The sequence below is a fragment of the Olsenella porci genome (genome assembly GCF_009695875.1).
GTDB lineage: Bacteria > Actinomycetota > Coriobacteriia > Coriobacteriales > Atopobiaceae > Olsenella_H > Olsenella_H porci.
In genome coordinates this window covers 171,091-225,474 of record NZ_VUNC01000005.1, presented here as the reverse complement: position 1 = coordinate 225,474, position 54,384 = coordinate 171,091, and the positions used below count along the sequence as shown (strand labels likewise).

Annotated in this window: 44 protein-coding genes and 1 other RNA gene (1 of these 45 only partly in view); 40 read left to right on the top strand and 5 right to left on the bottom strand. The window is 64.2% G+C overall.

The genetic code is table 11. The features are described 5' to 3' along the window. Positions 1 to 1,063 precede the first annotated feature (1,063 nt). From FYJ68_RS07660 to ychF, 34 genes are all read left to right on the top strand, one after another. Positions 1,064 to 3,883: a hypothetical protein gene (locus FYJ68_RS07660; protein ID WP_154435613.1), complete on the top strand. Its 2,820-nt coding sequence runs from the start codon at positions 1,064 to 1,066 to the stop codon at positions 3,881 to 3,883. Positions 3,884 to 4,005: 122 nt separating this feature from the next. Beyond that, the gene (gene secA / locus FYJ68_RS07655; RefSeq protein WP_154435612.1) at positions 4,006 to 6,741 is read left to right on the top strand and encodes a preprotein translocase subunit SecA; all 2,736 of its coding nucleotides are present in this window, start codon (positions 4,006 to 4,008) and stop codon (positions 6,739 to 6,741) included. A 9-nt stretch (positions 6,742 to 6,750) separates the two neighbouring features. After that, positions 6,751 to 7,857: a peptide chain release factor 2 gene (prfB, locus tag FYJ68_RS07650; RefSeq protein ID WP_326832273.1), complete on the top strand. Its 1,107-nt coding sequence runs from the start codon at positions 6,751 to 6,753 to the stop codon at positions 7,855 to 7,857. Continuing rightward, positions 7,857 to 8,738 (top strand): YitT family protein, encoded by an 882-nt coding sequence (locus FYJ68_RS07645; protein ID WP_154435611.1) that lies wholly within the window; start codon positions 7,857 to 7,859, stop codon positions 8,736 to 8,738. The genes prfB and FYJ68_RS07645 overlap by 1 nt, the downstream gene beginning before the upstream one ends. A gap of 214 nt (positions 8,739 to 8,952) precedes the next feature. Then, a complete protein-coding gene (locus FYJ68_RS07640) occupies positions 8,953 to 9,636 on the top strand; it encodes a transaldolase family protein (RefSeq protein WP_154435450.1) in 684 nt (227 codons plus the stop codon). A gap of 182 nt (positions 9,637 to 9,818) precedes the next feature. Further along, positions 9,819 to 10,841, top strand: coding sequence for a cell division ATP-binding protein FtsE (gene ftsE, locus FYJ68_RS07635; RefSeq protein WP_326832272.1), 1,023 nt, complete (start codon positions 9,819 to 9,821; stop codon positions 10,839 to 10,841). Next, positions 10,828 to 11,751 (top strand): permease-like cell division protein FtsX, encoded by a 924-nt coding sequence (ftsX, locus tag FYJ68_RS07630; protein ID WP_154435609.1) that lies wholly within the window; start codon positions 10,828 to 10,830, stop codon positions 11,749 to 11,751. Before ftsE ends, ftsX begins: the two co-directional genes overlap by 14 nt. A 154-nt stretch (positions 11,752 to 11,905) precedes the next feature. Further along, entirely contained in the window at positions 11,906 to 13,891 is a 1,986-nt protein-coding gene (locus tag FYJ68_RS07625; protein WP_229772120.1) for a ribonuclease R family protein, read from the top strand. A gap of 34 nt (positions 13,892 to 13,925) precedes the next feature. Then, complete coding sequence (locus FYJ68_RS07620) at positions 13,926 to 14,783, top strand: tetratricopeptide repeat protein (protein WP_154435607.1); 858 nt, start codon at positions 13,926 to 13,928, stop codon at positions 14,781 to 14,783. Beyond that, entirely contained in the window at positions 14,773 to 15,255 is a 483-nt protein-coding gene (gene smpB / locus FYJ68_RS07615) for an SsrA-binding protein SmpB (protein ID WP_154435606.1), read from the top strand. Before FYJ68_RS07620 ends, smpB begins: the two co-directional genes overlap by 11 nt. 25 nt (positions 15,256 to 15,280) lie before the next feature. Next, a complete protein-coding gene (locus FYJ68_RS07610) occupies positions 15,281 to 15,790 on the top strand; it encodes a flavin reductase family protein (RefSeq protein WP_154435605.1) in 510 nt (169 codons plus the stop codon). A gap of 94 nt (positions 15,791 to 15,884) precedes the next feature. Then, positions 15,885 to 16,031, top strand: coding sequence for a rubredoxin-like domain-containing protein (locus FYJ68_RS07605; RefSeq protein ID WP_154435604.1), 147 nt, complete (start codon positions 15,885 to 15,887; stop codon positions 16,029 to 16,031). A gap of 140 nt (positions 16,032 to 16,171) precedes the next feature. Then, positions 16,172 to 16,930, top strand: coding sequence for a YoaK family protein (locus FYJ68_RS07600; protein WP_229772119.1), 759 nt, complete (start codon positions 16,172 to 16,174; stop codon positions 16,928 to 16,930). Between the two features lie 93 nt (positions 16,931 to 17,023). Further along, positions 17,024 to 17,390, top strand: a transfer-messenger RNA (tmRNA) gene (gene ssrA, locus FYJ68_RS07595). A gap of 181 nt (positions 17,391 to 17,571) precedes the next feature. Continuing rightward, positions 17,572 to 18,486, top strand: a complete 915-nt coding sequence (locus tag FYJ68_RS07590; RefSeq protein WP_154435603.1) for a patatin-like phospholipase family protein — start codon at positions 17,572 to 17,574, stop codon at positions 18,484 to 18,486. A gap of 170 nt (positions 18,487 to 18,656) precedes the next feature. Next, positions 18,657 to 19,097, top strand: coding sequence for a 50S ribosomal protein L13 (gene rplM, locus FYJ68_RS07585; RefSeq protein ID WP_326832271.1), 441 nt, complete (start codon positions 18,657 to 18,659; stop codon positions 19,095 to 19,097). Between the two features lie 3 nt (positions 19,098 to 19,100). Next, a complete protein-coding gene (gene rpsI, locus FYJ68_RS07580; protein WP_154435602.1) occupies positions 19,101 to 19,496 on the top strand; it encodes a 30S ribosomal protein S9 in 396 nt (131 codons plus the stop codon). Between the two features lie 121 nt (positions 19,497 to 19,617). Then, positions 19,618 to 20,955: a phosphoglucosamine mutase gene (gene glmM, locus FYJ68_RS07575; protein WP_154435601.1), complete on the top strand. Its 1,338-nt coding sequence runs from the start codon at positions 19,618 to 19,620 to the stop codon at positions 20,953 to 20,955. 60 nt (positions 20,956 to 21,015) lie between these two features. Further along, positions 21,016 to 22,863 carry a glutamine--fructose-6-phosphate transaminase (isomerizing) gene (glmS, locus tag FYJ68_RS07570; protein WP_154435600.1) on the top strand — a complete coding sequence of 616 codons (1,848 nt, stop codon included), beginning with the start codon at positions 21,016 to 21,018 and terminating at the stop codon, positions 22,861 to 22,863. Between the two features lie 5 nt (positions 22,864 to 22,868). After that, positions 22,869 to 23,426 (top strand): holo-ACP synthase, encoded by a 558-nt coding sequence (acpS, locus tag FYJ68_RS07565; RefSeq protein WP_326832270.1) that lies wholly within the window; start codon positions 22,869 to 22,871, stop codon positions 23,424 to 23,426. Between the two features lie 9 nt (positions 23,427 to 23,435). Next, positions 23,436 to 25,094: an NAD(P)H-hydrate dehydratase gene (locus FYJ68_RS07560; RefSeq protein ID WP_154435599.1), complete on the top strand. Its 1,659-nt coding sequence runs from the start codon at positions 23,436 to 23,438 to the stop codon at positions 25,092 to 25,094. 16 nt (positions 25,095 to 25,110) lie between these two features. Continuing rightward, positions 25,111 to 26,271: an alanine racemase gene (alr, locus tag FYJ68_RS07555; protein WP_154435598.1), complete on the top strand. Its 1,161-nt coding sequence runs from the start codon at positions 25,111 to 25,113 to the stop codon at positions 26,269 to 26,271. Positions 26,272 to 26,281: 10 nt separating this feature from the next. Next, entirely contained in the window at positions 26,282 to 26,890 is a 609-nt protein-coding gene (locus FYJ68_RS07550) for a uracil-DNA glycosylase (protein ID WP_154435597.1), read from the top strand. 3 nt (positions 26,891 to 26,893) lie between these two features. Continuing rightward, the gene (gene tsaE, locus FYJ68_RS07545; RefSeq protein WP_154435596.1) at positions 26,894 to 27,418 is read left to right on the top strand and encodes a tRNA (adenosine(37)-N6)-threonylcarbamoyltransferase complex ATPase subunit type 1 TsaE; all 525 of its coding nucleotides are present in this window, start codon (positions 26,894 to 26,896) and stop codon (positions 27,416 to 27,418) included. A 42-nt stretch (positions 27,419 to 27,460) separates the two neighbouring features. Next, positions 27,461 to 29,929: a tRNA (adenosine(37)-N6)-threonylcarbamoyltransferase complex transferase subunit TsaD gene (gene tsaD, locus FYJ68_RS07540; RefSeq protein ID WP_154435595.1), complete on the top strand. Its 2,469-nt coding sequence runs from the start codon at positions 27,461 to 27,463 to the stop codon at positions 29,927 to 29,929. A gap of 329 nt (positions 29,930 to 30,258) precedes the next feature. After that, positions 30,259 to 31,221, top strand: a complete 963-nt coding sequence (locus tag FYJ68_RS07530) for a transporter substrate-binding domain-containing protein (protein ID WP_154435593.1) — start codon at positions 30,259 to 30,261, stop codon at positions 31,219 to 31,221. Between the two features lie 102 nt (positions 31,222 to 31,323). Then, positions 31,324 to 32,538 (top strand): amino acid ABC transporter permease, encoded by a 1,215-nt coding sequence (locus tag FYJ68_RS07525; RefSeq protein WP_154435592.1) that lies wholly within the window; start codon positions 31,324 to 31,326, stop codon positions 32,536 to 32,538. 12 nt (positions 32,539 to 32,550) lie between these two features. Further along, positions 32,551 to 33,333, top strand: coding sequence for an amino acid ABC transporter ATP-binding protein (locus FYJ68_RS07520; protein ID WP_154435591.1), 783 nt, complete (start codon positions 32,551 to 32,553; stop codon positions 33,331 to 33,333). 99 nt (positions 33,334 to 33,432) lie between these two features. Next, positions 33,433 to 35,049, top strand: a complete 1,617-nt coding sequence (locus FYJ68_RS07515) for an amidohydrolase (RefSeq protein ID WP_154435590.1) — start codon at positions 33,433 to 33,435, stop codon at positions 35,047 to 35,049. Between the two features lie 69 nt (positions 35,050 to 35,118). Further along, positions 35,119 to 37,047 carry an NAD(+) synthase gene (locus FYJ68_RS07510; RefSeq protein ID WP_154435589.1) on the top strand — a complete coding sequence of 643 codons (1,929 nt, stop codon included), beginning with the start codon at positions 35,119 to 35,121 and terminating at the stop codon, positions 37,045 to 37,047. 214 nt (positions 37,048 to 37,261) lie between these two features. Beyond that, positions 37,262 to 37,552: a co-chaperone GroES gene (locus FYJ68_RS07505; RefSeq protein ID WP_154435588.1), complete on the top strand. Its 291-nt coding sequence runs from the start codon at positions 37,262 to 37,264 to the stop codon at positions 37,550 to 37,552. A 52-nt stretch (positions 37,553 to 37,604) separates the two neighbouring features. Next, the gene (groL, locus tag FYJ68_RS07500) at positions 37,605 to 39,245 is read left to right on the top strand and encodes a chaperonin GroEL (RefSeq protein WP_154435587.1); all 1,641 of its coding nucleotides are present in this window, start codon (positions 37,605 to 37,607) and stop codon (positions 39,243 to 39,245) included. Between the two features lie 174 nt (positions 39,246 to 39,419). Beyond that, a complete protein-coding gene (locus FYJ68_RS07495; protein WP_154435586.1) occupies positions 39,420 to 40,691 on the top strand; it encodes a 4Fe-4S binding protein in 1,272 nt (423 codons plus the stop codon). Positions 40,692 to 40,732: 41 nt separating this feature from the next. Continuing rightward, positions 40,733 to 41,797 (top strand): redox-regulated ATPase YchF, encoded by a 1,065-nt coding sequence (gene ychF / locus FYJ68_RS07490; RefSeq protein WP_326832269.1) that lies wholly within the window; start codon positions 40,733 to 40,735, stop codon positions 41,795 to 41,797. A 101-nt stretch (positions 41,798 to 41,898) separates the two neighbouring features. On the opposite strand, the gene FYJ68_RS07485 is transcribed toward ychF, so the two are convergent. Then, a complete protein-coding gene (locus tag FYJ68_RS07485) occupies positions 41,899 to 43,425 on the bottom strand; it encodes an LCP family protein (RefSeq protein WP_154435584.1) in 1,527 nt (508 codons plus the stop codon). A gap of 32 nt (positions 43,426 to 43,457) precedes the next feature. Further along, the gene (locus tag FYJ68_RS07480) at positions 43,458 to 44,891 is read right to left on the bottom strand and encodes an LCP family protein (protein ID WP_154435582.1); all 1,434 of its coding nucleotides are present in this window, start codon (positions 44,889 to 44,891) and stop codon (positions 43,458 to 43,460) included. Between the two features lie 218 nt (positions 44,892 to 45,109). On the opposite strand from FYJ68_RS07480, the gene guaA reads away from it, so the two are divergent. Next, entirely contained in the window at positions 45,110 to 46,699 is a 1,590-nt protein-coding gene (gene guaA / locus FYJ68_RS07475; protein WP_154435580.1) for a glutamine-hydrolyzing GMP synthase, read from the top strand. A 199-nt stretch (positions 46,700 to 46,898) separates the two neighbouring features. Then, complete coding sequence (locus FYJ68_RS07470) at positions 46,899 to 47,105, top strand: type II toxin-antitoxin system RelB/DinJ family antitoxin (RefSeq protein ID WP_154435578.1); 207 nt, start codon at positions 46,899 to 46,901, stop codon at positions 47,103 to 47,105. Positions 47,106 to 47,481: 376 nt separating this feature from the next. Here FYJ68_RS07470 and FYJ68_RS07465 read toward each other — a convergent pair whose 3' ends face one another. Continuing rightward, positions 47,482 to 47,985, bottom strand: coding sequence for a TetR/AcrR family transcriptional regulator (locus FYJ68_RS07465; RefSeq protein ID WP_154435576.1), 504 nt, complete (start codon positions 47,983 to 47,985; stop codon positions 47,482 to 47,484). A gap of 128 nt (positions 47,986 to 48,113) precedes the next feature. Between FYJ68_RS07465 and FYJ68_RS07460 the strand changes: the two genes are divergently transcribed. Next, positions 48,114 to 49,145, top strand: coding sequence for an alpha/beta hydrolase (locus FYJ68_RS07460; protein WP_154435574.1), 1,032 nt, complete (start codon positions 48,114 to 48,116; stop codon positions 49,143 to 49,145). 234 nt (positions 49,146 to 49,379) lie between these two features. Here FYJ68_RS07460 and FYJ68_RS07455 read toward each other — a convergent pair whose 3' ends face one another. Beyond that, positions 49,380 to 49,886 (bottom strand): YaiI/YqxD family protein, encoded by a 507-nt coding sequence (locus tag FYJ68_RS07455; RefSeq protein WP_326832268.1) that lies wholly within the window; start codon positions 49,884 to 49,886, stop codon positions 49,380 to 49,382. A 233-nt stretch (positions 49,887 to 50,119) separates the two neighbouring features. Between FYJ68_RS07455 and FYJ68_RS07450 the strand changes: the two genes are divergently transcribed. Further along, a complete protein-coding gene (locus FYJ68_RS07450; protein ID WP_154435572.1) occupies positions 50,120 to 51,088 on the top strand; it encodes a tRNA dihydrouridine synthase in 969 nt (322 codons plus the stop codon). A gap of 157 nt (positions 51,089 to 51,245) precedes the next feature. Here FYJ68_RS07450 and FYJ68_RS07445 read toward each other — a convergent pair whose 3' ends face one another. Next, positions 51,246 to 52,229 (bottom strand): alpha/beta hydrolase, encoded by a 984-nt coding sequence (locus tag FYJ68_RS07445; protein ID WP_229772118.1) that lies wholly within the window; start codon positions 52,227 to 52,229, stop codon positions 51,246 to 51,248. Between the two features lie 393 nt (positions 52,230 to 52,622). Here FYJ68_RS07445 and FYJ68_RS07440 point away from each other — a divergent pair, with 393 nt between their 5' ends. Further along, positions 52,623 to 53,090, top strand: coding sequence for an ROK family protein (locus FYJ68_RS07440; RefSeq protein ID WP_154435570.1), 468 nt, complete (start codon positions 52,623 to 52,625; stop codon positions 53,088 to 53,090). A 198-nt stretch (positions 53,091 to 53,288) separates the two neighbouring features. Further along, on the top strand, positions 53,289 to 54,384 hold the 5' portion of the coding sequence (locus FYJ68_RS07435; RefSeq protein WP_154435568.1) for an Ldh family oxidoreductase. The gene runs 17 nt beyond the window's last position; only the first 1,096 of its 1,113 coding nucleotides appear in the window; it begins with the start codon at positions 53,289 to 53,291; the stop codon falls past the right edge of the window.

Genomic DNA, 54,384 nt, shown 5'->3' with positions numbered 1-54,384 from the left:
AACCCGGAAGCTAAGCCCCCGAGCGCCCATGGTACTGCGGAGTAGTCCGTGGGAGAGCGGGTCGCCGCCGTCCCGCGAGAGGCATTCGGAGGGGGTCCGTCCCTTTGGGGGCGGGCCCCCTCCTTTTGTTATCGCGCCCGGACGCACGGGCCGTGCGCCCCCCCCGCGACGGCAAGGCAGGCCGCGCGTCCCAGGCCGGGGCGCGCGGCCTGTCCGCGTTTCGGGGCCCTAGGGCGGTTGTGTCGTCGTGTGCTCCTTGTGTGGGCGAAGGTGTGGGGTCTACGACACTTGCGAGCGCTTTAGGCGTCATTTCGTCCTTTGGCAGCCCCAGACCATCGCCCCATTGGCTGTGCCCATGTCGGACTGCTCCAACGTAGGCGTGTGCATGCCGTGGGAGGCGCCTCGACTCGCCTCGACTCTTATCTCATCCCTCCATTAATAACATGTGCTGGGTTAGGACCTGTCGGTCATGATTGCGTCCAGATTGTCTAAGGGACCGCGGATGTCTGACGACGCCGTGTGGAGGATGCTGCGGCGCGTTGTTCCCGAGACCGGGAAGGCGTGCTAATCGGGCATCGGCAGGGTCGGCATCGACGAAGCCTACCTACAGAATGTGTCAGAGAGACATTCTCACTACGGTGGATCTCGACGACCGGAGGGGCCGCGCCTTCAACGAGGACAGGGACAATGGCTTTGGTTGCTCAATATTGCGTTTTGTCGTCATGTAACTTGCGGGTGACTATCCGATAATCCCCATCTAAATTGTTTGTGAACACTTCTGCAGAACAAGGGTTGCCGCTGGCAGAAAACAGGCTGAAGACACTTTTAACATTTCAAAAAACATCCGAGAATTGATGTGGCTCATTTCATGTTTGAAGCCAAACAACTATCTTTTCAGAGAAGGGGGACTTACGAAATGCTTTATGAGCCTGTTGAATGTTCTGCCATTCATGACTGCAGGGGACCTTTTGTACGTGTCGAACGTACAAAAGTGCCTTCAGCGGAAGTCGTCCTTCCCCTGTCTGGAACAAGTCGGATTACCTTCCTGTGCGGGGAAGCTGGCATGGGGAAGACCAATCTCATTTGCCACATTCTTGATAACGAGGAATCCCGTGGTGCGGTCGTGAGAATTTTCGATCTCTCGCGCTCTTGCTGTCTTGATGTCCCTGAGAAGGTATATCGGATTTCTCGGGAAGTTGTCTCGCTTGCAAATATAAATTCCCGTGTCGTCGTGGGAATCGATGGACTTCCCCCCGACGGCGAGCAAGCGACTCATCGCGAGGCACGAGCGATTCGAAAGATGGCGGCTGCTGGCGCATACATTCTCATTGCCATTCGTCCAGAGTCACGGGCGGTCGCCGAGCTTCTCCCCGAGGCAAAGGTCGTTGGCGCCAAAGACCTCCTCTGCGGGGAGGGGATGTCGGACGAACCGGTTCGCTGGGGCTTCACTCACGGGATCCCTTCTCTTGAGTATTCGTTAATGGGACCTGCGTCTTCACGCGTTATTAATTGCCAGGATGCCGTTACCGCGAAATACGTTGATGCACTCGCTCGCCTTTCGTCAGAGTATCTTCGGGATAGCCTAGACGAAGAGGAGCGGGCACTTCGGGCAACGTTGATGCTCTTGGGTAGCGGGGAGCTGGCGAGCGTTCGAGAGATTCTTCCAAGGACGGATGACGAGGCGCTTCTCTGGCTAAAGGTGAGCGCCCCTCTGTTTGACATCAATCTGGTCAATTCCAAATTTTCCGTTGCAGGTCTCTGCGAGAATGCCCTGCTCGAAAAGTGCCTCCCTATGCTACGGGGAACCTGCAGCAAGTGGGGGGACCTGGTGCTTGGAGTGGTATGGGCGCTTTCGAGGCGCGGCGACTTCGCTCGTGCCTCGCTTGTCGGCTCAATGGTCGATGACCCGGAGGAACTGAGCGCCATCGGCTGCCATTGGGGCGAGGGGCTGTTGTTCTCTGGGCAAAGGGAGTTTTTGAACCGCTGCCTAGCTGCGGCAGACGATTCGGGCGTCCGCGCTACCCCCGGGTACCTGAAGTCGAGGCAGCTCATTCTGGAAGTGGATGGGCGCCTTTCCGAGGCGAAAAGCGGTCGCCTTGAATGCGCTGGCTTTCTCCCAAAATCAGGACGGAGTTCTTTTGACTGGGGCGTTTGCCGATTGGTGGCGGACTGTAGGGACAGGGCAGTATCTGCCTGCGGCAACATGGGTCAACCGGGTGGGCAGCTGCGTGCCACAGATGCCGCGCTTGTCCTCCACGGCAAAGTCATGGGCCTCTTGGCGGCGGGGGAACTGAAGGGCGCCTTTACAGCTATGCTCGACTCGCCGTTCCGCAGGGAACCCAGAACGCTTCCTGCGGCACTGCTATGCGATGACTTTGCGTTTGTGAGCGCACTCCTGGGCGAGAGGTTGACGCCGGAGGAAAAGAGGGACGTCGCTGCCGCAGAAAGGATTATCGGAGGCGCCTCTCCCCGGAGGCTTGGAGTTTATCGTGTGACCGTCAACCGGGCCCTAAGAGTCGTGATGGGGCATGCCACATCGATCAAGGGCGTCGAGCGTGCAATCAACCGCGCGGGAGAGAATGGCGACACGCTGATCGAGGCATCATTCCTGTTGGCGGCAGCTGTCGCGGACCTACGGTCAGGCGGGTGCACCCGCGCGCACGTGAGGGCTTCGAGGGCAGTTTTGCTGGCAGAGAGCGGGGGATCCTCCTACCTCGCGGACGTGGCCAAGCTGTTGGACGCCGCAATTCTCCTCTCCCTTGGGGAGGGTGCGACTGTCGCGGCAAAGAACTCCGACCTCAGCGAACCGGCTCTTAGGGACCTTATGCGGTTGCTTCTTCATGCCAATGGAGGTGGTCTCTCGTCCCACAAGTCGTTCGAGCGTCTCTCCAAGGCACGATGCGACAGAGAGGTCCTCTGGATTGTGTCCCTACTTTCGAAAGACTGCGGCGAGGTTTCGCGTGCCTTCAGGTCGGCTGCCCCACATGCCTGGACGGATCTGATCGACGAGGAACCGTCAGACAGCGAGAGTGTGCCCGAGACCCCTGAGGGTAATCACCTCGTGGGCGAGGAGGGGCTCCTCGTTCTTGAGGAGCCGGAGGACAAGACCTATAGGATTAACGTTCTTGGTGGATTCTCCGTGTACTGCGAGGGCAAATTGGTCGACCCGCTCAAGTTTGGGGCGAGGAGGGCTCGCGACCTGCTTATTGCCCTGGCGGTTACGCCCGGGCACGAGCTCAGACGGCACGAGGCGTTGCGCGCGATTTGGGGGGAGACGGACTACACCGACGGGATGCAGAAGCTCTACGAGGCGGTTGCTGCCGCGAGGAAGGTGCTCCGCGCCCAGGAGCTGGGGGTCGATCCCTTTAGGAACGTTCGTGGCAGCGGTCTCATCGCCCTAAACCCGGAGAGCGTGGGCACGGATGTCGACGTGTTCCTCTCCGAGGTCGAGAGCGTCCTTGCGGATGGCGCTGGGGATAGGGCCGCGATGGACCATGCACGACTGGTGAGACGGGCCTTCTCGACTGGTCCCTGTGGGCTGGGAGGCGACCCGGTCGGAGCGTGCGAGGATGCGGGCAGGGCATTGGATGCCTCGTTTGCCGATAGCATGGCTGTGGGAATCTCGGCTGCGCTTCGCTTGGGGAGGCCCCTACTCGCCTGCCAGTTTGCGGAGTCTGCCCTGGAAGTGGCCCCGGGGAGGGAGGACTTGCTCATAGGGTTGGTGAGGTCCCTTACAGAGCTTGGGAGAATGGTGGAGGTCGAGCAGCTTAGGAAGGACTATCGCGCAAAGGTTAAGAAGGGCGAGATGGTCCCCTGCCCAGAGCTGGAGGAGGCATTTAGGGAGGCGATGCGGAGAAGGGACGACGAAAGCCTGGAACAGTAACACAACGTCAATGCCATTTTAATGACAGAGATTCTCAGCTGACGGTCAGCGTGGCCCAACGGGTACATTGGTACGCGTTGAGAACTATGGATAAGAACCCTCTGTCATGACAAAGGATGCATATGCCTAACCTATTTTCTCGCCTCATGTCGAAGGGCGCAGACAAGCAGCTCAAGGAGTTTCGGAAGATTGCCGACCAGGTGAACGATCAAGAGCAGACCTTCCACGCCATGGACGACGAGGAGCTGAGGTCGCAGACCGCACGCTTTAGGGAGCGCTACGACAACGGAGAGCCCCTCGATGACATACTGCCCGAGGCGTTTGCTGCTATGAGGGAGGCCTCGAGCAGGACCCTTGGCATGCGTCACTTCGACGTGCAGGTGATAGGTGGCATCGCGCTCCATCGCGGCATGATTGCGGAGATGAAGACCGGCGAGGGCAAGACGCTCGTCTCGACCCTCGCCGGCTACCTCAACGCAATCTCCGGCAAGGGCGTCCACATCGTCACGGTAAACGACTACCTCGCGAAACGCGACAGCCAGTGGATGGGGCAGGTCTATCGCTTCATGGGCATGGACGTGGGCCTGCTGCAGAACGGGATGCGGCTCCCCGACAAGAAGCCGGCCTACTCGGCGGACGTGACCTATGGCACCAACTCCGAGTTTGGCTTTGACTACCTTCGCGACAACATGGTCACGAGGGCGGATATGCGCGTGCAGCGTGGGCACAACTTCGCCATCGTCGACGAGGTGGACTCAATCCTCATCGACGAGGCACGAACCCCGCTCATCATCTCTGGTGCCGGCACAAAGTCGGCGAGTACGTACAAGGACTTCGCCCGCGCCGTCCGCGGCCTCAAGCCCGACGTCGACTTTGAGATGGACGAGGCTAAGCACACCATCGCCGCGACAGATACCGGCCTCAAGAAGATTGAGCGGGCCCTGGGCATCGATGACATTTACGCCGATATGAGCGGGCAGCTGGTCAACCACCTGCAGCAGGCGCTCAAGGCCCAGTACATGTTCCACCGCGACCAGCAGTACGTCGTTGCGGATGGCGAGGTTAAGATCGTCGACGAGTTCACGGGTCGAATCATGGAGGGCAGGCGCTACTCCGAGGGCCTGCACCAGGCAATCGAGGCGAAGGAGGGCGTGCTCATTCGCGAGGAGAACCAGACCCTTGCGACCATCACGCTTCAGAACTACTTCCGCCTCTACGACAAGCTCAGCGGCATGACGGGCACCGCCATGACCGAGGACGCGGAGTTCAGAGAGATTTACAACCTGCCTGTCCAGGCAATTCCGCCCAACAAGCCGGTCATTCGCGTCGACCACGACGACCTCGTGTACAAGACCGTGGACGCAAAGTTCAACGCCGTTGCGGATGACGTCGTGGCGCGCCATGAGAAGGGGCAGCCGGTGCTGGTGGGTACCGTCTCCATCGAGAATTCCGAGAAGCTCTCTCGCATCCTCGACAAGAGGGGCATCAAGCACCAGGTCCTCAACGCCAAGTTCCACGAGCGTGAGGCACAGATTGTTGCGCAGGCGGGTCGCGAGGGGGCCGTCACGATCGCGACCAACATGGCCGGTCGTGGTACGGACATCCTGCTGGGTGGCAACCCACAGTTCCTGGCGTCCGACCTTCTCGCCCGCGATGGGGTCGACCCAGAGGAGGCAACCCCCGAGCAGAGGGAGGCGGCGCTGGACGAGGCAAAGGAGACCTGCGAGCGCGAGAAGGAGCACGTGCTTGCCGCGGGTGGTCTCTGCGTCATCGGCACCGAGCGCCACGAGAGCCGTCGAATCGACAATCAGCTGAGGGGCCGTTCCGGCCGTCAGGGGGATCCGGGCGAGACGCAGTTCTACCTCTCGCTGGAGGACAACCTGATGCGCCTCTTTGGCGGCGAGCGCATGGACCGCATCGCGAGCATGATGGACAAGTACGACATGCCCGACGACATGCCCATCCAAGCCAAGATCGTCACCAAGGCGGTGGAGAGCGCGCAGCGCAAGGTCGAGCAGATCAACTTCTCGATGCGCAAAAACGTCCTCGACTACGATGACGTCATGAACAAGCAGCGCCAGGTCATCTACGAGGAGCGCAACAAGATTCTGGATGGCAAGGACCTCGTCGCGCACGTCGAGGAGGTCACGCTCGATACCGTGCAACGCAGGGTTGCGGAGTTCTGTCCCGAGGACGGCGACCCAGAGACGTGGGACTTCAAGGGTCTCTCGAAGTGGCTGCAGGAGCTCACTGGGCGCACCGATGGGCCAGCGGCCAACGAAGACATGGAGCAGGGCGACATCGTCGATGCGATCGACGAGTACGTCGTTTCCTGCTACCACGAGAAGTCCGAGAGGCTCTCGGACGAGATTATGCAGCAGCTCTCGGCACAGGTAATGCTGCGCGTCATTGATACCCGCTGGATGTCTTACCTTCAGGAGATGGACTACCTCAAGACTGGCATTGGACTGCGTGGCTTCGGTCAGCGCGACCCGCTCGTGGAGTACAAGACGGAGGCATTTGCTGCATTCACCGAGCTCGTCAACACGATGTACGAGGACTTCCTACGTACGATTCTACGCATCGAGCTCGCCGTTGCTCCCCAGCAGCCCGAGGATGACGGGTTGAGGGGCGCTCACTACTCCGGTCCCGAAGAGGTTGACGGCGACCATGGAAACAGGCGCGCCCCCTCTCACCTGAAGGCGGCGGGACAGGGGGGTGGCACCCCCGCGCCGTCCAAGCCAATGACGTATCGCAAGTCCGAGGACCCGGATCCGTATGTTGGGGTTGGCCGCAACGACCCCTGCCCCTGTGGTAGCGGAAAGAAGTTCAAGAACTGCCACGGCAGGAATCGCTAGGCGGCGCCCGTGGAGAAGACTGACATTGAAGCGTTGGGCGAACGCCTCGACCAGGTCGAGGGCTACCTGCACGTAGGTGAGAAGCGCGGCCTGGTCTCGGAGCTCGAGGCACAGAGTGCGAGTGCGGGGTTCTGGGACGACACCGCGGCGGCAACTGCCGTTATGGCGAGGCTTAACGCCGCGAAGGACGATGTTCGTGCGGTGGATGAGGCACGCTCAAAGCTCGAGGACCTCGAGACGGCGTTCGAGCTGGGGGAGGAGACGCAGGACCAGGACATGCTCTCCGAGGCGGAGGGCATGCGCTCCGAGCTCGAGGGGTATCTTGGAGAGCTGGAGCTCTCGAGCTGGTTCGTGGACGACCTTGATCACGGCGATGCAATCGTGACCATTACCCCCGGTCAGGGCGGGCTAGAGGCCCAGGACTGGACGGACATGCTCTTCCACATGTACCTCGCCTACTGCGTGAGAAGGGACTGGAAGGTCGTTGTGAACGACGCCCCCGCTGCGGAGGGCATTGGCATCGACAGAGCCACCTTCACGGTCTCGGGCAAGAACGCATACGGGATGCTCAGGGCGGAGCAGGGGGTTCACCGGCTCGTGAGGATTTCTCCCACCGATGCGAAGAAGCGTCGCCAGACGACCTTCGCCGGCGTCGAGGTCCTCCCGGTGCTTCCTGATGACATCGAGGTGAAGATAGACCCGGGTGACCTCAGGATTGACGTGTACCACGCGTCTGGCCCCGGTGGCCAGGGTGTCAACACAACCGACTCGGCGGTGCGCATCACGCACATCCCTACCGGAATCGTGGTCACCTGCCAGAACGAGCGCAGCCAGCTGCAGAACAAAGCGGCAGCGATGCAGATCCTGAAGAGCCGTCTGTACGAGCTTGAGAAGGCGCGTCGCGACGCGGAGATCGACGAGTTGAGGGGTCCCAAGCACGAGATTTCGTTTGGCAACCAGATCAGGAGCTACGTGCTGTACCCGTACCAGCTCGTGAAGGACCTCAGGACGGGTGTCGAGACGAGCAATGTCGACTCGGTGCTTTCGGACGGGAATCTTGACAAGTTCATCATCGCCTACCATCGCTGGGCGGTCGGGGGCGGTGAGGGCAAGTGATGCCGCGAGGCGGAATCCGGACGGCGGTCCGCGACGCCGCCCTGATCGTCTTTGGCTCCTTTGTCTACGCCGTCGGCATTGACTGCTTCGAGATTCCAAACGGCCTTGCGGCTGGTGGGCTCACGGGCGTGGCAACGATCACGTCTGCACTCGCTGCCAATGCAGGGATAACCCTGCCCGTTGGCATCCAGACCATCGCAATGAACGCGGTTCTCCTGGGGTACGTCTATGCGACGACTCATGATGGTGGCTACGTCACGCAGAGCATATTCGGAATGATTGTTTCGGGCCTCTTCACCGACCTCCTTGCGCCGGTGCTGCCCGTTCCCGTCCACAATGACCTGCTGCTCTCAGCAATCTGGGGCGGCGTGATTGCTGGCGCGGGCATCGGCATAGTCTTCCTGTCGGGCGGGAACACGGGTGGGACCGACATCGTCTGCCAGCTCATCGCCAGGCGGACGGGGATGCCGCTCGGGACCCTCGCCATCATCGTCGACGGTGCGATTGTCGCGGCGTCGATTCCGGTGTTCTCCCTGACCAATGCCCTCTACGCTGGCGTCGCGATGTACATCAGCGGCAGGGTGATAGACGCCATCGTCGATGGTCCCCTGACCGCTCGCGTGGCGTTCGTGATCTCGTCGGAACATGACAGGATAGGCAACCAGATCCTGTACACCCTTGGCAGGGGCTGCACCGAGCTGCAGGCGCGCGGCCTCTGGAGCGGTAGCAGCAGGCCCGTCCTGATGTGCGTGCTAGGCAGGACGGAGACCCATCGCCTCAAGGAGATCGTCGCCGGGATCGACCCGGATGCCGTCGTCATCGTCACCGAGGTTCACGAGGCATTTGGAGAGGGCTTTACGCAGATAGGCTCGGGATCCTAGGGGAGAGGCACGAGCGACGATCCCGCACGCGGTTTCCCCTGGGATGTGGAGCCGTTGTGGGGGTGCCCCATCTGGCGAACGCATGGAGTCACGCGCGGAAAACCGGCCGCGGTTAACGCGCTCCTGCGTTAGCATCTGCAGCCACGGGGCACGTTAGGCAGTCTGCCCCTGCCGCCACCGGCGGCGAAACGCGCAACAAGGAAGAGGGGGACACATGAAGTTCTTCATCGACACCGCCGACCTCGACGAGATCAGGGAGGCCATGAGCTGGGGCGTGCTCTCGGGCGTGACCACCAACCCGTCGCTGTACGCCAGGACGGGCGGCAAGCTCGCCGACTTCGAGGCCCACATGGCCGAGATCTGCCGCGTCTGCGAGGGCCTGCCCGTCTCCGCCGAGTCGCAGGCCAAGACCACCGAGGGCATGGTGGAGGACGCCAGGAGGCTCGCGGCGCTGGCCCCCAACGTCGTCGTGAAGCTGCCCATCTGCGAGGAGAGCCTGCCGGCGACCCACCAGCTCGCCTCCGAGGGCATCCGCGTCAACATGACGCTGGTGTTCTCCGCCCCGCAGGCGCTGCTGGCCGCCCGCGCCGGCGCGCGCTACGTGAGCCCCTTCGTCGGCCGCTTCGACGACATCGGCGACGACGGCCTCGCCCAGCTCGAGACCGTGGTCCGCGCGGTCAAGAACTACTCCTACGGCTACTGGGACGGGGAGGGCGGCCCCGAGATCATCACCGCCTCCGTGCGCACCCCCAACCACGTGACCCAGGCCGCCCTCATGGGCGCCGACATCGCCACCGTGCCCTTCGCGGCGCTCAGGAAGTGCGTGAGGCACCCGCTCACCGCCGAGGGCAGGGCGAAGTTCGACGCCGACTGGGAGAAGGTCTCCGCCGGGGCGTAGACGTTGCAGCGGATTCGCTCCGCGATTCAGGCATCTTGCAGGCAGGCTCCCTACGGATAGAGGGTCCGTGGGGAGCCTCTGGTTTATCTGTGCCCAGATGGGGGCCTAGGGGCGCTATCCTCGGTCTTTGCTAGAATGCCAACGAATCTGTCATGTATCGCTATGTAGAAAAAGGAGCTCTAGTGGCCAACCACTTTCGCAGCAGCGAGCGACAGGGGGACGAGGGCGCGCAGCAGCCCCTCGACAGCCAGGAGGCGCAGGGCAGCGAGGTGACGGACCAGGAGCAGGCCAACTTCGTGCCGCGCCACTCGGCCCAGCACGTCGCAGCCTCACCCGCCCCCAATGCGCAAGCAGAGCCGGAGGCCCCCCAGCAGGAGCAGCCGGCAGGCTCGATGACGGTCGCGAACCGGGCGGAGGACGAGATAACGTCCCAGCCTGGGTACACGAGCGTCTTCGCACCCCTGAACGATGCGGGCGCACCTGCGGTCTCTCGTACGGGCACCCCCACCATCACGCTCAAAAACGCAACACTCATCTACCCGGCCCAGCCCAACAAGCCAGCGCTGGAAGACGTGAGCCTGGACATCTACCCTGGCGAGTTCGTGTTTGTCGTCGGACACTCCGGCTCGGGTAAGTCGACGTTCCTCAAGCTCCTCACGCGCGAGCTTCGCGCCACCAAGGGGCAGGTCATCGTGGCGGGGAGGGACCTCACCAAGCTCCGCAACAGCAGGGTTCCGTACCTCCGTCGCCAGATCGGCACTGTGTACCAGGACTTCAAGCTCCTTCCCGACAAGACGGTCTACGAGAACGTCTCGTTTGCTCTCGAGTGCATCGGCAAGTCTCGCGCGGTCATCAAGGCGCAGGTTCCCGAGGTGCTCAGGCTCGTCGGCCTTGCCGAGAAGATGGACAACTACCCCGATCAGCTTTCTGGTGGAGAGCAGCAGCGCGTCTCGGTCGCGAGGGCCATGGTCAACCGTCCGCCCCTTCTGGTGTGCGACGAGCCGACCGGAAACCTCGACCCCGCAATCTCGCTGGGCATCATGAAGCTTCTGGACCGGATCAACCGCACCGGAACCACCGTGGTCATGGCGACCCACGACCGCGAGATGGTCGACTCTATGCGCAAGCGCGTCATCGCGCTCGAAGCGGGTCACGTGGTCCGCGACCAAGAGAGGGGAGGTTACGGCTACTATGGTGCCCTCTAACCTAGGCTATTCGCTCCGCGAGGCCGGACGCCACTTCCGAAGGAACTGGTCCACCGTCCTGGGGGCCATCGTTACCATCTTCCTCTCGCTCTTTGTGATTGGCCTCTTCGTGATGGGGTCGGTCATGATTGGCAACCTCGTCGGCAACGTCGAGAACTCCGTCACCATCCAGGCGTTCCTCTCCGACGACGCCGACAGCAACGCCGTCCAGGCCCTCCAGACCAAGATAGAGGGGTGGGACGACGTCGAGTCTGTCAAGTACAAGAGCAAGGACGAGGCGCTCGAGGAGTACAAGCAGTCCATGAGCAACCGCAATGCCTCCGACGTCGTTGCCGCGCTTGATGGCGAGAATCCCGTCCCCGCCTCCTACGTGATCACCCTCAAGGACCCGCAGAAGGTCGAAGAGGTTGCCAACAAGCTTATCCAGGACTCTGACTTCCAGTCGGTCGCCGATGGGTCGGACGCATCCTCTGCGGTCTCGTATGGGCGCGAGACGGTCGAGCGTCTCTTCAGCGTGACGTACTACCTGCGCATGGGCGCAATCGTCCTCGTCGTGCTCCTCTCGTTCATCGCGTTCGTCTTCATCAACAACACCATTCGTCTCTCCATCGCCGCCCGTCGTCGCGAGATTGCGATCATGAGGCTCGTGGGCGCCTCGAACGGCTTCATTCGTGGGCCGTTCCTCACCGAGGGCGTGCTCGAGGCCCTCATTGGCTCGCTCCTCGCCATCGGCGTGCTGCAGGCGGGCTCCCAGGTCGTGCTTCCCAAGCTCCAGCAGAGCCTCTCGTTCCTCTCGTTTAACCTCCCCACGCAGGTGGTGGCGGCAACGTATGGAGCGCTCGTGGTCATAGGCATCCTGCTCGGCCTGTTTGGCTCCGCCATCGCGATGAGGCGGTATCTCAGGGTATAAGAGTTGCGAAGTCAGAAGACTTTGCCGATGGGGCGGTGCGGTTGCATGACCGTGCCGCCCCCGTCTTTTTTGGAGGGGTATGGCAAGAAGGCATCCTGGCGGAGGTCGGAGACGCGGTGGTGCACCGCGGAAGGCACGCAAGCCCCGTCAGACGTTGACGGGGCTCATCAGGGTCACGCGTCCCGGGGTCGCCACCGTCGACACCGCCGAGGGGCGCTTTGCCGTGGGGCGCGGTGGCATTCGCGAAGCGATGAACGGCGACGAGGTTCAGGTCTCCCTGAGCACCAGGAGGGGAGGCGAGCGGCTTGCCTACGTCCAGGCCGTCCTCATGAGGGCGACCACGACCTTCGCGGGCACATACGCTGACGCCGCGCCACTCGGCATCGTCGTGCCCCTCGACGGTAGGATCAGGAGGGACTTCTTCGTTCTGCCCGAGGACGACTCTGCCAGCCGGTTGGGCGTCAGCGACGGGGACGTGGTCTCCGCCAGGATCCTCGAGTATCCCGCGCGCCACTCCTCGGGCGTGGTGACGCTCGACCGCAGGCTTGGGGGCGCTGATGACCTCGACCTGGACATGGAGTCGGTCATCGCATCGTACGACCTTGCGACGGACTTCCCCGAGGAGTGCTGCGAGCAGGTGGAGCCGGTGCGGGTTGACGTTGAGTCCGCGCTCGCGGGCGACCCCTGTCGGCGCGACCTCAGAGATCGCTCGTGCATGACGGTCGACCCCACCGACGCGCGTGACTTCGATGACGCGGTTGGCGCCCGGAGGGTAGAAGGCGGATACGAGGTGGACGTCCACATCGCCGACGTGACCCACTACGTGCCCTGGGACTCGCCGGTCGACCGCGAGGCACGTCGCAGGACCTGCTCGGTCTACCTTGCGGATCGCGTCCTCCCGATGCTGCCCGAGAAGCTCTGCAACGACGTATGCTCGCTGGTCCCCGGCAGCGACCGCCTGTGCATGAGCGTCCTAATGCGCCTCGACGTCCATGGCAACGTGACCTCGTTTGAGGTTGCCCCATCGGCCATCAGGTCACGGGCGAGACTTGACTACGACACCGTCGACGCGCTGTTGGATGGTCGCGCTGAGGAGGCCTCCCTTCCCGCCGTCGAGGGTGGCCCCGAGGCGATTGCCGGTCAGCTGCGCATCCTGGACGAGGTCGCCTCGCTCAGGCGCGAGGTAAGGAGCCTTCGCGGCGCGATTGACTTCGAGACCCGGGAGGCGAAGGTCATCCTGGACGAGAGGGGCAAGCCCCAGGGCGTGTCGGTGAGGGAGCGCACCCGGGCAACGGGGCTCATCGAGGAGGCCATGCTCATGGCCAACGAGTGCGTCGCGTCGCTTCTCTCCCAGTCGGACGTACCCGTTGCGTACAGGGTTCACGAGCGTCCCTCTCACGAGGACCTCAAGGAGACGCTCCCGGTCCTGGGCGAGCTGGGGCTCCTGCATGGGGATCTGGCGGAGAGGCTGGTGAGCGGGGATCCCATGGCAATGCAGGAGGTGCTGCGCGCCGCGCATGGGACGCAGGCCGAGTACCTGGCGAGCTCGGTGCTCCTGAGGGCGCAGAAGAGGGCGGTCTACCTTCCGCGTAACGACGGGCACTACGCGCTGGGCGCGCGGGCGTACTGCCACTTCACGTCTCCCATCAGGCGCTATCCCGACGACACGGTTCATCGCGCACTCAAGGCGCTGCTACATGGGGAGCTTGGGTCCAAGGAGCAGGCGCGCGTGGCGGAGGCCCTCCCTCAGCTCTGCAGGGACTGCAGCGATAGGGAGAGGGTTGCCGACTCCGCCTCGCGTGCGTCACAGAAGGTGAAGATGGCCGAGCTCTTCTCCGGGCATGTGGGAGAGGACTTCTCGGGCATGGTCGTTGGGGTGGAGCGCTATGGTCTGTTCGTCGCCCTCGACGACACCTGCGCCGAGGGGCTCCTCCCGGTGAGGGCGCTCGGCGACGAGTGGTTTGCCTACGACGAGAGGCTCCTCTCCCTCACGGGGGAGGAGAGCGGCAAGAGGTGGAGGCCGGGCCAACGGGTCGCGGTCACCGTGACGGGCACCGACCCCGCGCACGGACGCATCGACTTCGCGCTCGCGGGCTCCGTGTCGAGGGAGTGGGCACAACGGGGTAGGCTACAGGCATAGCGACGAGACGCGGCGGTGCCGCGATGGGGGACAGATGGAACAGACGGACATGACGGAACGGCTCCAGACCGCCGAGGGCCTGCTCGTGCAAGGCCAGTCGGAGCAGGCGCTGGAGCTGCTGCGAAAGCTCGCCGAGGACTGCGAGGAGTACGTGGACAAGAACTGCCCAACCACCGACGAGGTGCAGTGGTTCAGCTTTCCCACGCTCTTCGAGCGCCTTGCCTACAGGCGGGTCGAGAACGACCCCCGCGAGCTCAGGGATGTTGGCGAGCCGTTTGACAGGCTCTATAACGACCTCGCCCTCGCGAGCGTTCACGAGGGGGACTACACCACCGCGAAGCAGGCCCTGAGCCAGGCGGTCCGTTGGAACCCCATGGGTTGCGAGTATCGCCTGAACCTTGCGGATCTGTATCGCATAGATGGCGACCCGCAGGAGTACCTTGCGCTCACCTACTCCGTGTTCGAGCGTGCGAGCGATGCCCGTCACCTCGAGCGCGCCTTCGCCAACTTTGCGGAGTACTTTGAGGTCCAGGACAAGCCGCGCGCCTCGGCCGCGGCGCTCAGGGCTGGCCGTCGGCTTGGAACGGAGGATCCCACGCTCGCTGCGGCGCTCGACCAGGCAAGCGGGACCGAGCGCGACCCCGACTCCGTGACGGATGACGAGGCGCGCGACCTCCTCGCCCAGGAGGGGCTGCCCGACGGCGCCAACGCCGAGATCGCGGTGTGTCTGCTCATGTGCGCCACCGACGCTGCCGCCATGGGCCAGCGTGACGTCGCCACCAACCTCACGGTCCGCGCCCGCGACCTTGTGGGCGAGGACGCGGCGATGACGCTGCTCGGTCTCATCCGCTCTGCGGACGAGGAGGATGGGGGTGCGACTGATGCCCGCTAGCAAGAACGCGCGCGGGAAGAAGACGATCTCCAGAAATCGCGTCGCCCGTCACGACTACCTCATCGAGGACACGTGGGAGGCGGGCATAGAGCTCACGGGCTCGGAGGTCAAGAGCCTGCGTGAGAGGCCCGCCCAGATATCCGACTCGTTCTGCATCATCCGAGGCGGCCAGCTCTTCCTGGTGGGCGTCCACATTCACCCGTACTCCAACGGAGGGGTCTGGAACGTGGACCCCGACCGCAGACGTAGGCTCCTGATGCACCGTCGGCAGATTGACTATCTCGATGGAAAGCTGCGCGGCAAGGGCTTGGCAGTAGTCCCCCTCGAGCTCTACTTTGACGAGCACAATCGAGTGAAGCTGCAGATTGGACTGGGCAAGGGAAAGAAGCTCTACGACAAGCGCGCCGACATGGCGCGTCGGCAGGTCGACCGCGACATCCAGCGCGCACTCAAGGAGCGTAGCCGCGGGTAGGGAATTGTGACCAAGGAGGAAAGGCATGGACGCGAAGGCGCTGTTCAAATTCTCTTCGGGGCTCTACGTGGTCTCGGCAAGGTCTGGGGACGACGTGGGCGCGTGCCTCGTGAACACGGGGCTTCAGCTCACCAGTGAGCCGCTCCAGGTCGCAGTGGTGGTCAACAAGCAGAACCACACTCACGACGTCATCAAGTCCGCAGGCCACTTCGCGCTCTGCCCCCTCACCCAGGGGGCCGACATGCCCTTCGTGGGGAGGTTTGGGTTCAGGACCTCGACCGAGTTCGACAAGTTTGCCGGGATAGAGACGCGTACCACCTGCCTGGGCGACCCCTTTACCCCACAGAACGCCGCGAGTGTCATTGCCTGCCAGGTCGTCCAGACCCTGGACGTGGGGACCCACACCGTGTTCGTTGGCGAGGTTCGCGACGCCGAGGTCCTGGACGATGCCCCGCTCCTGACCTACGAGTACTACCATACTGTCCTCAAGGGAAAGACACCGCCAAAGGCGTCCTCCTACCTTGGTAACCAGTAGGCAATCGCAGGCGTCACCCTTGGATAAAATGATATTATCCAAGGTGCATTTTGGGGTGGCCCATGGGAGGGCCACCACGTGGAGAGGAGTCACCATGGCCGACGAAGAGAAGAAGACCTACACCTTCCGTTGCACCGTCTGTGGCTACGAGGTCACCGTTGACACGCCCGAGCTTCCCGAGGACTACGTCTGCCCCGTCTGCGGCGTTGGCCCCGACATGTTCGAGCTCGTCGAGAAGTAGGCGAGAGGGTACAGGAACCATTGCCGGCGGGGCGGTGCCTTTGGGTGCCGCCCCGCCGCGTGTCTTCCGGCGGAAGACGCTCCCGCCTCCCCGGCGTAGCTCCTCTCGCCCAATGGCACATGCCGTTTGCGGAAGACGGGTTGACTGTAGTAGCTTCGTTCCTGTTTGTCGTGAGGGAGAGGGAGCGGATGAAACTACTACGAAAGCGGGCGTCGCAGACCTCCGAGTCCGTTTGGCTGGCGCTGGTCCTCGCCTGCTCGGGCGGGCTCATGGACGCATACTCGTTTCTGGGCAGGGGAAAGGTCTTCGCCAACGCGCAGACGGGGAACCTGCTGCTGCTTGGGGTCAACATCTCCGAGGGAAACTGGGACAGCGTGAACCACTACCTGTTTCCCGTCATTGGCTTTGCCCTGGGGTGTGCCCTCGCGCACGAGATCAAGCTTCACCTTAGCCATGGCATGCACTGGCGCCAGTATGTGGTTGCCTGTGAGGTCATCCTGCTTGGCGTGGTCGCGTGCATGCCGGAGGCCTCGAACCTGGTGGCAAACAGCCTCACGTCGCTCGCGTGCGGCATGCAGGTGCAGGCGTTCCGCAAGCTCCACGGGCGCCCGTTCGCCACGACCATGTGCATCGGCAACCTGCGCAGCGGCACGCAGGCACTCGTGAGCTACATCCACGGAGGTGTTCGGAGGGACCTCAGGACTGCCTTCCTCTATTACGTGGTCATCGCGACCTTCGTCCTGGGGGCCATTCTCGGCAACTTCCTCCTGTCCACCTTTTCCCTCAGGGCGATACTCGCAAGCTGCGTGCTGCTGCTCGTCGCGTTTGTGCTCATGTTCGAGGACCGCGAGAAGCGACAGCGCCTTGCCGACCAGGTGGATTCGCCGTCTCGGAAGTAAGGTGTACGGCCTGGTATGGGTATACTCATACGGTCCCGATGGGGACGCGTACGTTGACAGCTCGCATGGTGGCAGCAGCCCCATTTCCCACGTGGGGGTGACTGGTTTCGACAGGGTAGGTCTGAGGTGGGCAGCAAGCCGTGGTCTCCTCGCCACGTAAAACAGGGGTACCGTCAAATTGAATTGACGACAACTCTTATCAGGGCTCTTACGCCCTCGCTGCTTAATCTAATTTAGCAGCCGTCAAACTGGGGGTCTCTCCCGCTCCCGGGGCGACGTCATTTTAGGGAGACGCTCGCGCGGACGTGGTCGGTATGCCGCGCGCTAAGCTCGAACCGGCTGGGGCGCCAAGCGCGAGTCGCTGGGCGTGAGGCGTCCGAGACCCAACAAGCGACTGAGCTTGGAGACACCTGCCAGGGGTTTGCCTTGGACCGGAGTTCGATTCTCCGCACCTCCACCATGACAAGCGAGGGGCCGTCCCGTTGGGGCGGCCCCGTTTTGCATGGGACCTTGCCTCGCCGAGGTACAGCGCCGTTCCGGGTCTCTCGCGGATAAGATGGTTACGGATCGAGACGGGCAACATGCCGTGGTCGCGCACGTATTGCCCGGGCCAGTGGGCTACGTGACGACAGGGGGTAGGGATGGAAGGTGCCAAGGGGTCTGGCAACGCGCTGGTGCTCGAGGGCGGTGGCTTCAGGTCGATGTTCACCGCCGGCGTGCTCGACGTGCTGCAGGAGCATGGCGTCTACGACTTTGACAGCGTGTGGGGCGTCTCCGCCGGTGCGATCAACGCCGCTAGCTTTAAGAGCCGGCAGATAGGTCGCACCATGCGCATCATGCTGGCGTTCAGGGACGACAAGCGCTTCATGAGCCTGTGGTCTCTCGCCAGGACGGGCGACCTCGCGGGCGGTAAGTTCATGTACGACGAGATCCAGAACCATCTGGATCCCGGGGACGACGAGACCTTCAACTCCAATCCCCTCAGGATGTTTGCCGTGGCATCGGACGTGGTCTTTGGCACCCCAGCCTACCTCGAGTGCAAGAGGTTCCCCGACGACCTTCCCTACGTCCGCGCGTCGGCCTCGATGCCGCTCGTGAGCAGGCTCGTGGACGTGGGCGGTCACCGCTACCTCGACGGGGGCACAACCGACTCCATCCCCTTCGAGGTTGCCCTGGGCAGGCCCGGTGCGCCGAAGGTAGATGGCTACGAGCCCGCGAGCCGGGCGCTTGTCGTGGTCACCCAGCACCGCTCCTACGTCAAATCTGGCGCCAACGAGCGCGCGGTCGTTAGGAGCCACCGCTACGACGGGTTTCCGTACTACCTGGAGGCGACCTCGACCCGGGCTGAGCGCTACAACGCAAAGAGGGAGCGGCTCTTCTCGCTTGCCAAGGAAGACGAAAGCCCCGTCCTCGTCCTCGAGCCCAAGAGGCCCGTGGAGGTCGGTGCCACGGAGCACGACGGGGAGAAGCTCCTGAGCCTCTACCTCGAGGGAAGGTCGGTCGCCGAGGAGCGCTTGGGGGACGTCGAATCGTTCCTCTCGCCCGAGAGGGGCTGAGGCGCCTCCTGGCCTGCCGTGCTTCCGGCCCGCTATAGTGGTCAACTTCTGTGTTGTCTTTTTGAGGACCGCCGTAGCGTCACATGAGTTGTATACTTCTAAAGCTTTTCCACTGAGCCCCGTAATCTCTAGGAAATAGCGTTCCGTCAAGTTGCATCTGGAGGAGTCAAGTGACTAAGTCGACTCAATACGCCAAGCCGGGCGAGGTCGAGCGCAAGTGGGTGCTCATCGACGCTGAGGGCGCTACCCTCGGCCGTCTTGCCACCAAGGCTGCGATGATCCTGCGCGGCAAGAACAAGCCCCAGTACACCCCCCACACCGACACCGGCGACTTCGTTGTGATCATCAACGCCGACAAGGTGGTGCTCACCGGCAACAAGGCCGAGCACAAGAGCTACTGGCGCTACTCTGGCTGGCTGGGCGGCCTCAAGACCGAGAGCTTCAAGGAGGCCATGGAGAAGCACCCCGAGCGCGTTGTCGAGCACGCCGTGAAGGGCATGCTGCCCAAGACCACCCTTGGCCGCAAGCAGGGCACCAAGCTCAAGGTCTACGCAGGCCCCGAGCACCCGCATGCCGCCCAGAACCCCGTCAAGATCGATTGGAGGGCCTAACCGATGGCTGACAACAGCGCTGTTTACACCGGCACCGGCCGTCGCAAGGAGGCTACCGCCCGCGTGCGCCTCGTTCCCGGCACTGGAAAGATCACCGTCAACGGCCGCGACGCCGCCCAGTACTTTGGCCGTCAGCAGCTCGTCGACAACGCCTGCGCGCCCTTCCGCGTGACCGACACCATGGGTCGCTTCGACGTCCTGGCCAACTGCGCCGGTGGCGGCATCAACGGTCAGTCCGGCGCCCTTCGTCTGGGCATCGCTCGTGCCCTCCTCGAGGCCGGCGAGTATCGCGCCGATCTCAAGAAGGCTGGCTTCCTCACGCGTGACGCCCGTGCGGTCGAGCGCAAGAAGTACGGCCTGAAGAAGGCTCGCAAGCGCCCGCAGTTCTCGAAGCGCTAGTCCTTCGAGACCCGAGCACCTCGTCAGGGGTCTGCCGCAATGGGTCGGCAGGCCCCTTTTTCGTATACAGGAAGGCGTCGCCCTTTCAGCGACGCATCAGGCGATACAAAAGGGGACGACCATGAAGTACTTCGGGACCGATGGGTTCAGGGGAGTGGCCAACGAGGGCCTCAACGTGGAACACGCCTACAAGATCGGGCGATTCGTGGGCTGGTACTACGGCGCTCGGGTTGGCAAGAAGGCGCGCGTCGTGCTGGGCAAGGACACCCGCCGCTCGAGCTACATGTTCGAGTCTGCCCTCACCTCCGGCCTGGTCGCCTCTGGCGCTGACGTGTACATGCTGCATGTCATCCCCACTCCCGGCGTGAGCTACGAGACGGTGGATGGCTGCTTTGACTGCGGCATCATGATCACCGCGTCGCACAACCCCTACACCGACAACGGCATCAAGCTGGTCAACGGCGAGGGCTACAAGATGGACGAGGACGTCCTCCAGCAGGTTGAGGATTACATCGACGGCAAGGTCGAGGTGCCCCTCGCAACCGGAGAGGCAATCGGACAGACCGTCGACTACATGCAGGGCCGCAACCGCTACATCGCCTATCTCATCGCAAGTGCCAACTTCTCCCTGCAGGGCGTCAAGGTCGGCATCGACTGCGCCAACGGCGCCGCCTCTAGCGTCGCCAAGCCCGTGTTCGACGCCCTAGGTGCCGACGTCAGGGTTATCAACAACGCGCCCAACGGCTTCAACATCAACGTGAGCTGTGGTTCCACCCACATCGAGGCACTGCAGCGTCACGTGGTGGAGCAGGGCCTGGACGTGGGCTTTGCCTACGACGGCGACGCTGACCGCTGCATTGCCGTCGATGAGCGCGGGCACGTGGTCGACGGAGACCTGATCCTGTACGTGTGCGGCAAGTACCTCTCAAAGCACGGTCGTCTCGCGGCGGGGACGGTCGTTCCCACGGTCATGTCTAACTATGGACTGTTCAAGGCCTTTGACCAGGCAAAGCTCAGCTACGAGACCACCGCGGTGGGCGACAAGAACGTGTATGCCTGCATGCGCAAGAACGGCTACTCCCTTGGCGGCGAGCAGTCCGGCCACATCATCTTCGGCGACATCGAGTGCACCGGCGACGGCATCATGACTAGCCTGCGCATTATGGAGGTCATGCGCGCGGAGCGCGAGCCCCTCTCTGCCCTCACCAGGCCCGTCAAGCTCTACCCGCAGCTTCTCGTCAACGTGAAGGTCACCGACAAGGAGGCCGCGATGGCCGCCCAGCCCGTGCTCGATGCGGTCAAGGAGGCCGAGGAGTTCCTCGCCGGCAACGGCAGGGTGCTCGTGAGGGCGAGCGGGACCGAGCCCCTGGTGCGCGTCCTCGCCGAGGCGCCCGAGAAGGAGCTCTGCCGCCAGGCGGACGACATCGTGATCAAGGCGCTCGAGCCCTTCAAGGCATAGCCCCCGCGATAGAATTCACTGGAGTGAAGAGAGACCGTGACGACCGGAGGAGACTGACACATGTGTGGAATCGTTGGCTACACGGGAAAGAAGCAGGCGCAGGACTACCTGCTCGCCGGCCTTGCCGCCCTTGAGTATCGCGGCTACGACTCGGCGGGGATCGACGTCCTCTCTGGTGACGGCGAGCTGCACGGCGTGAAGTGTGCCGGCAGGGTTGCCGCCCTGGTGGAGAGGTGCCGCACGGCCAACCTGGTGGGCAACACAGGTATTGCGCACACGCGCTGGGCGACTCATGGCGCCCCGACCGACAGGAACGCCCACCCCCACCTGGACTGCAGCGGCCGCATCGCCATCGTCCACAACGGCATCATCGAGAACTTCCAGGAGCTGCGCGCCTATCTCGCCCGCGCCGGCCACACCCTGAGGAGCGATACCGACTCCGAGGTCATCGCCCACCTGGTCGAGGACGCCTGGAACGGTCCCGCAAAGGGTGACCTCGTGAGCGCCGTGCGCTATGCGTGCAAGAGACTCCAGGGGACCTGGGCCCTCGCCGTGGTGTGCGCGGACGCCCCCGGGCAGGTCGTCGTCGCGCGCAAGGGGTCCCCTCTCGTCGTGGCTTCCACACCGGACGGTGCCTACGCCGCCTCCGACGTGACCCCGCTCGCGACCGTGACCTCCCACGTGATCCAACTCGATGACGACCAGCTTGCGCGTCTCTCCCAGGACGGCAGCGTGGTCGTGTACGACGCTGACGGCACCGTCGTAGAGCACCCCTCGACCCTCGACATCGACTGGGACGCCTCCGCGGCGACCCTGGGCGGCTACCCCGACTTCATGGCCAAGGAGATCAACGAGCAGCCCGAGGCCATCGAGCGCCTCCTCCACGATCGCCTGGGCGAGCACGGCATCGAGATGGACGAGCTCAACATGACCGCCGAGGAGCTCGCGTCGGTCGATCGCATCTACCTCGTGGCGTGCGGCACCTCCTACCACGTGTGCCTCATCGCTCGCGCGATGATCGAGGACTGGGCAAAGATCCCCGTGTTCTGCGAGTATGCCTCCGAGCTCAACTACAAGGAGCCCCTCGTCACCGACCACACCCTCTGCGTCATCGTCACGCAGTCGGGCGAGACGGCGGACACCCTTACCGCGGCCCGTAGGATGAAGGGGCTTGGCTGCAAGGTGTTCGCGGTGACCAACGTCCTGGGCTCCACCGCCGCGCGCGAGAGCGACGGCACTCTCTACGTGCAGGCCGGCCCCGAGATCTGCGTGTGCTCGACCAAGGCCTACACCGCCCAGATGGTCGCGTGCTCCCTCCTCGCGCTCAGGCTTGCCCTGGCAAACGGCCAGATGGACCAGACGGAGGTCGAGAGGCACTTCCGCAACCTGCAGGCCATGCCCGCCCTCATCAGGGAGGTCATCTCGCGCAGGTGGCAGGACCAAGAGGCGTCCCGCCTGTTCAGGAGTGCCCATTCGGCGCTTTTCCTGGGCCGCGGCGTCAACTCCACCACTGCCTACGAGGGCGCCCTCAAGCTCAAGGAGGTCAGCTACCTCCACGCCGAGGCGTACCCCGCCGGCGAGATGAAGCACGGCCCCATCGCCCTGCTCGAGCCTGGGTTCCCCGTGGTTGCCATCGTGCCCGCCGACCACGTGCACGACAAGACCGTCTCCAACATCCAGGAGGTCATCGCGCGCGGTGCCACCTGCATCGCGGTTGCGACGGACGGTGACGAGAAGATCGCCAAGCTCTGCGACAACGTGCTCTGGATTCCGCCCGTTCCCGAGGAGTACCTGGTGCCCATCGTCGCCATCGTGCACCTGCAGATGCTTGCGCGCTACGTCGCGATTGCGCGTGGCTGCGACGTGGACAAGCCCCGCAACCTCGCCAAGTCCGTGACGGTGGAGTAGGCAACGTGGAGCTTGCCGGCATAGGGGTGGACATGCTCGAGATCGAGCGCATGAGGCGTGCCCTCGAGCGCCACCCCAACCTCGCCCGCCGCGCGTTCACGGAGGAGGAGCGTCTCTACTGCGAGTCGACGGCACGCCCCGCTGAGCACTATGCGGCCCGCTTCGCCGCAAGGGAGGCGGTCCTCAAGGCGCTGGGGACGGGGTTTGGGAACGGAATCGGTCTGAAGGACGTCTGGGTGTCGAGGGGCGAGCACGGCCGCCCCTCGGCCGTCCTCGAGGGACGGGCGGCCGAGGTCGCCCGGGAGCAGGGGGTGAGGGAGGTCGCTCTCTCGCTCTCCCTCACCCGCGAGGTCGCGGTTGCCAATGCCGTCGCGGTGACGGACGCCGTGCGCCCCAAGGTGGACGAGACGCCCACCCCCGCCCAGGAGATGCAGGCCTCCTTCAAGCGGGCACGGTCGGTGATCGACGAGCTCGAGATGCTTCAGGATGGAATAGCGGACACGCTCGAAGGCGGGGCCGAGGGCCCCTCCGACGGGGGCGCGACCGACGAGACGGGGGAGTGACTCCAACAGATGCAGCCAGTACTTAACGTGGAGGACGTCCGACGCGTGGAGGCGGCACTCACCGAGGTGGGCGTGAGCGTCTCCGAGCTCATGCACCGTGCCGGTGCGGCCGCTGCCAGCGAGGTTGCCCGCATGGAGGGCGCCGACACCGTCACCGTGCTCGCAGGCCTTGGCAACAACGGCGGCGACGGCTGGGTTGCGGCCGAGAACCTGCACGGCAAGGGGTTTGACGTCACGGTGGTGACTCCCGTGGAGCCGGACGACCTGAGGGGTGACATCGCGAGGGTCGTCGCAAAGAGCGCGCAGGACAGCGGTGTCAAGGTCGTTGTCGGTCCCCCGCGCGAGACCCTCGATGTCCTGCTCATGGGCTCGGACGTGGTGGTCGACGCCATGCTGGGCACGGGCTTCCACGGCGAGCCCCGCGCCCCGTTTGACATCTGGATCGACAGCGTCAACGCCTCGGGCTCCCATGTCATCGCGGTCGACGTCCCGTCCGGGCTCTCCGCCCAGACCGGGCTTGCCAGCGGCAAGTACGTGGTTGCCGACCTCACGGTGACCATGCTGTCGCTCAAGCCGGGGCTCCTCTCCGACCGCGGGCGTGACGCCTGCGGTGCCATCGTGGTCGCCCCCCTCGCCGAGCAGACCGAGCGCCTAGTGCGCGAGGCGGACCCCGTGGCGTGGCGTGCCGACCTGGACGACTACGTGGACCTCCTGGAGCCCCCCTCCAACGCGGTGGACAAGTTCACCCGTGGGTCGGTGCTGGTCGTTGGCGGGTCCTCCCGCTTCCCCGGCGCCCCCATGATGGCGGCGATGGCGGCGGCGCGTGCGGGGGCGGGCTACGTCACGCTCGCGGTGCCTGCGCAGATTGCCCCCATCGTGCAGTCGCAGATGCTCGAGATCCCGGTGGTCGCGCTTCCCTGCGAGGCAGACGGGACCTTCTCCCTCAAGGCGGCGGACCTCGTCGCGGAGCTGGCGGAGAAGCGCTCGGCCACTCTCGTGGGGCCGGGCATGCGGGTGACCTCGGGAACCGTTGGAATCGTGTCAACCCTGCTCGCGGGAAAGCGCCCTCTGGTGGTCGACGCGGATGCCCTCAACTGCATCTCTCGCCTGACCTCCAACCGAGTGGACGACTTCCCCGAGCTGCTCCGCCGAGACGCCCCCCTGATCATGACCCCGCATCGCATGGAGCTGGCGCGTCTCGTCGGCTTGCAGGACACGCCGCCCACGTCACTTACGTCCGCGATGGAGGCCGCGAGGCGTATCGTGTGGTCCGATGGCGGCAGCGAGGTCTGCGTGGTCGCCAAGGGTTCCGCAACGGCGTGTGTGAGCGTGGACGTGGCGATTCTTCCCAAGCCGGGCCCCGCGGCGCTCGCCACGGCGGGCTCTGGGGACGTCCTGGGTGGCGTCATCGCGGCGCTTCTCGCCCGTACAGGGGTGGAGAACGAGGACCTGCCGCTTCTGGCGGCCATGGCGTGCGAGATGCACGGCTACGCCGGAACCATCGCGGCCGAGCGTTATGGCTCCCGAGGGGTCATGGCACGCGACATCATCGACGCGCTGGGACTCGCCGAGGACGCCTTTGAGGAGGAGGTCGCCTTCCCCGATGCGGCGAAGTCTGGCCGCGAGGGAAGGCGTGACGAGGGCGCGGACGGCAAGGGCGACGAGTAGCGACCGAGGAGGATCGATGCCGAGCTTCAACAATCCCGCGGACAGGTGGGCCTGGATAGAGGTCGACCTCAACGCGATTCGCAAGAACACCAGGGCGTTCAAGTCGCTCCTTGCCCCTGGCGTCCAGATGATGTGCGCGGTTAAGGCGGACGCCTACGGCCACGGCGCGGTCGAGTGCACCAAGGTCATGCACTCCGCCGGGGCCGACCAGTTTGCGGTCGCCACGGTCAAGGAGGGGGTCGAGCTCCGCAAGGCGGGCATCGAGTGGCCCATCCTGATGCTCAACGAGTGCCCGTTCGAGGCACTGGACACCCTTCTGGAGTACGACATCATCCCCGCCGTGTACGACACCGAGTTCGCGCTTGCCTACGGCGAGAGGGCCGTGGCCGCCAACAAGGTGGGCAAGTACCACCTGGCCATCGACACCGGGATGAGTCGCATCGGCGTCATGCCCCAGGACGTCCTGGAGTTTAGGCATTCGATTGAATTCCATCGGGGGATTGAGTGCGCGGGCACCTTCACGCACTTTGCGACCGCGGACGTTATCGGCGACTGGGACTTTAAGCAGCAGAGCAAGCGGTTCATGGACTCCGTGGGCAGGCTGCGCGACGCCGGATACGAGGTCGGCCTCGTGCACTGCGACAACACCCCGGGCACCGTGCTGCACCCCGAGCTTCACAACGACATGTGCCGTGTGGGCATCGGCCTCTACGGCCTGCAGCCATCCGAGACGACCGCGCCGCGCATTGCCCTGACCCCCGCGATGAGTGTGCGTGCCCGCGTGATGCGCGTGGCCACCCCCGGCGTGGGAGAGGGCGTGGGGTACGGGATGACCTATCGCATCCCGCGACCCAACACCCAGATTGCCACCGTCCCCATTGGGTATGCGGATGGTCTCGCCCGCTCCCTCTCCAACAACATGGACGTGATCGTGAACGGCGCCAGGACCCGTCAGGTCGGCCGCATCTGCATGGACCAGTTCATGTTCGCGGTCGACCCCAACATGCGCGCCTACCGCCAGACCGAGAAGGTGAAGGTTGGCGACCTGGTCACGGTCATGGGTCGTGACGGTGACGAGGAGATCACGGCGGACGAGATCGCGAGGCGCCGCGACACCATCAACTACGAGGTCACCTGCAACTTTGGCAGCATGCGCCTGGATCGCGTGTTTGTGTAGGAGGTTGGCCATGTCGGTGATGCACATTGCCGGTCACAAGCACCAGGGACCGCGTGAGGTGACACTGGAGGAGGTCCGCGCCACCCTGGGCAACTGCGAGCTGTGCCCGCTGTGGGAGACGAGAAACAACATCGTCTTTGGCGTGGGAGACCCGCATGCCCGCGTGATGTTCGTGGGCGAGGGCCCCGGCAAGAACGAGGACCTGCAGGGCGAGCCCTTTGTGGGGGCAGCGGGGAAGAACCTCGACCAGCTCTTGGGGCTTGCGGGCCTCAAGCGCGAGGAGGTCTACATTGCCAACGTGGTGAAGTGCCGCCCGCCCGGAAACCGTAACCCGCGTCCCGAGGAAATCGAGGCATGCTCGCCGTTCCTGCGCGAGCAGATCCGGTCCATCTGGCCCGACGTGATCGTGTGCCTGGGCAACTTCGCCGCCCACTTCGTGCTCCGCACCGACCAGGGCATAACGACGCTGCGCGGGCGCTTTCACCAGACGGGGCACTTCTACGTGCTCCCGGTGTTCCATCCCGCCGCCGCCCTGTACCACAGGGAGTGGCAGCAGTACCTGGACGACGACTTCCGACTTCTCGGCCAGTGGCTCAAAGACCATCCCAAGGAGGACTAAGCGATGGAAGCGCTACCTAGCATCGAGGCGCGCGGGACATACGTTTCCCGCAATCGCGAATCGACCATCGCGCTCGGGGAGGTCCTGGGCACCCTGCTCGGGGAGGGCGACGTGCTGGTCCTCACGGGCGACCTGGGCGCGGGCAAGACTCAGCTCACCAAGGGCATAGCCCGTGGGATGGGCGTGACGGACGACGTCACGAGCCCCACCTTCACCATCGAGATGGTCTACCAGGGCTCCAAGCTACCCCTCTACCACTTTGACCTCTACCGCCTCGACGGCCCGGACCAACTGGACGACACGGGGCTCTTCGACGTCCTCGGCTCCGATGGGCCCTGCGTGATCGAGTGGGGCGAGCAGTTTGCCGAGCAGATCGGGGGCGAGCGCGTGGACGTGTTCCTCTCCCGCCTGGACGACGAGGTGGGCGCGGGGGTGGAGCCGCCACGGCGCATCAGGCTCCAAGCGCACGACCGGCGTGGCGAGGAGCTGGTCGACGCCCTGGACGCGGCGTTGGCCGCCAGGCGCTAGACTGGATGGGTTGGCTCCCAGACGTCGAGAAGGGGCGCAGAGATGACCCAGACAACCAGCCAGAGCACGAACGGGGCGGACGAGAGGACCATCCTGGCCATCGACACCTCGACGGATATGCTCGCATGCGGGGTCGCCCGCGTGCGAGGCGGGCACATCGAGATGCTTGCGAGCGGAGACCATCTGTGCCGCCGCCAGGCAAACGTCGAGCTGGCGCAGACCGCCCTCGACTGCCTGGGGCGAGCGGGCCTCTCGATGAACGATGTGGACGAGGTGCTCGTGGGCCGTGGCCCAGGGTCGTTCACCGGGGTGCGCATAGGCATCGCCACCGCCAAGGGCATCTCGTGTGGCATCGGTTGCCCCCTTCGCGGGGGGTCGACGCTCGACTCGGTCGCTTGGGGCGTCTGGAAGGACGGCTATCGCGGAAGGCTTGCCGTCATTGGCGACGCCATGCGGGGCGAGGTGTACCCCGGCATATACCGCGTGGATGGCTCCGGGGCGCATAGGGAGTTCGAGGCGGAGGTCGTGCTGAAGGCTGACGCTGCGGTGGAGTCGCTGCGCTCTAGGGCGGACTCCGCGTCCCTCCTCCTTGCCGGCGACGGCCTCAAGAAGTACCGGGACCGCTTCGAGGCGGCTGGGTTTGACCACTTTGCCGAGGAGCGCCTGTGGCATCCCGGCTCCGAGGGGCTCGTGAGGTCCGCCGAGGCGCCCGACTGGCGACCGCCCGTTGGGGATGGCGACCCCGCCCTTGTGCTGCCCGTGTACACGAGGCTCTCGGACGCCGAGGAGAACGAGCGCAAGAGGCTGGGCATGAGCGAGCCCGCGAGCGTCGAGGTCACGGGCGTCGCAGATGCGCTTGCGGACCGGCACCTGCAGCTTCGCCCCATGTCGGTGAACGACCTTCCCGCCGTCGCCGCCCTCGAGGCGGAGGCATACGCGTCCGTGGGTCACACGCCCTGGACCGAGGGGATGTTCTACGACGAGCTGTCCCAGCCGCAGCGCAGCTGGTGGGTCGCCCACGACCAGGGCGAGGTGATTGCTTTTGCCGGGGGCATGCTCGCCGGCTCGGACTTCGAGGTGAGCGAGGTGGTCGTCTCCCCAAGCCGCAGACGCCAGGGAATCGCAACGAGGCTCCTCTCCCGCATCGCATACGACGGCCAGACGCTGGGGGCATCGACCGTCTCGCTTGAGGTCTCAAAGGGCAACGCCGCAGCTCGGGCCCTCTACGAGGGGCTCGGGTTCAGACAGGTCGGATTGAGGCCAAACTACTACGACAAAGGGGACGATGCGCTCGTGATGCGTGCCGACCTCCCCCTGCGCGCCTCCGAGGGGCTTGCCCTTGAACACGTGGAGCCCCACGCCTCCATCCGCCCCTGGCCCATCGTCCCGCGCCCCCGGAGCCAGGCGGAGCGAGACGCGATCAAGGCGGCGGGCCCCCTCGTCCTCTCCATCGAGTCCTCCTGTGACGAGACGGCCATGGCGGTCATCAACGGCAGGGGAGAGATCTGCGCGAACGTGGTTGCGACCTCGGTGGACTTCCACGCTCGCTTTGGCGGGGTCGTCCCCGAGATCGCGAGCCGAAAGCACGTCGAGGCGATCGTGGGCGTGTACGAGGAGGTTATGGCACAGGCGGGGGCGCACCTTGGGGTGGACACCCTGGCGCCCTCGGACCTCTCGTGCGTTGGCGTGACTGCTGGACCCGGCCTCGTTGGAGCCCTCGTGGTGGGTGTTGCGTTCGCGAAGGGGCTGTGCGCTTCCACGGGACTGCCCCTCACCCCCGTCAACCACCTGGAGGGGCACCTCATGGCAAACCTCTTCCAGACTCCGGATCTGCAGCCCCCGTTCGTGGCCAGCCTGGTCTCTGGCGGCAACACGATGCTCGTCCACGTGAGGGGCTGGGGAGACTATCAGGTCTTGGGGGCAACGATCGACGACGCGGTGGGGGAGGCGTTTGACAAGGTCGCAAAGGCCCTCGGGCTGGGCTATCCCGGCGGCCCGGTCATCTCCAAGCTCGCGGCAAGGGGGAACAAGAAGGCCATCCACTTCCCCCGAGCGATGATGCACAGCCATGACTACAGCTTCTCGCTCTCGGGCCTCAAGACGGCGGTAATCACCTACATCGAGGGCGAGAACCGGGCAGGCAGGCCCATCAACCTCCCCGACCTTGCGGCCTCCTTCGAGGCGGCGGTGATCGACGTGCAGGTTGCGAAGGCGGTGACCGCGGTGGAGGAGACGGGCGTCTCCGACTTCTGCGTTGGCGGTGGCGTGGCGGCAAACCCCCAGCTCCGCGAGGCCTATCGCAAGAGGTTTGGGCGCATGGGCGTAAGGGTGACCGTGCCGCCCATGGTGGTCTGCGGCGACAACGGGGCGATGATCGCGGTCGTCGCGCTCAGGAACTATCGTGCGGGCGTTCTTGCGGACCTCTCGCTCGATGCCAATCCAAATGCCCATCTTGGCTGCTGGTCGAGCGACCTGGCTCCGGTCGTCTCCGGCGAGTGGCCTAACAAGTAGGGTGTCGAGTACGCCATCCACCGAATCGGTCTCCTTCCGCTCCCGGGAGGAGACCGATGGCATATCTTAGCCGCATTTGGCCCAAATTCTCATAAATGTGAAAAACATGGCAAATAAATTCGAAAACAAGAAAGGAAAGACGAATAAACCCGATTAATAAAACATTTCGTTGACAAAAGAAGATGAACCATAGCCCCGCAAACGCCTACACTGGGTTCTCGTCGCGCGGGACTTTCTCGCATTTGGTTGCAAGGGGGAGGGGAATGGGTCCCCTCCGGTTGCGCGCGCAGAAGGGATACCAGAGAGTTTTTGTAGGAAAGAGGATTCGCATGGCAGGTAACACGAACAATCACACGAACGGTCAATCTTCGTCATCAACGGGCAGCGAGTTCTCTCGCCGCGGATTCCTCAAGCTCTCTGGCCTGACGGCCTTCAGCGTCGCGGGCGCCAGCTTCCTCACCGCCTGCGGTCCCGCCGCACAGGGGACCTCCTCGAGCTCCACGGGCTCTTCCGATTCCAGCTCGGACAGTAACGCCGGAAGCGGCGTGCTGGGAGACGGCAAGACCATGCGCGTTGGCATGGAGGCGGCGTACGCCCCTTACAACTGGCAGGCTTCCTCCGAGTCCGACACCACGATTCCCATCGAGAACGTCGACGGTGCCTATGCGGACGGCTACGACGTACAGATTGCCAAGAAGATCGCGAAGGCACTCAACATGGAGCCCGTTGCCGTGAAGATGAGCTTCACCGGCCTCATTGACGCCCTCAACAACGGCCAGATCGACATCATCTGCGCCGGCATGTCCAAGACCGCCGAGCGCGCCCAGTCCATCGACTTCTCCGACCCGTACCTCGAGGACGGCGTGACGATCGTGGTCAAGAAGGACTCCAAGTACGCATCCGCGACCAGCCTCGACGACTTCTCGGGCGCATCCGTCCTCGGCCAAAAGGACACCCTCTACGACGACGTGATCGACCAGATCCCGAGCGTCAACCACCTCACCCCGGTCTCGACGGTCCCCAATGTGGTGGACCACCTCGAGAACGGCACCGCCGACGCTATCACGTTCTCGTCACTCTCCGTCTCGGGCCTGCTCAAGCAGTACAGCGACCTCGTGGAGGTGAAGCTTGCCGACGGCAAGGGCTTCAAGGACGCCACCAACCCCGACAACGCCGGCCTGGCCAAGGGGCAGGACGCCGTCATGGAGAAGGTCAACGCCGCAATCAAGGCGGTCTCGGACGACGAGCGCAAGAAGATTTGGACCGACTGCATGGACCGGCAGCCCGAGTAGCCCCATAGGCGGGGGGCTGGCATCGCCAGAAACCACGTGTCCGCGCCACGACGGCGCGGGCACGTTCTTCGTTCGAAGAGGACGACAATCCGGAGGATTCAGATGACCTCAGAATCAGACAACTCAAGCCAGAGGGCGAAGGCTGGCAACGGCAGGGTCGCGAGCTTCCTTCTCGCCGACCATCGCTACGTGTTCCTGGGAACAAGCGTCGTGGCGCTGCTTGGCATGCTGCTCTCGAGCCAGCCGCGCTCCTCGATGAGTTTCCTCGCCCATGCGTATGCGGTAGAGGTGCTCATGTATTACTTCCTCGCAGCCTGGGTGGTGCTCTCGCTCGTGGCGCTCGTCAACAAGCTGGCGCGGTGGAGGGATTACGCCGTCGTCTCGCCGTTCGTCCGTCCGGGCTTCCGCAAGGTCGAGAGAATCCTCTCATATTTCGTCTGGGCATTTGCAATCGTTCTGTTCGTCGATCGTGGGGTCATGGGTCTCTTTGCGATAACGTCTTCGGCAATCGCCTCGAACTCCAACCCCAAGGACTCGCTCTCCAGTGCCATCTACATGCTCTACGAGGGAAGGCAGATCTTCGCGACCGGCATCGCGACCACCATCGAGCTCGCCGTGTTCGGCACACTCATCGCCTTCTTCCTCGCCCTGCTGCTGGTGTTCCTGCGCATCCAGAGGATCGATCGTCCCGACAACGACCTCGTGCGCTTTCTCAAGGTGATAGGCTCGGGATTTGCCAAGGTGTACAGCGCCGTGGTCCGCGGCACGCCCATGATGGTCCAGGCGGGCATCATCTACTTCGCCGGGTTCGGCATGTTCAAGGGCTCGGGGATGTCCGTCACCCAGGTCAATGGCATTTGGTCCACGTTCATCGCGGGCCTCGTCACCATCTCCCTCAACTCCACCGCCTACATGATGGAGGTGCTGCGCGGCGGCATCGAGTCAGTGGACAAGGGGCAGGCCGAAGCGGCAAGGTCCCTGGGCCTCTCGCAATGGCAGGCAATGACCAAGGTCGTGTTCCCGCAGGGTATTAAGTACTCGATTCCCGGCCTCTCGAACGAGCTCGTCATCAACATCAAGGACTCCTCGGTCCTCTCCGTCATCGGCGTGTTCGACCTCATGTTTGCCACGACTACCGTCGCGGGCATCTACTACCGTCAGACCGAGACCTACATGGTCGCTGCCGTGTTCTACCTCATCCTCACCATGGTCGCCTCCAAGCTGCTCTCGATGTTTGCCAAGCGCCTCGACGTGAAGAGCGGCCCGGTCATGGGCACCTCCGACACCACCATCCCGTCTGCCGAGGCGGAGCACTAAGGAGACGAACAGATGAAGAGCGCAAACGAAGAGCATGCCAGCACGTCGGAGCCGGTCATCAAGGTCGAGGGGCTCAGGAAGTCCTTTGGCAGCCACGTTGTCCTGAAGGACATCGACTTCACCGTCATGCCGGGGGAGGTCGTCACCATCATCGGGGCCTCGGGCTCGGGAAAGTCGACCCTGCTCCGGTGCATCAACCTCCTGGAGATCCCCGACGCCGGGCACGTCTGGTTTCATGGCAAGGACCTTGCCGCCCAGCACGTCGATGTGAACAAGCTGCGAGAGAAGATCGGCATGGTGTTTCAGGGATTCAACCTGTTCAACAACATGAACGTCCTCGACAACTGCACGCTTGCCCCCGTAACCCTGAAGAAGATGGACAAGGCCGAGGCGGAATCGGTTGCGATGGGGCACCTGAGATCAGTGGGGCTGGAGGAGTTCGCCAAGGCGGATGTCAACACGCTCTCGGGTGGTCAGAAGCAGCGCGTCGCCATAGCCCGCGCCCTGTGCATGAGGCCGGACCTCATGCTGTTTGACGAACCCACGAGCGCCCTCGACCCCGAGATCGTGGGCGAGGTCCTGGGCGTGATGCGCGACCTCGCCAAGGACGGGATGACCATGGTGGTCGTCACGCACGAGATGGACTTCGCGAAGAACGTCTCCGACAAGGTCGTCTTCATGGATCAGGGCGTCATCGCCGAGGAGGGCTCTCCCAAGCAGATGTTCACCTCTCCCAAGCATCCGAGGACCCGGGAGTTCCTCTCCCGGTATCTGGAGGACACCAAGGAGAAGTAGTTACAGGGGGCGCGGGCGATTGAGTCCGCGCCCCTCTCGCTTGGGTGCGATTCGGCCTTATAGTGGGGGCACGCAACCGATCATGGAAGGAAGCCGCAAATGGCACGTTCCATTGTCAGCTCCAAGCACGTCTACCTCGACATCGACCACCCCGACGTTCCGGCTGACATCGTGATTGAGGGAGACAGGGTAAGGGAGGTCGTCCCCAGGGGCACAGGTGATCGGGCGGCGGCGAACTCGTACCACGACTATGGTGATGCGTTCGTCTCCCCCGGCTTTCACGACGCCCACCAGCACGTGCTTCACACGGCGCTCTTCCCCTCGTCGCTCGCGGACCGCTATCCCGGCAAGAGCGAGTCCGATTGCGTGGAGAGGCTCCGCTCCTTCGCGCTCGGGCATCCCGGCGATGGTTGGCTCATCTCCCAGGGCTGGCGTTCGGCCCTCTGGGACCCCGCCGTGCCCCCCACCCGCGATTCGCTGGACGCGGCGTTCCCCGCGAGGCCGGTCGCGATGTGCTCCGGCGACCTCCACACCCTCTGGCTCAACACCGCAGGCCTTCGCGCCCTGGGCATCTCGGAGGATGCCGTGCCGCCGGCGGGGGGCATCTTCGACCGCGACGCCAATGGTCGTCTCACCGGGGTGCTCCGAGAGGCGGCGGGCATGGTCTACACCGCACGGGTGTTCTCGCAGATACCTCGTGAGGAGCTACTGTCCATCTACGGCGACTACTTTCAGCGCATGCTCGCCCAGGGCGTCACGAGCGTCTGTGACATGGCCCTCTCCGCCGCTCCGGGGGCGGACAACGTGAGGGAGGACGTGTACGAAGGGCTGCTGGCAGATGGCAGGCTTCCCATGCGCGTGAATATGTTCCCCCAGCTGGTGGGGGACTTCGACCGCATCCAGTCGCTCCAGGCGCGCCTGACGGGGCCGATTCTGCGTTCCCCGGGCATGAAGCAGTTCTTCGACGGCGTCTCGAGCGCGCACACGGCCTGGCTCACGGAACCCTACGCCAACCCGTACTTCCCCGGCGACTGCGGCAGGCCCACGGTCGACCCCGAGCGCATGCGAGAGCTGGTGCTGGGCGCCGCGAGCCGCGGCATAGCCGTCCGCATCCACACCATCGGAGACCGCGCCATCCACACGGCGATCGACATCTTCAGGGAGGCGTACGAGCGCTACGGCGCCCCCCGCCAGGGCGCTAACTCGCTGGAGCACCTTGAGAACCTGCTTCCCGGCGACGTCGAGGCCCTCCGCGACGCCCACCTGGTGGCGTCGGTCCAGCCTCAGCACATCGTGATCGACGTGACGCAGCCCGACCGCGATCTGGGGCCGGAGCGCGCAAGCCTGATGTGGCCCTTCGCGAGCTATCGCAAGGCGGGCGTGACCATGGCGTTTGGGACCGACTCGCCCTGTGTGGACCCGCTCTCCATGGAGGTGCTGGGCTGTGCCGTCACGCGTGAGGACCCTCGCACGGGGGAGCCGCGCGGGGGCTGGCTGCCCAGCGAGCGCATCCCCATGAACGTCGCAATCGACGCGTACACGCGGGGGAGCGCTGTGGTCGCCGGGCGCGCCGACGAGCTGGGCACGATCGCGCCGGGCATGCTGGCGGACCTCGCGGTGTTCGACCACAACCTCATGTCTACCCCCGCCGAGCGGCTGGGGGACGTCCGTGCGGTCGCAACGTACGTCGGCGGCGCCCTGGCCTGGGAGCGATAGCCGGGCGGAGGTGCCCGCGCCCCTCTCGCTGGCATATGATTGCAGTCGTCGCCCAGCTAAGGAGGAGCCATGCAAGACGGATTTGTCAAGGTCGCAGCGCGCACGCCCGAGGTCAGGGTAGCCGACGTGGCCTTTAACGTGGACGCCTGCGCCAAGGCGGTGAGGCACGCCTGCGCCATCGACGGCGCCAAGGTCGTGGCCCTCCCCGAGCTTGCGGTGTGCGGCTACACCTGCGAGGACCTCCTGTGGCAGGACGAGCTGCTCGACGCCTCCGAGCACGGCGTCGCCGAGCTCGCGCGCCGCTGTGCCGCCTACGACGCCCTCGTGCTGGTGGGCGCCCCGGTGCGCGTCGCCTCCAAGCTCTACAACTGCGCGGTCGCCCTCTGCGGCGGCAGGGTCCTGGGCATCGTGCCCAAGCAGCACATCCCCAATTACAACGAGTTCTACGAAGCCCGTCACTTCTCGCCCGGCCCCTCGCACTGCGTACGGGTGCCGTTTGCGGGGGAGACTGACGTGCCGTTTGGGGCCGACCTCCTCCTCGCCTGCCGTCAGCTTCCCGAGCTCGTGGTCGCCGCCGAGGTGTGCGAGGACCTCTGGGTCGCCAACCCGCCCTCGACCCGTCATGCGATGGCCGGGGCGACGCTGGTGTGCAACCTCTCTGCGTCCAACGCCATCGTGGGCAAGGCAGACTACCGCCGCTCACTCGTGGTGGGGCAGAGCGGGCGCCTTGTCTGCGGCTACGTGTACGTGAGCGCCGGGTGGGGCGAGTCCACGCAAGACCTCGTGTTCTCGGGCCACGACATGGTGGCCGAGAACGGCGCGCTGCTGGCGGAGGGGCGTCCCTTTGGCGCGGGGAGCGCCACGAGCGAGATCGACGTGAGGATGCTCGCCGCGGAGCGCCGGCGCCTCTCGACCTTTGCGGTGGATGCCTCGCCGGAGGAGTCCGGCCACGTGGTCGTGTCCTTTGACCTGCAGATGGAGCAGACCGACCTCACCAGGTACGTCGACCCCCACCCCTTCGTTCCCTCGAATGTTGCCCGCAGGGAGGAGAGGTGCGAGGACGTGCTCTCCATCCAAACCTTCGGCCTCGCCAAGCGCCTTCGCCACACCGGCTCGCAGTGCGTGGTGATCGGCGTCTCGGGCGGGCTCGACTCCACGCTGGCCCTCCTGGTTTGTGCCCGCGCCTTCGACGTGTTGGGGATGGACCACACGGGCATCCTCGCGGTGACCATGCCGGGCTTTGGCACCACGGACCGCACGCATGGCAACGCAACCGTGCTGGCAGACGCCCTGGGGGCCACGCTGCGCGAGGTGCCCATCGCCGCCGCCGTGAGGCAGCACTTTGCGGACATCGGCCACGACGAGCGCGACCACTCCGTGACGTACGAGAACGCCCAGGCACGCGAGAGAACCCAGATCCTCATGGACCTCGCCAACCAGGCGGGCGGACTCGTCGTGGGAACGGGTGACCTCTCCGAGCTCGCGTTGGGCTGGGCGACCTACAACGCCGACCACATGTCGATGTATGGGGTCAACGCGGGCGTGCCCAAGACGCTGGTGCGCCACCTCGTGCGTTACGTTGCGGATACCACCGACTCCCCCGAGCTCGCAGAGGTGCTGGGCGACGTCCTTGACACGCCTGTCTCGCCCGAGCTCCTCCCAGCGACGGGGGACGGCACCATCTCGCAGCGCACCGAGGACCTCGTTGGCCCCTACGAGTTGCATGACTTCTTCCTCTACCAGGTGCTGCGCCGTGGCTTCCCGCCCCGAAAGGTGTACCGTCTGGCCCGCCATGCCCTGGGCGAGAAGTACGACGACCAGACGATCATGCGATGGCTCAAGACGTTCTATCGCCGTTTCTTCTCCCAGCAGTTCAAGCGCAGCTGCCTGCCCGACGGCCCCAAGGTGGGCTCGGTCGCCGTGTCGCCGCGCGGCGACCTCCGCATGCCCTCGGACGCCTGCGCCACGCTCTGGCTCAGCGAGTTGGAGGACCTGTAGGGCTGTCCTCACGGGGGGTGCAGCGCGGACGCTTATCTTCTCTACTAGGGGATGGGTGAGAAAATCTAACTTGAACGACTAAGATTTTTTCTCTTCCGTTGTTTAAGTCCTTCGTTCTGGGTAATATTCACAACGTTGGCTGAGCGAGCGGGGTGCAAGCCCCGCCCTGCGAAATCAGGCACCAGCGTGGTGCCCCAGAAGGAGGTACTTACCTATGACACTGAAGCCACTGGGCGATCGAGTCCTCGTCAAGCCCGCCCCCAAGGAGGAGAAGACCTCTACCGGCCTGTATATCTCCTCGGGTGCCCAGGAGAAGCCGCAGCGCGGCGAGGTCATTGCCGTCGGCGCCGGCAAGCTCAACGACAAGGGCGAGCGCGTTGCCCCCGACGTCAAGGTTGGCGACCAGGTGTACTACGGCAAGTTCGGCGGCAACGAGGTCAAGATTGACGGGGAGACCTACCTGCTCCTCCGTGCCGACGACATCTACGCGATTATTGCCGAGTAAGCAAGGTAATTGGATATAGGTACCCCGCGTACCCATTTGGAGGAAGCAGACAATGGCTAAGGACATTACTTTTGGCACCGACGCCCGCGCCAAGCTGGCCAAGGGCGTTAACACGCTTGCCGACGCCGTGACCACCACCCTCGGCCCCAAGGGCCGCTACGTGGCGCTCGAGCGCTCCTACGGCGCCCCCACCATCACCAACGACGGTGTCTCCGTGGCCAAGGAGATCGAGCTCAAGGACCCCGTCGAGAACATGGGTGCCCAGCTGGTGAAGGAGGTCGCCACCAAGACCAACGACACCGTGGGTGACGGCACCACCACCGCGACCCTGCTCGCCCAGGTCATCGTGAACGAGGGCCTGCGCAACGTCGCCGCTGGCGCCAACCCCATCGCCATCCGTCGTGGCGTCGACAAGGCTGTCAAGGCCGCCGTCGACCAGATGAAGTCCTCGGCGCAGGACGTCTCGACCAAGGACCAGATTGCCGCCGTGGGCACCATCTCGGCCGGCGATCCCGAGATCGGCCAGAAGATCTCTGACGCCATGGAGGTCGTGGGCAAGGACGGCGTCATCACCGTCGACGAGTCCAACACCTTTGGCATCGACATCGACACCGTCGAGGGCATGCAGTTTGACAAGGGCTACATCTCCCCGTACTTCGCCACCAACAACGACACCATGACGGCGGAGCTGCAGAACCCCTACATCCTGATGACCGACCAGAAGATCAGCAACATCCAGGACATCCTGCCCGTCCTCGAGGCCATTCAGAAGAGCGGCTCGCCTCTGCTGATCATCGCCGAGGACGTTGATGGTGAGGCGCTGGCAACCCTAATCCTCAACAAGCTCCGTGGCACGCTGCAGGTCGCGGCCGTCAAGGCCCCTGGCTACGGCGATCGCCGCAAGCGCATGCTCGAGGACATTGCAATCCTCACCGGCGGCCAGGTTGCCATGAAGGAGCTTGGCGTCGAGCTCAGCGACGTCACCGCCGAGATGCTCGGCCGCGCCAAGTCCGTCAAGATCACCAAGGACAACACCACGATTGTCGACGGCGCCGGCGCCAAGGACGCCATCGAGGAGCGCGTCGCCCAGATCAAGGGTGAGATCGAGCACACCGACTCCGACTTCGACAAGGAGAAGCTCAACGAGCGTATGGCCAAGCTCTCCGGTGGCGTCGCGGTCATCAAGGTCGGCGCGGCCACCGAGGTCGAGCTCAAGGAGATCAAGCACCGCATCGAGGATGCCCTGCAGGCTACCCGCGCTGCCGTTGAGGAGGGCATCGTCGCCGGTGGCGGCGTGGCGTTCCTCGAGGCCGCCAAGGCGCTCGATGGCGTCGAGACCGTCGACAACGACGAGAAGATCGGCGTCGACATCGTCCGCAAGGCGCTGCAGGCCCCTGTGAAGACCATCGCCTCCAACGCTGGCTACGAGGGCTCCGTCGTGGTCGAGAAAATCAAGACCCTGCCCGAGGGCGAGGGCCTCAACTCCGCCAACGGCGAGTGGGGCAACATGATCGAGATGGGCGTCCTCGACCCCGTCAAGGTCACCCGCACCACGCTCCAGAACGCCGCGTCCGTCGCGTCCCTGATTCTCATCACCGAGGCCACCGTCTCGGACGAGCCCAAGGACACCTCCATCGAGGACGCCATCTCCCGTGCGGCCGCTGCCGGCGGCCAGGGTGGCGGCATGTACTAAGCCGTCAGGCACAGCGAGAGACCATCGCGCATAGGCTGGACCCCGCGACCCATCTGGGCTGCGGGGTCCTTCTCGTATGAGTGGGCGTGAAGCCGCGAGGTGCGTGTGGCCCCGCCAGCGAGGCGTAGTAGAATGAGTGGCTGCACGCGCGGCGCAGAAGAGGGGAGAGGGACCTTGGCGAAGCGACGCGACATGATTGATGACCTCATCGACATCCAAAACGACTTCCAGGCAATCCAGAACCCCCTCGGGGGCATCGCCAACACGCTTGCGACCGACCCGTCCCAGGTGAAGGTGTACAACCCGGCGGACTACAAGGAGAAGCCGCGGCCCAACTCCGTGTACTGCCTGCGTGTCTCGGCCAAGAGCGACGCTGCGTGCTCCAAGTGCTTCGACGTGTGCCCCGTGGACGCCATCTCCATCCAGGGATCCACGGTCTCGATCTTGGACTCGTGCCGCAAGTGTGGCCTCTGCACCATGGTCTGTCCCACCGAGACCATGCTGGCGCAGAAGATCATGTCGCAGCAGCTCTACGACAAGGTCGCGCGCATCGCCTCGGCATACGAGAAGTGCTACGTAACGTGCACGCGCGCCCTGGGGAGGCTTCCCAAGGACAACGAGGTGCTTCTCCCCTGTGTGGGTGCCATCCCAAGCGAGGCGTGGTTCGCGCTCCTCACCGAGTTCGACAACCTGAGCGTGTACCTCCCGCTGGGCATCTGCGACCGCTGCCGCACGACCACCGGCGAGGAGGCGTACGTCGAACAGATCGGCCAGGCGGAGGAGCTGAGCGGTGGCGCCGTGGACCTGGAGGTCGACGAGTCGGCCATGACCCACGAGCAGACCCGCGCCTACAAGCGCAGCCAGTTCATGAGCAACGTGGCGCAGGCGGGGCAGCAGCTCGTAACACGGTCAAACCCCGCCCTGGCAGGCGCCCAGGCGGTCGCCAACCGCATCCGCGCGCACTCGCGGCAGCTCACCGAGATGCAGCGCTCGCTCGAGCACGAGGTTGGCGTTAAGACGCAGCTCAACCGCAGGCGCATCCTCACGCAGAAGCGCAAAGTGATGCTCGCGGCGATTCAGCAGCAGCCCAAGCTCGCCGAGGGCTTTCACCTGGACGTGCCGGCGTGCGACTCGTCCAAGTGCACCAACTGCGGCGACTGCGTGCGGGCATGCGTCCAAAACGCCTGCGACCTGGACGCGTCGGGGCACTTCTCAGTTGCCTCGGCCTACTGCGTCAACTGTGGGGCGTGCGTGGTGGCCTGCCCCGAGGGGGCGCTTCGCATGGAGGAGTGTGACAGCGCAGACCTGGTCGTTCGCGACGAGGAGAAGGAGCGTCGCGAGCGTGAGGCCCAAGCCCAGCGCGAGGCGCTGAAGAAGGCCAGGGAGCAGGGCAAGCGCGCACTGAACAAGGGGCTCGACGCCATAGAGCGCCTGGCCGACGAGTAGGACCGGCGGAGGCTCCGCCACAAGACACAGGAGTTGAGGACGTGGCACTTTCCATTGGCATTGTGGGACTTCCCAACGTGGGCAAGTCGACCCTCTTTACCGCACTCACCCGCAAGGGTGGCTTGGCGGCGAACTATCCCTTCGCCACCATCGATCCTAACGTGGGCATCGTGGACGTGCCTGACGAGCGCCTGCAGAAGCTCGCCGACATCGTGCATCCCGCACGCATAGTCCCCGCAACCGTCGAGTTCGTGGACATCGCAGGCCTGGTGCGCGGCGCAAACGAGGGAGAGGGCCTTGGCAACCAGTTCCTCTCCAACATCCGCAACACTGACGCCATCTGCGAGGTCGTGAGGTACTTCTCCGACCCCGACGTGGTGCACGTGGATGGTAGGGTGGACCCCGCGTCTGACGTTGACACCATCCAGACCGAGCTCGTGCTCGCCGACCTCGGCACCCTGGAGCGCGCCATTCCCAAGCTCGAGAAGGAGGCCAAGCGCGACAAGGAGAAGGCCCCCAATCTCGCCATCGCCAAGCGCCTGCAGGAGTGGCTCAACGAGGGCAACAGGGCTGCTGACCTCGACATGACCGACGATGAGCGTGCTGCGGCACACGACCTCTTCCTTCTCACCATGAAGCCAATTCTCTATGTGGCCAACGTGGACGAGGACGCCCTTGGCAAGCCCGTGGCCCAGGTAGCGGGCCAGGATCCCATCCCCATCTGCGCCGAGGTGGAGGCGGAGCTCGCCGACCTCGACCCCGAGGAGGCCCGCGAGTACCTGGACTCCCTTGGACTGGAGCACAGTGGCCTCGAGACCCTGGCGCAGGCCGCCTATCGCCTGCTGGGGCTGCAGAGCTTCTTCACCGCGGGTGAGAAGGAGGTCAAGGCCTGGACGGTCCGCATCGGCGCTAAGGCGCCCGAGGCGGCCGGCGTCATCCACTCCGACTTTGAGAAGGGCTTCATCAAGGCCGAGACCATCAGCTACGAGGACTACGTGTCCCTAGGTGGCGAGCAGGGCGCCCGCGAGGCGGGCAGGCTCCGCATGGAGGGCAAGGACTACGTGGTACAGGACGGCGACGTGATGGTCTTCCGCTTCAACGTGTAGGGGGCCATCCGTCCTGCGCGGAACCACAGGCACCAATCAATAGGGGAGAGGGCCGACGCAACCTGCGCCGACCCTCTCTTGTATCGCATGAAGATGTGATGCTAGTTGCCGCTTGAATAGCTGCCGTAGCCGCTGCCCGAACCGGAGCCGGATCCCGACGAGGCCGAGCCAGGTCCACTCGAGCTCCAGCCGCTGCCCAGGACCACGATGATGTCGGCGCCCGTGGAGTAGCTCCCGTCGTTTGCCTGGACGCTGGTAATCCCCAGCTTGTCTGCCGCTGCCTGCGCCTTTGTCTGGGCGTCGCTCCCGTTGTAGATGACCGTTGAGGTCTGCGTCACGTAGCCGCCCGTCTTGGGGGTTGCGGTGAAGCCCATCGAGGCGAGGCTGTTCGAGGCGCTGGTGGCCGAGCCGTCGGCGGCCCCGGCGTTAAGGACGACCACGGCTCCCGAGTAGGTCTCGCTCGTGCTGCTCGATGACGAGCTGTCGCTGCCATCGCTGCTGCTGGAGTCGTAGCTCTTGCCCACGGAGCCCGCGACGCCGTCGGTGGTGTCCTGGCTGGAGTCGGTGTAGGGGGTCTCGCCGGCGTCCACGCGCTTCATGATCTCTTCCCACTCGCTGGTGTTGACGACCTCGTACCAGGTGTTGTTGACGTACTCGGATGTGGTGGGGAGCTGGCCGGAGTACACGTCGTTGTCCACGTCCATGCCCGAGAATTGTGTGGCTAGGCTCACGATGGAAGCCACGTCCATGTCGGTGGTGACGTAGCTGGCCATGGTCGAGACCGTGGAAGCCATGGTCACGGGGTCGCTGGCAAGGACCTTCTTGATGATGGCGCCGATGACCATGCGCTGGTTGGCGGCGCGGTAGAAGTCGCCTCCGCCGTAGTTGTCGTAGGCGTGACGCGCACGGCAGAGCAGGGCTGCCGTGGTGCCGTCCAGGGTCTGCTCGCCCGCAGGGAGGTCGAGTCCCGTATAGTTGGGGTCGGATACGGCAACGGGGAGGTTTACGGTGACGCCGCCGACCTTGTCCACGATCGATGCGAAGCCGTCCATGTCCACCTCGGCATAGTGCGAGATGCTGACGCCGGCGAGCTTGGAGACGACCTGGGTCACGTATGCCGCGCCGCCGATGGAATAGGCTGCGTTGATCTTCTGCGTGCCGTTCTCTCCCATGTCGACCATGGTGTCCCTGGGGATGGAGATCAGCGTGACCTTCTTGTTGGAGGGGTCGATGCGCGCAAGGATGATCGTGTCGCTTCGGTAGGCGCTGTCGCTCGTGCCGTACTCGCCCTCCTCTCGCTCGGCATCCTTGTCGGTGCCCAGGAGGAGCATGTAGAACGGCTCGTTGTAGCTCGTCTCGGTGAGGGTGTCTCGCAGGCTGCTGTCGACGCCGCTCGAGAGCTTGCTGTTGATGCTGTGGATGTAGGCGGCGACGGCGATGGTCCCGCTCGCGGCGACTGCCAGGACCGTGATTAGGACGACCTTCAGGACGCGGCGGGCACCGTGCGACTTCCTCTTGCTCGCATAGTGCTCTGCGCCGTGTGCGCGCGAGAGCTCCTGGAAGTTAGGCTCGCTCGACTTACCAGAGTCACTGCGGCCCGTCTTGTCTTCCTTGTTGCGTCTATGCATGGGTAAGCTCCCGCCGTTCCGTTCGATTTCGCTTATTCGTAGTCGGAGCCCACTATGACCACCACGTCCGTGCTCGTGGGGAGGGTTCCGTCGTTTTTCTCGTATCCTACCTTCTCGCCCAGCGTCTTTGCCACGCCGGCGGCCTCTGCCTCGTTATCTCCGTTATAGGCGACGTAGGTGAGGTCGGACTTGTGCGTGGCGGTGTTGGCGCTGGTGGTGAAGCCGGCGTCGCCAAGGGTCTGCGCAACGGTGCCGGCCAGCCCGTCCGTCGAGGTTGCGTTGTACACCGCAACGGTGCCGGTGTAGGCCGCCTCCACGTTGGAGTCGCTGGGCAGGGTGAGGTCCTTCTCCGTGGAGGACGACGCGGAGCTGCCGTCGGTCGACGCCGAGACCCCGGACGACGGGTCGTCGCTCGAGCTCTCGTAGGGCGAGAGGCCCTTGTCAACGCGATCCATCATCGTCTTCCAGGCATCCTGGTTCACGATCTCGTACCAGGTGTCGTTGATGTACTTGGACGTGGTGGGCTCCATGCCCGTCATCACGTCCTTGCTGGTGTCCATACCGGCGAACTTGCTGGCAAGGCTCACGATGGGGTTGACGTCCATGTCGGTGGTGACGTAACCCGCCATGGTCGAGACCGTGGACGCCATGGTCACGGGGTCGCTCGAGAGGACCTTCTTCAGCACGGCGGTAATCACGGCGCGCTGGTTGGCGGCGCGGTACAGGTCGCCATCGCCGTAGCTGTCGTAGGCGTGGCGCGCGCGGCAGAGGAGGGCGGCGGTCTTGCCGTCCAGGGTCTGCTCGCCCGCCTTGAGATCGAGGCCAGTGTAGTCGGGGTCGTAGACGTCTATGGGCAGGTCGATGGTCACGCCACCCACCTTGTCCACGACGGCGGCGAGGCCGTCCATGTCCACCTCGGCGTAATGGGAGATGGGCACGCCGGCAAAGTCCGAGATCACCTGGGTGGCGTAGGAGGCGCCGCCGATGGCGTAGGCGGCGTTGATCTTCTGGGTGCCGTGCGACCCCAGGTCGACCATCGTGTCTCGGTGGATCGACACCAGCGTGACCTTCTTGTTCGCGGGGTCGATGCGGGCGAGCATGATCGAGTCGCTGCGGTACGAACTGTCGCTCGAGCCGTACTCCGAGCTCTCGGCGCGCGCCTCGTCCTTGTCGGTCCCCAGGAGGAGCATGTAGAACGGCTTGTCCCCCGAGCTCTTTGAGAGCACCCCAAAGAGCCCGCTGTCCAGCCCGCTCTTGAGCTTGGAGTTGATGTCGTGGACGTATGCGAAGGCGCCTCCCGCGACCACGGCGACTGCCACGAGGATTCCCACGACGACGTTGCGTATCCGCGACCTGCGCCGGATGCGGTTCTTGATAACATAACGGGCCGCAGAGCCGTCTCGAGAGAGTTCCCGGGCGTCGACCCCCCTGGCCTCGGGATCTGTGCTCTTCCTCTTACGGAACAAGAGCGCTCCTTTGGTGACGCGTCGTGACGTGCCTGTTCGTTAAGCCCAACCAGAACATGGTAGACGCGGAGCAGGGCAAACGCATGAAGTACATAAATGCAAGCATGCCTTTACGGCAAGTCGGCTCCGTGACTTAGAATGACTGCGGACAGTAGTGGAGGCCGCCTTCGCCGGGGGTTGTTGCCCCTGGGGTCTCGGCCATAGGAACGGGAGCATCCATGCAGGCAAACAGGCCCGCCCAGTTCGTTGCCGTGTTCGACTTTGGAGCCCAGTACGGGCAGCTCATCGCGCGTCGCGTGCGCGACCTGCACGTGTACTCCGAAATCGTGCCGTGTGATACCAGCGCGGAGGAGCTTAAGGCCATGGCACCCTCCGCGATCATCCTCTCCGGTGGTCCGGCCTCGGTGTATGCGGACGACGCGCCCGACATGGACGCCGCGGTCTTCGAGCTTGGGATTCCCGTGCTCGGCTTCTGCTACGGCCAGCAGATCATGGCGGTCAAGCTGGGCGGCAAGGTCGGTCACACCGAGAAGGGCGAGTACGGCCCTGCCCACCTCGTTCGCAGGGGCGAGAGCCGCGTCCTCGAGGGGACGCCGCAGGAGCAGACCGTGTGGATGAGCCACCGCGACGCCGTGAGCGAGGTTCCCCAGGGCTTCTCCGTCACCTCCGTCACCGACACCTGCCCCGTCGCCTCCATGGAGGACGCCTCGCGCAACCTCTATGCCACCCAGTTCCACCCCGAGGTGCGCCATACCGAGTGCGGCAAGGCCATTCTCAGCAACTTCCTCTTCAACGTCTGCGGGCTCGAGCCCAGTTGGACCATGGAGGGCATCATCGACCAGAAGGTGGACCAGATCCGCCGCGAGGTCGGATCCCGCAAGGTCATCCTGGCCCTCTCGGGCGGTGTCGACTCCTCCGTGGTGGCGGCGCTTGTCCATCGCGCTATCGGCGACCAGCTCACCTGCGTGTTCGTGAACCACGGGATGCTCCGCAAGGGCGAGCCCGAGATGGTCGAGGAGGTCTTCCGCGAGCAGTTCCACATGCCGCTCGTGCATGTGCACGCCGAGGAGCGCTATGCCAAGATGCTCGCCGGCGTCACCGATCCCGAGAGGAAGCGTCGTCTCATCGGCACCGAGTTCTGGAGGGTCTTCTTCGACGAAGCCCAGAAGATCGGCGACGTGGAGATGCTCGCCCAGGGCACCATCTATCCCGACATCATCGAGTCCGGCGCGCGCAAGACGGGCGGCAAGGCGGCGACCATTAAGAGCCACCACAACCTCATCCCGTTCCCGGAGGGCGTGCACTTCGACCTCATCGAGCCCTTGGACCACTTCTTCAAGGACGAGGTGCGCGAGCTGGGCATTGCCCTCGGGCTCCCCGCAAAGATGGTCTGGCGTCAGCCGTTCCCCGGCCCTGGCCTTGCCATCCGCATCATCGGCGAGGTAACGCCCGAGAAGCTCGCGATCCTCAAGAACGCCGATGCCATCGTGCGCGAGGAGCTGGACGCCTACAACCAGCGCCTCTTCGAGGAGACGGGCGACCGCAACTCCGAGCACGCGTGCTGGCAGTACTTTGCCGTGCTGCCCGACATCAAGTCCGTGGGAGTCATGGGAGACGAGCGCACCTACCAGCGCCCCGTCATTGTCCGTGCGGTGGAGTCCGCCGACGCCATGACCGCCGACTGGGCGAAGCTGCCCTACGACGTGATCGGGCGCATCTCCAGCCGCATCGTGGATGAGGTCGAGGGCGTCAACCGCGTGGTGTACGATGTCACACCCAAGCCGCCTGCAACGATCGAGTGGGAATAACGGATTAACCTATCTACCTGCAAAAACGCAAGGCGCTCCGAAAGAATCCGGGGCGCCTTCTTGGTGCTCCTAGGGGACTTGTGTGCCTGTTAGCCAAATGCGAGCCTCGTGTAACGTCTGGTACAGGCGAGAATGCCTTGCCTCAAAAGTGCTGAAAATGCACAGACATATGCGTTACAACATACATGAGGTGATTGTCATGCAGAAGTCAGCAACACTCAATCTGAGGGTCGATCCTGAGGTGAAGCAGTCCGCCGAGTCCGTTCTGTCGCAGCTCGGGCTATCCATGTCGACTGCCGTCGACATGTTTCTCCGTCAGGTATCCCTCACAGGAGGCATTCCCTTTAGGGTCGCCCTCCCCGAGGCTCCGCGCTCCGTCGACGTGGACGCGATGACGGACAGGTAGCTGTTCGAAGCCCTGTCGCGCGGACTCGAGGAAGCCGAGGAAGGCAGGGGGGGCCGATGCGTCCGCGGCCTTCTCGCGCGTGAGGGAGGAGCTTCTGGGTGCGTAGCTATGAGGTGCGTGTGGCCCCATCGGCTATGGCGCAGGTGAGCGACGCTGTCCATTATGTTCGGGACAAGCTCCGCATGTCACAGGTGGCTGCCAGGCTGCTGGACGAGATTGAGGAGGCGGCCAAAGGCCTGGTACGCATCCAAGGCTCAGGCCGCGGCACGCGCCATGTCATGAGCTAAGCGTGTGCTTCGGTTCTTTTGCCATCGCTACCAGCGCAAACACAGTCGGGTGACGTTACGGGCGTCACCCGACTTCAAGTGAGGAGACGTTACGGGTGCAGTCCGCCCAGCACGCGCCTCGACACGAGGCCCGCCATCTCCTGCGGGGTCTCTTTCCAGCCCCTGCGCGCCCATGTGACGAATATCCCGTAGAGACCGTAGGCGAGAAGGGCGGCCTCGTAGCTCCCCTCGCGTCCCAGGTCGGCGTCGCTCACGATCGTTTCGAACGCGGTCAGGATGGCATCCGTGCATCCTTGCTCGATCATAAGGTCGTTTTCCGTGCGCAGTGACAGGCAGAACCCAAAGTAGCCTAGGGCCCGCTCGGGATTCGAGAACGCGAGCTCCTTGAGGTGGTGCCCTTCCTCGTAGGCGCGCCACCGGCGAACGAGGTAGGCGGTGAGCACCTCCTCCTTAGACGAGAAGTTGCGAAAGTACGTGGCCCGGCCCACGCCCGCCCTTGCGGCAAGCTCGTCGATGGTCACCTTTCGAATGTTCTTCTCGGCCATGAGCGAGAACAGGGCAGGCCCCAGCATGTCTGTGGCATATGCGGACATGGCAGACCTCCTGATACGAAAGTCGCCGATGCGTATCGGTCGCGCTTCCGACGTCGAACGGATTGCCAAACGGACGATACGATTGTATCAATGGCGAGGAATCGAGGGCGTTCTTCAGGAGGATCGCGATGAAAGAGAAGACACGGGGGCGTCTGCGGCTGCTCGCTAAGGTGGTTGGCGGAATATGCGTCGCTCTTGTCGTGCTCGCCCTGGTGCTGGCGACCCATACGCAGATCATAGTCGGTGCCATCCAGGAGCTCTCGGCCGGCACGGTCAAGACGACCAACACCTTCGAGCCCGAGGGAGAGCCCGTGGACGCCGTGCGCGACAACGGGCAACGAATCATCACCGAGATCGCCTACGCTGACGAGTATCCCAACAGCTTCCTGGACATCACCTATCCGGATTCAGACACCTCCGTGCGCAGGCCCACGCTTGTCTACTTCCACGGCGGAGGGTTCTTTGCGGGCAGTAAGAGTGTGGGCGACCCGCTGGCGTCGAGTGACGTCACTTCGCTGTTGGACGACATCTGCGCCGCAGGGTACAACGTCGTGAACGTGGACTACGGCCTTGTGCCCGACTGTCACTTTCCGGTACCTGTCATCCAGGCAAACCAGGCGCTTGCCTGGTGCGATTCGCATGCGGACGAGTATGGCCTCGACATGGACGATGTCGTCATCATGGGCTCGTCTGCCGGCGCCATCATGGCCAGTCAGTTGGGTGCGGTCATCACTAACCCGCAATACGCCTCCGCACTTGGCATCGAGCCCCAGTTGGAGCCCAGCCAGGTGCGTGCCCTCGTGATTGATGACGCACCCCTGGTATATGACAAGTTTTCCCTTGCAACCAAGGTTCTCATAGGCAACTACGTGAGCGGGACGATCTTTCTCAGTAAGGAACAGGTGCATGTTTATGATGCCACTCAATGGGTCACTCCCGCCTATCCGCCTGCGGTCCTTCTCGGGAGCGAGTATCACAACGACATGCGGGCCATGGATGCTGCGCTCACAAGGAGTGGGGTCGTCCACGAGCTTATTGACCCGCTTGCTGAGCGTGGCCTAAAGATGCCGCATTGCTTTGTGGCCTCCGAGCGCACGGACAAGGTCGCACGGGATGCATTCGAACGGATGCTGGCCTTCCTTACCGATCAGGCGGCCTAGCGCCTTGCGCGTGAGGGGAACGCGGCGAAGGGCCTAGCTCCCAATGTGGCAAATGCCTCAGCTTTCGGTGTGGCCGATGCCATAGAGAAGCCCCTCTGGCGGGGGAATAGTGCGCGTGGCAACTGAGAGGCATTCTCCAGGTGGGCGTTTCTGATGAAGGCCCGTTTCCACCCTGACGGGCGGTGGGCCCGACGATGACGGAGGCGCATTCTAGCGCTGCTAGCGTCTGCGCGGTCATCCTGCCTGGTGTGCCTCCCGCAACAATCGGGCGAGGTTGTGAGAGAAGCGCTCCCTGTCCTCGTCCGTGAATGCGGCCGGGCCTTTGGTCCTGCCTCCCGCCCTGCGCACCTTCTTCTCCTCGTGGCGGATGAACATCATCGAGTCGATGGTGAGAGGGTTGTACACGTGGCCGCGCACCCCGATTGCACGCGCGCCTCGTCCGAGGACGATGTCGGCGAGTCCAATGTCCTGCGTCACCACCACGTCAGCGGGGGTGACGGCGGAGGCGATCGCGAAGTCCGCCGAGTCGGCACCAACGCCCACCTGGATCGTGTCCACCCAGAAGCCGCGGTCGGGGCGAGAGGGGTCTTGTGGCTCGCGTGGGTCCGAAGCGTGGATGTATCGCTCCAGGTTTTGGGTGGAGTTTCCGGCGATGATGCAGGGGACGCCTTGAACCCTTGCGGCTGCCAGTGCCTCACGCGTGACGGGGCAGGCGTCGGCGTCGATGTACAGCTTGGTCACGATCTCTCCTACTGGGCAACCGGGATGCCAGGGAATACGCTGCCATTGTAGCGACCCCGTTTCAAAGGTGCGTCCTGAAGCGTCGTGCAGGGGAGGCAGCCCGAGGATGTGCGTGGGTCGAGCCCCTGGAACTCTCGTTGCGTGCTGGAGGGTGGGAGGGAGATGTCCGCTCGATTTCCTGGTGTGCACTCGTATGCTTGAAAGCGGTGGGAGCCTTTAGGTGGGAGGGGCCAATGATTCTGTCGCTTGCACCAATGGAGGGGATAACGGGGCACGTGTTTCGTGCTGCCCATGCAGAATGCTTTGGGGCGCTCGATCGCTACTACTCTCCCTTCATCAGGCCCCCGCGGGTGGGAAGCGGCTTTGGCAAGCGCGACTTGAGGGAGCTCTGCCCGGGCGAGAATCCCGACCCCAGGCTGGTGCCCCAGTTGTTGACCAGAGATGCGGACGAGTTCGTTTGGGCGGCGAGGCTTCTGGCCAAGATGGGCTTTGGTGAGGTGAACCTCAACCTGGGGTGCCCCTCGCGTACCGTGACTTCGCGGGGCAAGGGCGCAGGGTTTCTCGGCGATCCGGATGGGCTCGACGCGTTTTTGGGCAAAGTGACGGAGGAATCGCCCATCCCGGTGTCCGTGAAGACCCGCCTTGGCATTGCGAGCGTCGATGAGTACGAGCGGATTCTCGACATCTACTGCCGTTACCCGCTTGCCGAGCTCATCGTTCATCCTCGCCTGCTGGAGGATGGCTATGGCGGGACGCCGCGCTGGCAGGCGTTTGGCGAGACGCTCGCCCGGGCTCCCTTCCCCGTGACCTACAACGGCGACATGTTCTCCCTTGACGACATCAACGCGCTTGAGCGGGCGTTTCCGGACGCGAGTCGAGTGATGCTCGGGAGGGGCATCCTCGCCAACCCCGCCCTGGGGCGAATGGCGAGGGGTGGGCACGCCGTCACCATCGACGAGCTCGAGGGGTTCCACGACCTCCTGTTTGAGGGCTACGAGGACGAGATGGGCGGCAATGCCGTCTTGCGCATGAAGGAGTGGTGGTCCTATGTGCAGTACGCATTCGAGGACCCGGTCTCGGTCTGGCGCACGATCAGGAAGGTTAGAAAGGTCGAGCAATACGTCACGGCGGCAGCCGCTGTCTTTGAACGGGGACGACTGGCTGACGAGGCGTCATATCGACGGCGAGGGAGCCTGGCATAGGCATCTCAACGCCAGGTGAGTTGCCCCCTACCGTAACCCGCGGAATCGGCGCCCACGCCCCCTGAGATCACCGTCGCGGTGGGCGTGGTCGGACGATTCCGCGGTATGGCTCCGATGCATCAGCTCTCGCGTTCGGATCCATCTTGCTTGCGAGTTTCTACCTGATGAGGCTCTTGCCAAAGAACGCCTCGAGCCTGTCAAACGGGATGGTGTCGCGGTTGTCGTAGAGGTCCACGTGGCTGGCACCCGGAATGATCACGAGCTCCTTGTTGTCGCCCCTAAGGCGCTCGTAGGCCCCCTCGCTGAAGTAGCGAGAGTGGGCCTTCTCGCCGTGGACGAGAAGGACGGGCGTGTCAATCTCGCAAGCCATGTCCAGCAGCGGCTGGTTCATGAACGAGATGGTGCCTGTGGCGTTCCATCCGTCGGTGGAGTTGCCCGAACGCTCGTGGTAGCCGCGAGGCGTCTTGTAGTAGTCGTGGTAGTCGCGCACGAACTGCGGGGCGTCATTGGGCAGTGGGTCCACCACGCCGCCCGCGCGTGTGTACTCGCCTGCCTTGTAGTCGGCGGTGCGCTGGGCTGCCCAGGCGCGGCGCTGCTCGTCGCGGGCCTCCTTGCTGTCGGTGGAGCCAAAGTAGCCCTCGCGGGTAACGCGCGACATGTCGTACATGGTCATGGCTGCGGTCGCCTTGATGCGTGGGTCCAGAGCGGCAGCGTTAATCGCCATGCCACCAAAGCCGCAGATGCCGATGATGCCAATGCGATCCGGGTCTACGTCTTCTCGGCAGCTCAGGTAGTCGACCGCGGCGCAGAAGTCCTCGGTGTTGATGTCCGGGGAAGCCACGCGCCTGGGTTGGCCGCCGCTCTCGCCTGTGAATGAGGGATCAAAGGCGATAGCGAGTAAGCCGCGCGTCGCCATCTCCTGGGCGTACAGGCCGCTGGCCTGCTCCTTCACGGCTCCAAACGGACCGCACACCGCGATGGCGGATAGCTTGCCCTCCGCACCCTTCGGCTTGTACAGGTCTGCGGCAAGGGTGATGCCGTACCGTGTGACGAACGTCACCTTCTCGTGGTCTACGCGCTCGTCACGCGGAAACGTCTTGTCCCACTCCTGTGTAAGGTCGAGCTTCTCTGCCTTCATCATGGTGATTCCTCCGCTTTCGCTTGTGCCTCTCGCTTTGACATGACGAAGGTAGAACCTAAACCTGACTTCAGGTCAAGATATGTTGCTGGAGATGGCTGAATCGACCTTCATCTGCACACAATTGCCAGCCCCATGCGAAGGAGATGGAGCTGGCAATTGGTAGGGCAGGGGGAGAGGCTCGCTGTCCTTCGTGGTTCAGGCGAGTGGTATTGGCTGATGCCCCCACGCATCAGTGCTGACGTGGCAGCGAGGTTAGCCTGACGTCTCCAGCACGGCAAACGTGAGGACGCAGGACGTTTCGTAGGAGACGGAGACTTGTAGCCGATAAGGTCCGTGGCTTCTTGCCTGCGCATCCATTACCCCAGATAGGACATCGTCGGCGGCGAGGGGCCCATGACGCCGACGCGTTGCGGTAGCCTTCCGGTTGTCGAGGTCTTGGGGCTCATCAAGAGCGGAATGGATGCGGGCCAGGTCCACAAGCTCTGCCTCAAGAACGGCGGCTTCGTGAACCTGCTTGGGACCAACGATGCCCGCGAGGTCCAGGCAAGGGCCGAGAAGGGCGACGCTGAGGCGGCCCGCGTCTGGGATACCCTGGTCTACCAGATCTGCAAGTGGGTCGGAGCCATGGCCGCCGTGCTCGGCGGAGACGTCGACGGGATTCTCCTCGGTGGCGGGATGGTGCACAGCGACGCCCTCGTCGAAGCGGTTCGCGAGAGGTGCGGCTGGATCGCCCCGGTCACGGCGTATCCTGGCGAGTTTGAGCTCGAGGCCATGGCTGCTGGTGCCCGTCGCGTGCTGAACGGGGAGGAAGACGCGAGGGAGTATACAGGCATTCCCGTGTTCCAGGGCTTTGACAAGTAACCCCTGCCTTGTCTGCCCATAAAGTTTCGGCTTAATCGGCCCACCGCGCTGCCTGATGCAGTGTGGTGGGCCGAGCGCCGAGAAGCGCGCCCCAATCGCTTGCCTACGCATTTGCCCCGCTCCCGCACGGCGTATCCGCACTTCGCCTTGGTCGTGGCGATAATCGTGGGAGCCGTCCAACCAAGGGGGGAGTGCCACATGGAAACAAGACCATACGTGCCCTGGGACCTCATGAACTCGTTCCTCGTCGACGCCTTCAAGGGATACGGCGTGCCAGAGGACGACGCGAAGATATGCGCGGACGTTCTTCTCGAGAGCGACCGTCGCGGCATCGAGAGTCACGGGTGCAACCGCTTCAAGCCCATCTACATCGACCGCATCAAGCGCGGCACCCTCCTGCCCAAGACCGACCTCGAGATCGTGAGGGAGACGCCCACCACCGTGGTGGCGGACGCCCACGACGGCATGGGCATGGTCGCCTCGTACCGCGTCATGAAGATGCTGATAGAGAAGGCGCGTGCCAACGGTATGGCTGGTGGCGCCATCCGCAACTCCACCCACTTTGGCATCGCGGGCTACTGGGCGACGATGGCGAGCAGGGAGGGCATGATCGGCCTGGTGGGAACCAACGCTCGCCCGTCGATCGCACCGACCTTTGGCGTCGAGAACATGATGGGCACCAACCCCCTCACCTTCGCGCTTCCCACCGACGAGGAGTTTCCGTTCTGCATCGACTGTGCCACCTCGATCGTGCAGCGCGGCAAGATCGAGTACTACGCGCGCGAGGGTAAGCCCACCCCTCCAGGCATGGTCGTGACGCAGGACGGCTCCTCCGTCACAGACTCCAAGGAGATCCTGCGGATGCTCGTTGAGGGCACGGCGGCACTGGCACCGCTTGGCGGCGGCCCGGACGACAAGATGTGCGGCTACAAGGGATATGGCTATGCGGCAACGGTCGAGATACTCTCCGCCGCCCTCGCCGGAGGCCAGTTCATGAAGGCGCTTACGGGCGTCTCGCCTGACGGCTCACCGCAGATGTACCACTTGGGCCACTTCTTCTTTGTCGTGGACCCCGATGCCTTCTGCGGGCGCGAGACGTTCAAGAAGGTCGCCGGCGACATCTGCCGCGAGCTACGCGCCTCCAAGAGGGCCCCCGGATACGATCGCATCTATACTGCTGGGGAGAAGGAATATCTCGCTTGGCTCGACCGCAGGGACAGGGGCGTGCCGGTTGGTGAGGCAGTGCAGCGCGAGCTTGTCGAGGTGCGAGACGAGCTGGGGCTCCCGTACCGCT

Coding starts and splice junctions, on each gene's coding strand:
- FYJ68_RS07660 (WP_154435613.1), top strand. CDS start 1,064: ATGGGGAAGACCAATCTCATTTGCCACATTCTTGATAACGAGGAATCC.
- secA (WP_154435612.1), top strand. CDS start 4,006: ATGCCTAACCTATTTTCTCGCCTCATGTCGAAGGGCGCAGACAAGCAG.
- FYJ68_RS07645 (WP_154435611.1), top strand. CDS start 7,857: ATGCCGCGAGGCGGAATCCGGACGGCGGTCCGCGACGCCGCCCTGATC.
- FYJ68_RS07640 (WP_154435450.1), top strand. CDS start 8,953: ATGAAGTTCTTCATCGACACCGCCGACCTCGACGAGATCAGGGAGGCC.
- ftsX (WP_154435609.1), top strand. CDS start 10,828: ATGGTGCCCTCTAACCTAGGCTATTCGCTCCGCGAGGCCGGACGCCAC.
- FYJ68_RS07620 (WP_154435607.1), top strand. CDS start 13,926: ATGGAACAGACGGACATGACGGAACGGCTCCAGACCGCCGAGGGCCTG.
- smpB (WP_154435606.1), top strand. CDS start 14,773: ATGCCCGCTAGCAAGAACGCGCGCGGGAAGAAGACGATCTCCAGAAAT.
- FYJ68_RS07610 (WP_154435605.1), top strand. CDS start 15,281: ATGGACGCGAAGGCGCTGTTCAAATTCTCTTCGGGGCTCTACGTGGTC.
- FYJ68_RS07605 (WP_154435604.1), top strand. CDS start 15,885: ATGGCCGACGAAGAGAAGAAGACCTACACCTTCCGTTGCACCGTCTGT.
- FYJ68_RS07590 (WP_154435603.1), top strand. CDS start 17,572: ATGGAAGGTGCCAAGGGGTCTGGCAACGCGCTGGTGCTCGAGGGCGGT.
- rpsI (WP_154435602.1), top strand. CDS start 19,101: ATGGCTGACAACAGCGCTGTTTACACCGGCACCGGCCGTCGCAAGGAG.
- glmM (WP_154435601.1), top strand. CDS start 19,618: ATGAAGTACTTCGGGACCGATGGGTTCAGGGGAGTGGCCAACGAGGGC.
- glmS (WP_154435600.1), top strand. CDS start 21,016: ATGTGTGGAATCGTTGGCTACACGGGAAAGAAGCAGGCGCAGGACTAC.
- FYJ68_RS07560 (WP_154435599.1), top strand. CDS start 23,436: ATGCAGCCAGTACTTAACGTGGAGGACGTCCGACGCGTGGAGGCGGCA.
- alr (WP_154435598.1), top strand. CDS start 25,111: ATGCCGAGCTTCAACAATCCCGCGGACAGGTGGGCCTGGATAGAGGTC.
- FYJ68_RS07550 (WP_154435597.1), top strand. CDS start 26,282: ATGTCGGTGATGCACATTGCCGGTCACAAGCACCAGGGACCGCGTGAG.
- tsaE (WP_154435596.1), top strand. CDS start 26,894: ATGGAAGCGCTACCTAGCATCGAGGCGCGCGGGACATACGTTTCCCGC.
- tsaD (WP_154435595.1), top strand. CDS start 27,461: ATGACCCAGACAACCAGCCAGAGCACGAACGGGGCGGACGAGAGGACC.
- FYJ68_RS07530 (WP_154435593.1), top strand. CDS start 30,259: ATGGCAGGTAACACGAACAATCACACGAACGGTCAATCTTCGTCATCA.
- FYJ68_RS07525 (WP_154435592.1), top strand. CDS start 31,324: ATGACCTCAGAATCAGACAACTCAAGCCAGAGGGCGAAGGCTGGCAAC.
- FYJ68_RS07520 (WP_154435591.1), top strand. CDS start 32,551: ATGAAGAGCGCAAACGAAGAGCATGCCAGCACGTCGGAGCCGGTCATC.
- FYJ68_RS07515 (WP_154435590.1), top strand. CDS start 33,433: ATGGCACGTTCCATTGTCAGCTCCAAGCACGTCTACCTCGACATCGAC.
- FYJ68_RS07510 (WP_154435589.1), top strand. CDS start 35,119: ATGCAAGACGGATTTGTCAAGGTCGCAGCGCGCACGCCCGAGGTCAGG.
- FYJ68_RS07505 (WP_154435588.1), top strand. CDS start 37,262: ATGACACTGAAGCCACTGGGCGATCGAGTCCTCGTCAAGCCCGCCCCC.
- groL (WP_154435587.1), top strand. CDS start 37,605: ATGGCTAAGGACATTACTTTTGGCACCGACGCCCGCGCCAAGCTGGCC.
- FYJ68_RS07485 (WP_154435584.1), bottom strand. CDS start 43,425: ATGCATAGACGCAACAAGGAAGACAAGACGGGCCGCAGTGACTCTGGT.
- guaA (WP_154435580.1), top strand. CDS start 45,110: ATGCAGGCAAACAGGCCCGCCCAGTTCGTTGCCGTGTTCGACTTTGGA.
- FYJ68_RS07470 (WP_154435578.1), top strand. CDS start 46,899: ATGCAGAAGTCAGCAACACTCAATCTGAGGGTCGATCCTGAGGTGAAG.
- FYJ68_RS07465 (WP_154435576.1), bottom strand. CDS start 47,985: ATGTCCGCATATGCCACAGACATGCTGGGGCCTGCCCTGTTCTCGCTC.
- FYJ68_RS07460 (WP_154435574.1), top strand. CDS start 48,114: ATGAAAGAGAAGACACGGGGGCGTCTGCGGCTGCTCGCTAAGGTGGTT.
- FYJ68_RS07450 (WP_154435572.1), top strand. CDS start 50,120: ATGATTCTGTCGCTTGCACCAATGGAGGGGATAACGGGGCACGTGTTT.
- FYJ68_RS07445 (WP_229772118.1), bottom strand. CDS start 52,229: ATGATGAAGGCAGAGAAGCTCGACCTTACACAGGAGTGGGACAAGACG.
- FYJ68_RS07440 (WP_154435570.1), top strand. CDS start 52,623: ATGACGCCGACGCGTTGCGGTAGCCTTCCGGTTGTCGAGGTCTTGGGG.